Origin of the sequence: Janthinobacterium sp. Ant5-2-1, from assembly GCF_001445815.1 — a bacterium.
In the GTDB taxonomy this organism is placed as follows: Bacteria; Pseudomonadota; Gammaproteobacteria; order Burkholderiales; family Burkholderiaceae_D; genus Janthinobacterium; species Janthinobacterium lividum_E.
Window position 1 is genome coordinate 57055 of the sequence record NZ_LNCE01000008.1, and the last position, 56086, is coordinate 113140.

Consider the following 56086-nt stretch of genomic DNA (forward strand, 5'->3'; position numbering starts at 1 on the left):
GCGTCCAGCATCGCCTGCACGCCCTTGTTTTTAAAGGCGCTGCCGCACAGCATGGGCACGATTTCATTGCGGATGGTGCGCGCGCGCAAGGCCTGTTTCAGCTCCGATTCCGTAAACGTGTCGCCATTCAGGTAGCGCTCCGTCATGTCCAGCGTGGCTTCAGCTGCGTGTTCGACCATGTGATCGTGCCACTCATGCGCCTGTGCCTGTAGCTCGGCGGGAATCTCGCCATAGCTGAACTGCACGCCCTGGCTGGCGTCGTCCCAGGTGATGGCGCGCATTTTCAACAGGTCGATGACGCCCGTAAAATGCTCTTCGGCGCCGATGGGCAGCTGGATGGGCACGGCCACGCCCTTCAGGCGGTCGGCGATCTGCTGGCGCACACGCAGGAAGTCCGCGCCCACCCGGTCCATCTTGTTGATGAAGGCGATGCGCGGCACATGGTATTTGTTGGCCTGGCGCCAGACGGTTTCCGATTGCGGCTGCACGCCGCCGACGGCGTCATAGACCATGACGGCGCCGTCGAGCACGCGCATCGAGCGCTCGACCTCGATCGTGAAATCCACGTGGCCGGGCGTGTCGATGATGTTGATGCGGTGTTCCGGGAAGTTGCCGGCCATGCCTTTCCAGAAGGCCGTGGTGGCGGCCGAGGTGATGGTGATGCCCCGCTCCTGCTCCTGCTCCATCCAGTCCATCGTGGCGGCGCCATTGTGCACTTCGCCGATCTTGTGATTCACCCCCGTATAAAACAGGATGCGCTCGGTGGTGGTGGTCTTGCCGGCGTCGATATGGGCGCTGATGCCGATGTTGCGGTAGCGCTCGATAGGTGTTTTGCGGGTCATCACAATCTCCATGGCTAGCCCCGGTACCCGGTTTTTCAGTGTAGCAGACATCGATTTGGCCGGCACGGCAGCCGCCGTTTACCAAGCGCGCAACACTGTCCGCCTTGCGCACGTCAGGGACACGAAGGCTAATTGCGGTTTCGGCTATACTTCCCAGACGTTAATTTTTGAACTTTAATTCAACAAAGATTAATAAAAATCAATACGCATGGCATCCCGCCATGCAAGGCGACGCCGCCGGCATGCAGCCCAGGTGCGCACCGAACGACATGCCCTACTCAGCCTATGACTATCCAACTAAGAAAAATAATTCTCTCTTCCCTGCTGGCATCGCCGGCGCTGGCCATGGCCGGCGAACTGGAACAGCAAATGCAGCGTTGCGCCGTGCTTGGCGACGCCAGCGCCCGCCTGGGTTGCTTCGACACCCTGGCCAAGGCGGCGGAAAAGGCCACCATCGCCGCCGGCGGTGACTCCGCCACCGCTGCCGTCACCCTGGCGGCGGCAGCCGAGGTCGCCCCCATCACCCCCGTCAGTCCGCCTGGCGTGGCCACGCCGGATGCCGTCAACGCCGCCATTCCGGCCATCGCGCAGGCTGGCGCGGCGCCACCGGAAGCGCCGATTTCGCGCACACAGCAATCGTGGGAACTGAACGACGCCTCGAAACGCGGCCTGTTCAACTTCCGCCCGCACCGCGACACCTATCTGCTGCTGGCCAATTACAGCGACGCCTCGAACGACGAGCCGTTCCAGGATTTCACGCCGGGCGGCATCAAGAGCCAGCACGTGGAATTGACGTTCCAGCTGAGCTTCAAGATGAAGCTGCTGGAAGACATCGCCGGCACGCCGATCGACATGTGGTTCGGCTACACGCAGCAAAGTTTCTGGCAAGCGTATAACCGCAAGGCATCGAGCCCGTTCCGCGAGACAAATTACCAGCCGGAACTGATGCTGATCTTGCCGATCAACAAGAATTTCGCGGGCGTGGAATTCAATTACCTGAACTTGGGCCTCGTGCACCAGTCCAACGGCCAGACGTCGACCCTGTCGCGCAGCTGGAACCGCGTGTATGCCGAGCTGGGCATGGAAAAAGACAATCTGGCCGTCACGGCCCGTGTCTGGCACCGCCTCGACAATGGCAAGACCGACAATGACAATATCGACATCACCGATTACATGGGGCATGGCGACTTGCGCGTGAGCTACCGCAACAAGGGCCACGAGTATGCCGTGACGGCCCGCCGTAATTTCAGCAAGAAGCATGGCTCCATGCAGGCCAGCTGGGCTTTCCCGTTGAAGGCCAACCTGAAAGGCTATCTGCAACTGTTCTCCGGCTATGGTCAAAGCTTGATCGATTACAACTATTCGCAGAAATCGATCGGCGCCGGTTTCATGGTCGACCTGTAAGCAGCACAGTGACAGAAACGAAAATGGCGCCGACGGCGCCATTTTTTATGGGAAATATTATCGCTGGCCGCCGCCCAGCACGCGGGCCGGCAGCATGACGATGGCGCGCAGCAATTCGAACACGCCTTCCACGCCGATGCCGATCAAACGGAATGGCAGCAACAGCAGCCAGGCCAGCGGATACAGCACGAGGGCCAGCAAGGCCAGGGGCCAGCATACGAGCAAGAGCAGCAGCCACAGCACAAATCCCAGCATCGCGTCCCCCTAGAATGAAATGTGCGGAGCAAGCCGTGCTTGCCCCGCTACCGTGACAGCACTATATAAAAGCGCCGCCATGGCGGCAACGGCCATGCGATGAACTGCGTGCTGGGGGGATGAACGGCGCAAAAACGGGAATGAGCGGCGCTTGTGGAAACCTTTATTGACCGACGCAAATCACTTTCGTGATGTACTCATGCGCGTTCGGCTTCTTGCTGGTGGCCCATTTGATGGCCTGGTTGGCATCTTCGATGGTCAGGATCGAGGCCTTGTCCTTCGACTTGATGAAGGACACGCCTTCAAACACGCCTTCCTTGCTGCGCATTACCTTGGCAAACACGGGCGGCTTGGTCTCGCCATCGCTGATTTTGTTCTGTTGCACGAGGTAACGCTGATCGATCTGTTCCATGATAGTAAAGCTGTCCTGTGGGTAAAAGACGAAATATACCCTGAATGGACAAACGCCGCAGGACGAAATCGCTGCGGCGTTGCCTTTGGATCAACGATGCTTATGCGTAGACGGCGTTCTGCGTGACTGGCTGCAGATTCACGTCATAGATCACCTGCGCGCGGATCGACGTTTCCAGCGAAGGAATCGAGCCTCCGGCGCGGTACTGGAAGCTCACCTGCAGCACGTCGCCCGCCTTCACGGCGATGGGCGTGGCCAGCGGCAGGCACATGTAATGGTTCAGCCAGTCGATGGTGGTCGAGCGCTCGGGCACGACGGCCAGGATGTTCTTGGTGACGAAACGCAAGGCGTTCAGGGTGCCGCTGCGCTCGACAACGAACTTGCCGTCGAAGCCAAACACGCTGTCCGTCGGCTGGCTGAAGTCGATGATGCTGTAGACGGACGGCGGCGCCAGTTCCTGCACGCCAGGATGGATGGCCGTGGTTTCCTGGAATTGCACGATGGGCGCATAAAAACCTTCGAAATCGTATTCCTGCTGCATCGGCTGCACGGCCATGATGACGGCTTCGGGCAGGAAGATCGGCAGCGGGCCACCAAAGCGGGCCAGGTAGCGGCGCTTGAACGATTCGATCACTTCCACCTGTTTTTCGCGCAGCATGCCAACATGGATCATTTCGCAAATGACCACATCGACGGGCTCTGGCGGCAGGTATTCAAACGCGTCCGCATGGACGACCTCGACTTTTTCACCGTTAGGATTGAGCGCCAGCATCTTGCGCGCTTCCTTGACCATATCCGGATTGAACTCCACGCACCACACCTTGTCGGCGCGCGCGGCCGCAAACCACGACAGCACGCCCGTGCCGCCGCCCAGCTCCAGCACTTTCATGCCAGGTTTTACCGCGTAATCGATCGCCGACTTGAACCCGTGCATGCGGTTCTGGTCCATCAACATATTGTGGTGGTAATGGACGGGGATAAATTGCCCCAGGTAACAACTCTCGATTTCTCGTTCATTCAGCATGTCTGTCCTCTTGGAGTCTGGCTCCGATGGCCGATCGGTTTTGTCATTCCAGAAAGCAGTGATATCGCACGGGCTGCGCGAGGGGCGGCGACAGTACAGCCGGCGCCTGACGTTGATGTGATTGCCCATGCGACGTATCTCCTGATTAATGCGACACGATCATTATCGTTAATCGGCAGGGAGAACAAAGGGCTGAGCTGAGAGGCAATTCCATGCCAGTTTCAGCGCTGGCATGGAAAATATTGCTAGAAGATTACTTTCGTGATGCGCGCGCCTTCTGCGCCGCTTCGATGATGGCGACCACGCCCGGCTTGTCGCCGGCCTGGGCGAACTGCGCGGCCGTCCAGCCGTGGTCGCTTTTCAGGCTGGCGTCCGCGCCCCACGACAGCAGCAGCTTGACGGCGCCCTCCTGACCTTCGCGGGCGGAAAACATCAGCGGCGTGACGTTGGCGGGCGCGCGCGCATCGACCACGGCATCGCGGTCCAATAAAATCTTCATGATGGGCAAGTCGCCCGCCGAGGCCGCATAGTGCAGCGCCGTCCAGCCGCTCTGGTTGACCTTCGCACCTTTGGCCAGCAAGGCTTCCACGGCATCCTGCTTGTGTTTATAGGCGGCCATCATCAGCGCCGTGTTGCCGTTCGCCGAACGGGCTTCGATGTCGATGCCGGGTGCCTCGAGCAGCAGCTTGAAAACCCGGTCCGCATCGTCGCGCAAGGCCAGCACGAGGGGGATGTCGCCCCGCTGCGCGTCCGGCTGGTTCGGGTTCATGCCTTCGGCCAGCATGTCGCGCACGCCGCTGGCGTTGTTGACGGACACGGCGCGGAAGAAGGCATCCGGTTCCGGCGCCGCCTGGCTGGCGGCAGCGCAGCACAGCAGCATCGCGAAGGCGAGTTTTTTCATCATGTCTGACCTTAAGAAGTTATGGCAACTGATTGAATAATTTGAAGAAATTGTCCGTCGTCTGCTGCGCCACCTGGGCCAGCGGGATACCTTTCAGGGTCGACAGGTATTCCGCCACGTGGGCCACGTAGCCCGGCTCGTTCATGCGGCCGCGGAACGGCACGGGCGCCAGGTACGGCGAATCCGTCTCGATAAGGATGCGCTCGAGCGGCACTTCCAGGGCCACGGCTTGCAAATCCTTGGCGCTCTTGAAGGTGACGATGCCGGAAAATGAAATATAGAAACCCATGTCGATGGCGGCGCGCGCCACTTCCAATGATTCCGTAAAGCAGTGCATGACGCCGGCCACGCCGCCGTCAGCCACGCCAGCGCCCTCTTCGCGCATGATGCGTATGGTGTCTTCACTGGCCGCTCTTGTGTGAATAATCAAGGGCTTGCGCGTGATTCTTGAAGCTTTGATGTGAGTTCTGAAACGCTCGCGCTGCCACTCGAGGTCGCCCGTCAGGCGGAAATAATCGAGGCCCGTCTCGCCGATGGCGATGATCTTCGGGTGGTCGGCCAGACGCACCAGGTCTTCCACGGACGGTTCAGGCGTGTCTTCGTAGTCGGGATGCACGCCGACGGACGCAAAGATATGCGGATACTGCTCGGCCAGGGCCAGCACCTGTGGAAAGTCCGGCAAGTCGACGGACACGCACAGCGCGTGCGTCACCTTGTTCTCGGCCATCTTGGCGAGGATCTCGGGCATGCGAGCAGCCAGCTCGGGGAAATTGATATGGCAATGGGAATCGATATACATAAGGCGGGATTGTACCGGAGCACAGGAAAACTGGCAGGGGAAAGGGCGCCGAAGCGCCCTGTTGTTCACAGCTGCGATGCAGGATGTTCCGCGAGCGGCACGAAGTTGCCGCTCGACTCGTCGAGCGCATCGAGCGAACCGTTCTCGATGTCGTACACCCAGCCGTGCAGGGTCAGCCGGTGTTGCGCCATGGCCAGGGCCACCGAAGGATGGGTGCGCAGGTTATTGAGTTGCGCCACCACGTTGGCGCGCACCATGCCGTCGATGCGCGACTGCTCCGTCGGATGCTCGACCGATTCGTTGATCATGCGCGCCGCGTCCGCATGGTGCAGCCAGCTGCGCACGGCCGGCATGTGGTCGAGGCAGGCGCAGGTGGCGATCGCCTTCATCGCGCCGCAATCGGAATGGCCGCAAATGACGATGTCGGTCACGTTCAAGGCGGACACGGCAAACTCGACCGTGGCGCTGACGCCGCCCGGTTCGGGGCCGTACGACGGTACGATGTTGCCCGCGTTGCGGATCACGAAGAGTTCGCCTGGCTCGCGCTGCGTCACCAGTTCCGGCACCATGCGGCTGTCCGAGCAGGAAATGAACAGGGCCTTCGGGGTTTGCCCCGTGGCCAGGGTCTTGAACAACTCGCGGCGCTCAGGAAAAACCTCTTTTTGGAAGCGTAGGAATCCAGCAATAATGTCGCGCATAATAAATAGGGATCGTTATCTGAGCCGGTATTATCGCTGAATGGCGTCTGGCTTGCCTACTGCCCCCGCTTACTGCCCCTGTGGCGGTTGCCACAGCTCCACCTTGTTGCCCTCGGGATCGATGACCCAGCCGAACTGGCCGTATTCCGAATCGGGCGCCTTGTCCAGCACCTCACAGCCTTCCTCGCGCAAGGCTTGCAACAGCGCATCGAGGTCGTCGACCCGGTAATTGATTATGAAGGCAGCCTTGCCAGGCGCGAATTGCTCGCTGTCCCTGGCCGCCACGGACCAGATGGTGGTGCCGGCCGCGGGCTGGCCGTCAGCATCCGTCCAGCTAAAGGCGGCGCCGCCCCAGGGCTGCACGTCCAGCCCCAGGTGGCGCTGGTACCAGGCGCGCAGCGCGGCCGGGTCTTGCGCCTGGAAAAAGATGCCGCCGATGCCAGTAACTCGTTTCATGCCCGCCTCCGTTGCTGTCCAGTGCGTTGACTGTAACACCGGCTTGCGGGCATGGCAAACGAGCATGGCCGGTAGGCAAAAACGTTATCAAGATGTATAGTGGATTGCGGGTACGTAACCATGGGGTTGCGCGCGGATACGTGGAGAGCGTTCATGCTGAAAGTTGTTGGCCCTTTGATACTGCTGGCCTGCCTGGCCCTGACAGCCCCTGCGCATGCACAGGATAAACGCGACGCACCAAAATCCAACTCCGAGGCGGGCTTGTGCGCGCCCGTGTGTGCGTCGGCACGCCAGGAATGCCGCGCGCAAGTGCAGCAAGCAACGGAAGACGATACCAGCCCCATGCTGTCGATGAAGCCAAGCAGCAATCCCTACGCTGCCGCGAGCAGGGAAACGGGAGCCCAGTCGCAGCAGTTGCAACCGACGCAAGCCCAGGCCTTTCGTGCCCGGCGCGCCGAACGTCAGCAAGCCTGTGACGTGCAATATCGCAGTTGCACGCGCGCCTGCGGTTAAGTCATTCCAATCGGCTCAAGAATCGCATAATTCACATTAACTTGATACCGCAAGCGCTTGATTTTATTGACAACTTGAAGCGTAATCGAGCAGCATGTCTTCCAGGAACAGCTTGGGCGACAAGGGGTGCTCGGCAATTGCCCGGCGCTCGTTCGCCGCCTTGATGGCGACCATCAAACGGCTCACGTTGATGCGTCCTGCCAGCGCTTCCAGTTCGCGCCGGTGGCGCGGGTAGTAACGGATGGTGCCCGACAGCTTGACGGAAAACACATCGTACAGCCAGCGCTGCAGCGATGCCACCAGCGGCGCCAGCGGCGCCTTCTGCAATTTATCGGCCGCCTTCAGGGCCGCTTCCACGCCGGGATTGGCCAGCACTTGCAACAATTGTTCCGTCTCTTCGCGGCCGCCCGATTCGGACTGGGCCAGCGCGGCCAGCGGTGCGCCGCCCTGCTCGCGCAGCCAGCTGTCCGCATCGTTCAAGCCTTGGGCCTTGAGCCACGTCAAGGCCTGCTCGTGGCTGGGCATGGGCAAGGCGAATTTCCGGCAGCGCGACAGAATCGTCGGCAGCAAGCGGTCCAGGCTGTTCGAGGCCAGCAGGAACAAGGTGCCCGGCGGCGGTTCTTCCAGGGTTTTCAGCAAGGCGTTCGAGGCGGGCGTGTTCAACGCTTCGGCCGGGTACAGCACCACCACGCGCAAGCCCTGGCGGTGCGTGGAAATGTTCATGAAGTCGGCCAGGTTGCGGATCTGCTCGATCTTGATGTCTTTCGACGGCGTCTTGGTCTTGGTGCTTTTCTTCGCGCCTTCGCCCTCTTCGCCGTCGTCGGCCACCTCGTCCTCCAGCGCTTCCGGACGGACCCGGCGGTAATCGGGATGGTTGCCCTGGCTAAACCAGCCGCACGAGGCGCAGGCGCCGCAGGCATGGCCGTCGGCGCGCACGTCTTCGCACAGCAGCGCTTGCGCGAAATGCTCGATGAAGTCGGCCTTGCCGATGCCTTGCGCGCCATGGAACAAAATGGCGTGCGGCATGCGCGGGCGCAAGGCTTGCAATTGCTGCCAGGCGTCCTGTTGCCACGGATAGAGAAAACTGGTCATTTTATTCTTTGTAAATCAGCGTGTTGCGACGCTTTGTTCGAGCAAAATATCAAGTAATTGCGCGAGTTGCACCTGGATGTCGGCAATGCTTTGCGTGGAGTCGATGATGCGGAAGCGTTCCGGGAACTGGGCCGCGCGGCGCAGATATTCGTTGCGCGTGGCGGCAAAGAAATCGGCCTGCTCCTGCTCGAACTTGTCGAGCGCGCGCGTGGCGTCCAGGCGGGCGCGGGCGACAGCCAGCGGCACGTTGAACAAAAACGTCAAGTCCGGCTGCAAGTGCGGGTGAACCCACGCTTCCAGCGCTTCCATCTTGCCCAGATCCATGCCGCGGCCGCCGCCCTGGTAGGCGAAGCTGGCATCGGTGAAACGGTCGGAAATGACCCACTCGCCCCGTTCCAGGGCGGGCGCGATGACTTGCGCGATGTGTTCGCGGCGGCTGGCGAACATCAGCAAGGCTTCCGTTTCCAGATGCATCTTTTCATGCAGCAGCAGTTCGCGCAGCTTTTCGCCCAGGCTGGTGCCGCCCGGTTCGCGCGACGAGACGAGGCTCACCCCCCTTTGCTGCAGGTAGTCGGTGACAAAGCCGATATGCGTCGACTTGCCCGCGCCATCGATGCCTTCGAAGGTGATGAAACGGGGTTGATATTGTTGTGTCATGAAACTCTTAATCTTGTGATGATATTAACGCTGATACTGGTTCACGGCGCGGTTATGGTCGGGCAAGTTGGCCGAGAACTGGCTGGTGCCGTCGCCGCGCGCCACGAAATACAGCGCTTGCGTGCGGGCCGGCGCCAGCGCCGCCGTCAGCGATTGCGCGCCAGCCAGGGCGATCGGCGTGGGCGGCAAGCCGCCGCGCGTGTAGGTATTGTACGGGGTGTCCGCTTCCAGGTCGCGTTTGCGGATCTTGCCCTGGTAATTGTCGCCCATGCCGTAGATCACGGTCGGGTCCGTCTGCAGCAGCATGCCCGTCTTCAGGCGGTTGACGAACACGCCGGCGATCATCGCGCGCTCGGACTTTTGCCCCGTTTCCTTTTCCACGATGGAAGCCATGATCAGCGCCTCGTACGGGTTTTTATATGGCAAGGCCGGATCGCGCTTGTCCCACGCTTCGGACAGGCGGCCGATCATGGCCGTGTGCGCCTGCTTGAAAATCTGCATTTCGCTGGCGCCCTTGGCGAACAGATACGTGTCCGGGAAGAACAGGCCTTCCGGCAGCACATATTCGGGGCTGATCTTCGCCATCAGTTCCTTGTCGGACAGACCCACGGTATCGTGCTTGAGTCCCGGGTGGTTGGCCATGGCCAGGCGCATCTGCTTGAACGTCCAGCCTTCGATGATGGTCAGCGACTCTTGCGCGAACTCGCCGCGTGCCAGCTGCGTGATCAAACGCTGCGGCGTGGTGCCCGGTTTCAGCTCGTAGGAACCGGCCTTGATCTTCGAAGTCTTGCCTTCGATACGCGCCAGCATGTTGAACAGGATGGGCACGATGGGCACGCCCGCGTCCGCGATCTGCTGGCCTGCCGCATGCGCGCCGCTGCCCGGGCTGATCGTAAACGGGATCGCTTCGCCGTCCGTGGTGATGGGCTGCTGCGCCCAGTACACAAAAGTACCGCCCACGCCGATGGCGGCGATGACTGAACTGACTACAAGTTTTTTAAAGAAAGCCATTGTTCCGATTCTTGTGATGCGCTCGCTGGCAGGCAGCGCGCGCTTGTTATGATCGTTCATTTGTGAAGCAAGTGCGCGCAAAGCGGCGCCAACACTGGCAATCTTGCCGCTGCCGACGCAATTTGCGCGACATCACTATAATGAACCCGTAATGATAATGCTTAATCGCTGATCTAATGGAAATTATGAATAACTGGAATCAATTTTTAACCGCTCAAGGCGCCCGCCCCGTTGCCGCCGATGGCACGCCTGACGGCACCGCAAACTCCCCTGTCGCCGATTTCGGCCAGTCCCTGACAGTGGCCCAGCTGCAAGAAGGTTTTGTCGCGGCCATCACGGACCAGGGCTTGATCGGCTTGAACGGCGACGATGCAGCCAGTTTCCTGCACGGCCAGCTGACCAACGACGTGGAACACCTGAACCAGGAGCAAGTGCGCCTGGCCGGCTACTGCACGCCGAAAGGCCGCTTGCTGGCCAGTTTCCTGATGTGGCGCAACGCCACCACCATTTATCTGCAATTGCCGCGCGCCATACAGCCGGCCATCCAGAAGCGGCTGCAGATGTTCGTGCTGCGCGCCAAGGCCAAGCTGCACGATGCGTCCTTTGATGAAACGAGCCAGGTCGTCCTGGGCCTCGGCGGCAAGCAAGCCAGCGCGGCCCTGTCCGCCTGGTTCCCCAAGCTGCCCGTCACGCCGTTCAGCAAGGTCGAGCACGCGCTGGGCACCCTGCTGCGCGTGGCCGATGCGTTCGGCAGCGCCCGTTATCAATGGCTGACGTCCGCCGCCACGGCGCAGGACGTGTGGCAGCAGCTGGCCGAAACTCTCGCCAAGGGCGGCAATGACGCCTGGCAATTGTCCGAGATCCATGCGGGCATCCCGCAGATCACGGCCGCCACGCAAGAGCAGTTCGTGCCGCAGATGGTCAACTTCGAGCTGCTGGGCGGCGTCAATTTCAAGAAAGGCTGCTATCCGGGCCAGGAAATCGTCGCGCGCAGCCAGTATCTGGGCAAGCTCAAACGCCGCACCACCCTCGTCAGCATCGCTGATGCAACCGTCGTCGCCGGCGGCGAACTGTTCGCCGTCAGCGACCCCGAGCAACCGTGCGGCATGGTCGTCAACGCGGCGCCAAATGGCGTGGGCGGCATCGACGCTCTCGTTGAAATGAAGCTGGGGGCAATCGAAGAAGGTTCAAGCGCCGCCGGCGCCGTGCGCTACGGCTCGGCCCAGGGCGCTGCCGTGCAGTTCCTGCCCATGCCTTACGTGCTCGACGCACTCGACTTGTGAGAATGCCATGAAAGATTTGTACATTTATTACCAAGTCAAGGAAGAGCACGCCCAGGCGCTGGAAGCCCGGGTCCGCGCCTTGCAAGCGAAACTGGCGGCCGCGTCCGGCGTGGCGCCGCAATTGAAGCGCCGTCCTGACGCCAAGGATGGCTTGCAGACGTGGATGGAAATTTATCCTGTCGTCGGCGAAGGTTTTGCCGAGCTGCTGGTCAGCGCATCCGACGAAGCGGGCTTGCTGTCCTTGACGGCCGGCGCGCGCCATACGGAAGTGTTCATGGATTTGCCTCCATGTGCCTGATCGTTTTTGCCTGGAAAGTCAATCCGCACATCCCGCTGATTGCCGCCGCCAACCGCGACGAATTCTATGAACGTGCCAGCGCCCCCGCCGGCGCCTGGCCCGAACACCCGCAAGTGTATGCAGGCCGCGACCTGCAGGCGGGCGGCAGCTGGATGGGCATCACTCAGGCCGGCGGCGGCAGCTCGCGCTTTGCCGCCATCACGAATATCCGCAGCCCGCAAGACCGCAACCCCGACGCTCCCTCGCGCGGCGCCCTCGTGGCCGACTATTTGGCCGGCAACATGTCGCCGCAAGACTATATCGCGCAAATCCGCCCCGGCTGCAAAGCCTACAACGGTTTCAATCTGGTGCTCGGAGACGCCGATACCCTGATCTGGTTTTCCAACCGGGGTGATGGCGATGTGCGCAATGGCCAGCCTTTGGAGCCTGGCATCTACGGCTTGTCGAACGCCCTACTCGACGCGCCGTGGCCGAAGGTCCTGAAGACCAAGGCCCAGTTCGCCAGCTTGCTGTGCCAGGGCGCGCCGGACGAAGCGTATTTCGACATGCTGGCCGACACCACGCGCGCGCCCGACTTCCGCTTGCCGGACACGGGCGTGCCGCTCGACCTCGAGCGCGTGCTGTCCGCCGTCTGCATCGAAACGCCGGGCTACGGCACGCGCACGTCCACCGTCGTCAAATTGTTCCCGGACTCTCCCGGCGAACTGCATGAGCTGGTGATACAGTAGGTCGGGTAGGTCGGGTTAGCGCGCGAGCGCGTAACCCGACAACACCACCACACGCAACCGGCATCACCGCCGTCCCCGATGTCGGATTACGCGCGCCTCTGGCGCGCTAATCCGACCTACGCAAGCCTCCCCTCTCTTCATCGAAAACCCACTCAACATCAGCACGCACAAAAAAAGAAAGCGCTTGCGCAAGCGCTTTCTTTTGTTTACGATAGATTCAAACGCGGCGACACAGCCGTACTTAATCGCAGCACACAATAATAATAAAACCATCAGGAGACACCATGGCCACCATGGAAGATGTAGCGCGGGCGGCGGACGTATCGTTGTCGACCGTCTCTCACGTACTGAACGGGACCCGCAAGGTCAGCCCGAAAACCGTCGCCGCCGTCAATGCGGCCATGCAGCAGATCGGCTATGTGCCCAACATGCTGGCGCGCGCGCTGGCCGGTTCCTCGTCGGGCACCATCGGCGTGGCCATTTCCGCCTTCACCAATCATTACTTCAGCGAAACCGTGCGCGCCATCGAGGCCGCCTGCACGCGCCATGGCTTGATGATGCTGTTTTCCGATACGCATGACGATCCCGAGCAGGAATTGAAAGTGGTGCAGAACTTGCACCAGCGCCGGGTCGACGGCATCGTGCTGGCGCCGTCGGGCGACACGCATCACCGCACGCTCGACTATTTGAGCAGCAATAAGATCGCTTCCGTGCTGGTGGACCGCATGTCGGCGCAGCCGTTCGACCAGGTGGGCGTGGAAAATATCGAGGCGACGGCCGAACTGGTCGGTCACCTGATCACCGTCCACGGCCACCGCCGCATCGGCTTCATCGCGGGCGCGCCCGGCCTGTCCACGACGGACGAGCGTATCGACGGCTATCGCCTGGCCTTGCAGCGCGCCAATATCGTCTTCGACCCCGCACTGCTGCGCTCAGGCGACTCCAATCTGGAGCGCAGCGGCGCGGCCACGCGCGAATTGCTGGCCCTGCCCGCCGGACAGCGTCCCACGGCCATCGTTGCCGGCAATAACCTGATGACCATCGGCACCATGCACGCCTTGCGCGACGCGCACATTGCGGTACCGCAAGACGTGTCCCTGGCAGGCTTCGATGATTTCGACTGGGCCGATTATTTCAGCCCCCGCTTGACCGTGATGGCGCAGCCGCTCGAAGAGCTGGGCGCCATGGCCGTCGACCTGCTGATCGACCGTATCGCCAACCCGGGCCGCGCCCGGCACGTGCAGCGCTTGTCGCCGACCCTGCGCGTACGCAATTCCTGCGGCTGCCCCTGACCTTTTACAGCAAACCATAATGCATCCAGCGATTTCCCTCGGTATCGATCTTGGTACCTCCGAACTGAAAACCGTGCTGATGGACAGCACTGGCACCGTGCGCGGCCAGGCTTCCGTGCGTATCGACACCAGCCACCCACAGCCGGGCTGGTCCGAACAAGCGCCGCAGGACTGGTGGGCCGCCTGCGTCAACGCGCTGGGCCAGCTGCGCGCCGGCTGGCCGCAGGAATATGCGCAGATCGCCTGCATCGGCCTGTCGGGCCAGATGCATGGCGCCGTGCTGCTCGACAGCAACGACAATGTAATTCGTCCCGCCATCCTGTGGAACGATGCGCGTTCCGAAGCCGAAGCGGCTGCCCTGGCGCGCGACTATCCCGCCTATGCGGACGTGACGGGCAGCCTGCCCATGGCGGGACTGACGGCGCCGAAACTGCTGTGGCTGCAAACGCACGAGCCTGACGCTTTCAATGCCATCGCCTGCCTGCTGTCGCCCAAGGATTACCTGCGCCTGCAATTGACTGGCAACAAGGTCACCGACATGTCCGACGCGGCCGGCACCCTGTGGCTGGACGAGGCCAAGCGTGCCTGGTTCGCCCCCATGCTGGCCGCCTGCGGCCTGGCGCCGGAACAGATGCCGGCCTTGGCCGAAGGCGATGCCGCCACGGGCACGGTGCTGGCCGCCGTGGCAGACAAGCTGGGCTTGCCATCGGACGTGGTGGTGGCGGCCGGCGGCGGCGACAACCCCGTCTCGGCCGTGGGCATCGGCGCCGTCAACGGCGGCGACAGTTTCATTTCACTGGGCACCAGCGCCGCCATCGTTTCCGTCACCGAAGCGCCTTTGGGCAACCCGGCCGGCGGCGTGCACAGCTTTTGCCACGCCCTGCCCGGCCGCTGGTATGCGATGGGCGCGATCCTGTCCGGCGCCAGCTGCCTGCGCTGGGCCACGGGCGTACTGGGCCAGCCCGACGAGGCAGCCCTGCTGGCGCTGGTGGAAAGCGCTCTGCCGCTCGACAGCGCCATCGCGCCCTCCGCGCCCCTGTTCCTGCCCTACCTGTCGGGCGAGCGCACGCCGCATAACGACCCGCAAGTGCGCGGCGCCTTCCTGCAACTGGGCCACGACAGCACACCGGCGCAGCTCGGCTACGCCGTGCTCGAAGGCGTGGCCTTCGCCTTGCGCGACGCCATGGCGGCCGTCACGTCGACGGGCGCCGTCGTTCCCCACTGCATGCTGGTGGGCGGCGGCGCGCGCAGCCAGTATTGGGCGCAGTTGCTGGCCAATGTGCTGGGCCGCGAGATGCGCACCTTGCACAACAGCGAACTGTCGGCCAGCCTGGGCGCGGCCAAGCTGGGCTTTGCTGCCATCGGCCAGCGCCAGTTGCTGGCCACCAGCTTGCCCATCAAAAACACTTTCCTGCCCGATGCCGCGCACAGCGCAGCCTTGAGCATCCGTTACGGCCGCTACCGTAGCCTGTTTCCCGCCGTGCAAGCCTTGCACCAACTCAGTGATAAGGAATAGTAATGAATCAGCTGCAACAACTAAAACAGTACAGCACCGTCGTCGCCGACACGGGCGACTTCCTGCAACTGGCGCGCTTCGCGCCGCAGGACGCCACCACCAATCCGTCGCTGATTTTAAAAGCCGTGCTGCAGCCCGATTACGCGCCATTGCTGGAAAGCACGGTCGCCGCGCACAAGCATGCATCGCTGGACGATATTGTCGACCAGGTGCTGGTGCGCTTCGGCCTGGAAATTTTGAAGGTCGTGCCGGGCCGCGTATCGACGGAAGTCGATGCCCGTTTGAGCTTTGACCGCGACGCCACCATCGCCCGCGGGCGCCGCCTGATCGCCCTGTACGAGCAAGCCGGCATTCGTCGCGAGCGCGTGCTGATCAAGGTCGCCGCCACCTGGGAAGGCATCCAGGCGGCGCGCGAGCTGGAAAAAGACGGCATCTTTTGCAACCTGACCCTGCTGTTCGCGTTTTGCCAGGCCGTTGCCTGCGCCGACGCGAAAGTGCGCCTGATTTCGCCATTTGTGGGCCGCATCTACGACTGGCACAAGAAGTCGATGGGTGCGGCATGGGACGAAGCGGCGCGCAGCCTGTCCAACGATCCAGGTGTACAGTCGGTGACGCGCATCTTCAATTACTACAAACAACATGGCATCGCCACGCAAGTGATGGGCGCCAGCTTCCGCAACGTGGGGCAGATCACGGCCCTGTCCGGCTGCGACTTGCTGACCATCAGCCCCGACCTGCTGGTCAAGCTGGAAGCGCTTGACGCTCCGTTCGAGCGCGCCCTGGGCGGCGACCTGGGCGCGGCGCAGCCGGCCGTCACGTATGACGAAGCCACTTTCCGCTACGCCTTGAATGACGACGCGATGGCCACCGAAAAGCTGGCCGAAGGCATCCGCGGCTTTGCCGTCGATGCGGGCAAGCTGGACGCCATGATCGAGAAATTACGTAATCAATAAGTTTTTCACCCGTAGCACCGTTTGTTTTTCACAATAAAAACCCTTGGAGATCCACATGAAAAAAGTCATTACCGCCTCCCTGCTGTTGTCCGCCGCCTGCGGCGCTTTCGCCGCTGACAAACCGCTGAAATCGATCGGCGTGAGCGTGGGCGACCTGGCCAACCCGTTTTTTGTCGCCATTGGTCGCGGCGCGGAAGAAAGCGCGAAAAAGCTGGGCGGCCCTGGCGTGAAAGTCACCACTGTTTCCAGCAAGTATGACCTGAACACCCAGGTGGACCAGATTGAAAACTTTATTGCCAACAAGACCGACATCATCATCCTGAACGCCGTTGATTCCAAGGGCATCGCCCCTGCCATCAAGAAAGCGCGCAATGCGGGCGTGGTCGTGATCGCCGTCGACGTGGGCGCCGTAGGCGCTTCGGCCACCGTGATGTCCGACAACACCATGGCTGGCGACGTGTCGTGCGCCTACCTGGCCAAGCAGATCGGCGGCAAGGGCAATGTCGTGATCCTCAACGGCCCGCCGGTCACCTCCGTGATCGACCGCGTCAACGGCTGCAAGAAAACCCTGGCCGCGTTCAAGGACATCAAGATCCTGTCCGACAACCAGAACGCCGGCGGCAGCCGCGACGGCGGCATGACCGTGATGTCGAACCTGCTGACGGCCTATCCGAAGATCGACGGCGTGTTCGCCATCAACGATCCTACCGGTATCGGCGCCGAACTGGCGATCAAGCAATCGAAGCGCACGGACGTCAAACTGATCACGGCCGTCGATGGCGCGCCCGATGGCCAGAACGCCCTGAAAAACAAGGCTGGCCTGTTTGCCGCCACCTCGGCGCAAAACCCGTACCGCATGGCGACCGACGCCGTGCAGATGGGCTACGACATCATGAACGGCCGCACGCCGAAACAGACGATGGTGCTGTTGCCGACCCCGGCCATCACCAAGGAAAACGTCGCCACCTATACGGGCTGGGTAAAGAACTGATCTGCCTGACCTGAACCACGTGTTGCCCGCCCCGGCCCCGGCCCAAGGGCGGGCAACAGTTTCAAAAGCAAGGAAGGACAGTCATGAGCGACAATATTATTTTTGAAATGCGCGGCATCGAGAAGCGCTTTGGCGCCACGCGCGCGCTGCGCGGCGTGCACCTGACAGTGCGCAGCGGCGAAATCCATGCCGTGATGGGCGAAAATGGCGCCGGCAAGAGCACCCTGATGAAGATTTTATCCGGCGTCTACACGCCGGACGCGGGCGAGATCATTCTCGACGGCAAGCCGATCCGCATCCGCAACCCGGGCGAGGCACGCGCGCTGGGCATCAACCTGATCTACCAGGAATTGAGCGTGGCCAAGAACATGACGGTGGCGCAGAACGTCTTCATGGGCAGCGAGCCGAAAGGACCGTTCTGGACCGTCAAGGGCGGCGAAATGCGTGCGCGCACGAACGCCATCCTGGCCGACCTCGGTTCCCGTTTCGACGCCGACACCATGGTCTCGACCCTGTCGATCGCCGAGCAGCAGCAGGTGGAAATCGCCCGCGCCCTCGTGCACGAAAGCCGCATCCTGATCATGGACGAGCCCACTGCCGCCCTGTCCGACCGGGAAACAGAACAATTATTCCGCATCATCGAAGAACAGCGCGACAAGGGCCTGGCCGTACTGTACATCAGCCACCGCATGGCCGAAGTGGAACGCCTGGCGCGCCGCATCACGGTGCTGCGCGACGGCGCCTATGTGGGCGAGCTGGGCAAGGATGAACTGGATCAAAAGAAAGTCGTGCAAATGATGGTGGGCCGCCCCGCCGACGACTTTTATTCGCACCAGCGGCGCACCACGCGGGGCGCCGAGCGCTTGCGCGTGGAAGACGTCGGCGGCGGCAAGGTCAAGCCGGCCTCGTTCACCCTGCATGCGGGCGAAGTGACGGGTCTTGCCGGCCTCGTCGGTGCGGGCCGCACGGAACTGGCGCGCCTGATCTTTGGCGCCGACAAGAAACAAACGGGGCAAGTGTGGCTCGATGGCCAGGAAGTGCACATCCACCGGCCGCTGGCAGCCATCCGCCACGGCATCGGCTACCTGCCGGAAGACCGCAAGAGCCTGGGCCTGTTCATGCAATTGTCGGCCATGGAAAACATGTCGATGAATATCCTGTCCAAGCATGCGACGGCGGGCGTGGTCAACCGTGGCGCCCTGACCCAGCTGACGCGCGAGGCGATAGCCAACCTCAACGTGAAAGTGTCGGGACCGGACGGCATCGTGGGCGGCCTGTCCGGCGGTAACCAGCAGAAAGTCTTGCTGGCGCGCTGGCTGGCCATCGCCCCGAAAGTGCTCATCCTCGACGAACCGACGCGCGGCGTGGACGTGGGCGCGAAGAGCGAAATCTACAAGATCATCCACCAGCTGGCGGACGCAGGCACGGCCGTGCTGTGCATTTCCAGCGAACTGGCCGAGCTGGTCGGCATTTGCGACCGCGTGATGGTGATGTGCGAAGGACGCCTGACAGGCGAAGTGACGGGCGACGATATCACGCAGGAGAACATCCTTGCTTATGCCACCCATCTGGAAGCGGCATAAAAATACGCATTAGCATAATTATTCAGGAGAATTAACATGACAACGAGTACCACCAGCGGCGCCGCACGCGCCGGCGAACCCTTCAATGCCTCGAACCTGATGCGCCGCCTGGGCATGCTGCCCGTGCTGGTGGTGCTGTACCTGGCCATGTATGGCCTGACCGTGTACTTCTCGGCCGACGGCACGTCGACGTTCATGACCAGCAATAACACCATGAACATCTTCCGCCAGGTATCGATCAACATCGTGCTGGCATCCGGCATGACCTTCGTCATTCTGACCAGCGGCATCGACCTGTCCGTCGGTTCCGTCTTGGCCGTCTCGGCCGTGGCAGGCATGCTGATGTCGCTGTCGGCCCAGTTCGCCGGCTTTTCGATCCCCACTTTCATCATCGTTGGCCTGCTGCTGGGCGCGCTCAATGGCGTGCTGGTCGCCCTCGTCGGCCTGAACCCCTTCGTGGTGACCTTGGGCACCATGACGGCCCTGCGCGGCGCGGCCTACCTGCTGGCCGACGGCACCAGCGTGCTGAACACGGAAATCCCAAGCTTCGAATGGATGGGTAACGGCAGCTTCCTGGCCGTGCCCTGGCTGATCTGGCTGGCGGCCGCCGTCGTCGTGCTGACCTGGTTCATCCTGCGCAAGACCACCCTGGGCCTGCATATCTACGCGGTCGGCGGCAATATCCAGGCGGCCCGTTTGACCGGCATCAAAGTCGGCCTCGTGCTGATGTTTGTCTACACGATCAGCGGCCTGTTCGCCGGCCTGGGCGGCGCCATGTCGGCCAGCCGTCTGTATGCGGCCAACGGCAACTGGGGCACGGGCTATGAGCTGGACGCCATCGCGGCCGTCGTGCTGGGCGGCACGAGCCTGATGGGCGGCGTGGGTTCCGTCTGGGGCACCGTCATCGGCGCCCTGATCATCGGCGTGATGAACAATGGTTTGACGATTTTGGGCCTGTCGTCGTTCTGGCAGTATGTGGCGAAAGGCGTCGTGATCGTGCTGGCCGTGATCCTCGACAAATGGCGCCAGTCGCACGCGCAGAACTGATTGTGACGTGGTGCGTCGGGTTACGCGCTTTGCGCTAACCCGACCTACCATTGACGTAACAGGTCGGTGTAGGTCGGATTAGGCCGCAGGCCGTAATCCGACAACACCCTAGAACACCAGCCGCATCTCCACATGCGCAATCCCCGCCTCTTCAAATTGTTCCCCCTGCTGCACGAAACCGTGGCGCGCATAGAATGGCGCGGCCACGGTTTGTGCGTTCAGCACCACCGCTGCATCGCCCCGCTCCCGGGCTTTCTCCATCAGCAAGGTCAAAATGGCGCCACCCACGCCCGTGCCGCGGCCCGGCTGGTGCACGGCCATGCGGCCGATGTGGCCGTCTGGCAATAACCGGCCCGTGCCGATGGCGTTGCCGACGGCGTCATAGGCAACGGCGTGCAGGCAGACGGCATCCATGTCGTCGAGTTCGATCTCGGCCGGCACTTTCTGTTCATCGACGAAAACTTCAAAACGGATGGCGGTGGCGTCAGGGCCCAGTGTGGCCCAGTCGCCGAGGCGGATGGTGTGCTTGGTCATGGCATGCGGTAATAAGGGAGGGGCCGCCATTGTCGCACGGCCCGCCACGCCTTGGCAGGTGGTGCGGCTCAAGCGTTCGATTTCAAGTAACGTCCAGGTGTTTCACCGAGTATTTTGCGAAACATGACGACAAAATTGCTCGCGTTCTCGTAGCCCAGGCCCTCTGCGACATGCTGGACCGTGGCGCCCCTGGCCATCCATTGCAAGGCGAGCAGTATATGCAGTTGCCTGCGCCAGCGTCCGAAACTCATGCCGGTTTCCCGGGACACCAGGCGTGACAGCGTGCGCGCACTGATGCCCATCCGCTGCGCCCACGATTCGATGTTGCCTGGATCGGATGGACGCGCCATGATCCACTCGACCAGTTTGCGTAGCCGCTTGTCTGGCGTCAGGGGAAGATGAACCTGACCGGGCTGCGCCAACGCCATTTCGTCGAGAAGCAGTGTCATCACCCGTGACGCCATGCCGCCCTCTTCGTAGCGCATCGGCAATGCCGCTGAACGGATCACCAATTCACGCAGCAGCGGCGTGGTCGACAAGGTGCAGCACTCCCGCGGCAACGCGTCGCCCACCGCAGGATCGACATACACCACGTAACAATCGACCGTGCCGGCCCCATCCATTCGATGTTGTGTGCCGCCTGGTACCCAAATGGCGCTCCCCGGCGGCACCAGCCAGAAGCCGCCGTCGACCTCGCAGGTGAGCACGCCCCGCATCCAGAGCAGGAACTGGCCTTTTCGATGCTGATGAAAATCCTTCTCCTGGCGGCTATCCATCTCGCGGCCCACGGCGCCAAGCGTAACCACCGGCCTTGGCACGCAGTCGGGATCTTCCCAGTCGCTGGACGAGTCGTCGCTGAAAACAGGCATCGGGCACCTTTCAAGGAGCAGAATCAGTGGCAAGAATTCAATATAACATGGCCTGTTGGCTCATTGTGACCAACACGTGGCGCGCCTAACATGGACGCTGACATCACAACCACGAAAGCTGTCACATGGAACAAACGAAGAAAATCCTGATCTGCGGCGGCGGCATCGCCGGCCCTGCGTGTGCCTGGTGGCTGACCAGGTACGGCTACTCCGTGGTGCTCGTCGAAAAGGCCGACGCGCTCAGGGTCGGCGGGCAGAACGTCGATGTGAAGGATGCCGCGCAGCAGGTCATCAAGCGCATGGGTTTGACGGAACAGGTCGAGGCGCGCGACACGCTGGAATGCGGACAGAAGTGGCTCGACGCGGCCGGCAAGGTGGTGGCTGTTTTCCCCAAAGGTAGTATCGGCGGACTGACCTGCGATTTTGAAATCCTGCGCGGCGATTTCGCCCGTATTTTGTTCGATGCGACCCACGGCACTTGCGAATACCGTTTTGGCACGTCCGTCAGTGGCGTTGAAGAGATTGAAAATGGCGTGCGGGCAACCTTTGCCGATGGCACGGCAGAGGACTTCGAACTGGTGATCTGCGCCGACGGCGTGAGCTCGCCGACCAGAGACCTGGCGCTGGCCGCTGAAACGCGCATGCGTTACCTCGGCGCCTACATGGCGTTTTTCAACATTCCCCGGCGGCCGGAAGACGACTTCTGGGCCTGCTCCGTCAACGGCATAGGCGGGACGATGATCAACCTCAGGCCAGGTGGCTTGACTGAAACTACCGTGCTGATGACCTTTCCAGCCGCTGAGCCTGGCCTGCGGAGTCCGACGACGCCGTCGCCGCGCGAGACGCTGCGGGCGGCACTGGTGGGCCGGGGCAAGGTGGCCGATCGTATCATCGCCGAGCTTGATAACGTCCAGGACTTCTATTTCGGGCCGATGAGCCAGGTACAAGCTTCCACCTGGTCAAAAGGCCGACTGGTCTTGCTGGGCGATGCGGCGCACTGCCCCACGCCATTCACGGGCAAGGGCACGGCTCTGGCGCTGGTGGGAGCCTACGTGCTGGCGGGGGAAATCAAGAGGCGCGCGAGCCACACCCAGGCTTTCGAGGCATACGAACGCATCCTGCGCCCGTATGCCGAGCGTACACAGCGGGAGCTGAGCCCTCGCCTCATTCGGCTCATGCACGTGCGGACGCGGTTCGGCATAGCCATCGCGCATGTACTGCAAAGGTGCGTCGGCAGCGCCCTGATCCAGTCGCTGTTGCGACCCAACGCCAAGACCAAGGCGCGCAGGATCGACGAGGATTTCACGCTCCCGATCTATTGAAAGCATCGCTGTGCTACCGGGCGCAGCCGGGCAAGGAACTGGCGGCGCGCCCGGTCACTTCAAAACAGCCCGCTTACAACTTCACCAGTTGCTTGCCGAAGTTGCGCCCTTTTAAGAGGCCGATGAAGGCGTCCGGCGCGCTGGCCAGGCCATCGGCCACGGATTCGCGGAATTTCAGCTTGCCCGTCGCCACCAGGCTGCCCAGTTCCGCCAGTCCCTGCGGCCAGAATTCCGGCTGCTCGGAAACGATGAAGCCGCGCACGGTCAGGCGGTTGGTGAGGATCAGGCGCGCATTGTCGAGCGGCGTCGGCTCGCCGTTGTAGCCGGCGATCCAGCCGCACACGGCCACGCGGCCAAACGCATTGGTGCGCGCCAGCGCCGCATCGAAGATGGCGCCGCCCACGTTTTCAAAGATGGCGTCGATGCCGTCGGGCGTGGCCGCCGCCAGATCGGCCTCAAGATTGCCCGCCTTGTAGTCGACGCAGGCGTCAAAACCCAGTTCCTCGACAACATAGCGGCATTTTTCCGCACCGCCCGCGATGCCGACGACACGGCAGCCTTTCAATTTCGCCAGCTGGCCCACGACACTGCCCACGGCGCCGCTGGCGGCCGACACGACCACGGTTTCGCCCGACTTCGGCGCCATGATCTGGTTCAAGCCATACCAGGCCGTCATGCCCGGCATGCCGACGGAACCCAGGTAAGCCGAAGCAGGAATGTGCGTCGTGTCGACCTTGCGCAGCATCGTGCCATCCGATACGGCCACTTCCGTCCAGCCCAACGTCCCCACGACGGTGTCGCCCACGGCAAACTTCGGATGCTTTGATTCCAGCACCACGCCCACCGTGCCGCCTATCATGGTTTCATCAATCGCTTGCGGCGCCGCGTAGCTTTTATTGGCACTCATGCGCCCGCGCATGTAAGGATCGAGCGACAGGTACTGGTTACGCACCAGCAACTGCCCATCCGTGATGGCGGGAATCTCTTGAGTTTCCAAACGAAAATGTGCCGGCTGCACTTCCTCATTGGAAGCGGGGCGCGAGGCGAGGACGATGCATTGGTAGGTGGTCATGAATGCTCCTTGTCGATAGATAAAATCAGCGGAAAACTGGAGTCAGACCCGGAGGGGGAATGCGTCCCAATGGGACGTATTCCGATCGCGAAGCGACTGACCCCGGATTTACGCTGTCATTACACTTCATAGTCCATACACTGCCGTGCTTCCCGTACCGCCCCAAAAAACGGCTTGATTTTCACGTGCTCGGGATGGTTCTGGTAAGCATCGAGCGCTTCGCGGCTGGCGAACTCGCTGTACAGGACGATGTCGTAGGTCGCTTCCAGGCCCGGCTGGGCCACGGCTGCTTCGAATTTCAATATGCCGGGCACCAGGTCGGAACAGGAGTCGAGCAGGGCTTTCAATTTCAATGCGTTCGTGGCGCGGTCGGCGCCCTCGGCGTGGTCTAACAGTTTCCAGAAAACGATGTGCTTGATCATGGCGGCAGGCTGCTTGTTTATTAATGAAGCATTACTGTAACCGCTATCGGCGCGCCTTGCAGGAAGCAGGCGCGCAATGCAAACGGGCGGCCCTGCAAGCCGCCCGCAGACTGGGTTCAATCTACATCACAGCACTTCGAACAACCCTGCCGCGCCCTGCCCGCCGCCGATGCACATGGTCACGACCACGTATTTGACGCCACGGCGCTTGCCTTCAATCAAGGCGTGGCCCGTCAGGCGGGCGCCCGACACGCCGTACGGGTGGCCGACGGCAATCGCGCCGCCGTTGACGTTCAGACGGTCCATGGGGATGCCCAGGGTGTCGGCGCAGTACAGCACTTGCACGGCGAACGCTTCGTTGAGTTCCCACAGGCCGATGTCGGCGACAGTCAAGCCCGCCTTTTTCAGCAGTTTCGGAATCGCGTAGACGGGGCCGATGCCCATTTCATCAGGTTCGCAGCCGGCCACGGCAAAGCCGCGGAAGATGCCCAACGGCTGCAAGCCTTTCGCTTCGGCCACTTTCGCATTCATGACGATGGCCATGGACGCGCCATCGGAAAACTGGCTGGCATTGCCTGCGCTGATGACGCCGCCAGGAATGGCCGGGCGGATCTTCGCCACGCCGTCATACGTCGTGTCGGCACGGATGCCTTCATCGGCGGCAATCGTCACTTCGCGCGAGACCAGCATGCCGCTGGCCTTGTCGGCCACGCCCATGATGGTGGTCATCGGCACGATTTCCGCGTCGAACAGGCCGGCCGCCTGGGCCGCGGCGGCACGCTGCTGGCTTTGCGCGCCGTAGGCATCCTGGCGCTCGCGCGAAATCTGGTAGCGCTTGGCGACGGTTTCAGCCGTCTGCAGCATGGGCCAGTACACTTCCGGCTTGTGCTGCTGCAGCCAGACCTCGCGGTACATATGCGTATTCATTTCATTTTGTACGCAGGAAATCGATTCCACGCCACCGGCCGCATAGATATCGCCTTCGCCGGCGATGATGCGCTGCGCCGCCAGGGCGATGGCCTGCAAGCCCGACGAGCAGAAACGGTTGACGGTCATGCCGGCCGTCGTGACGGGGCAACCGCCGCGCAGGGCCACCTGGCGCGCGATATTGCCGCCCGTGGCGCCTTCGGGAAAGGCGCAGCCGACCAGCACGTCTTCCACTTCCTCCGCCTCGATACGCGCGCGCTCGACGGCGGCGGCCAGCACGTGGCCGCCCAGGGTGGCGCCATGCGTCATGTTGAACGCGCCCTTCCAGGACTTGGCCAGGCCCGTGCGGGCGGTCGATACGATGACGGCTTCATTCATGCTGTGTCTCCTTGTGGGAAATATTATGGGGTGAGATATCTGTGGAATGAGAATAGCACATTTAAGTACGGTCGTTCGCAAAGTTCTGCCGAACAGCAATTTGTAAGCTTGGTGTAAGTTTCAAGCAAGCATGACGTAAGGTTCGGAGAACACACTCGCCTCCAGCTGTTGCAAGAATGGTCAAAAAGACCGCGGCACCAGTTCACTATAAAACATAGGGAGACAAACCATGGCATCACCATCCGGCTCGGCCGACGTACGGAAAACTTCTACCAAGGGAACGCCGATTACGCCCGAGGAACGCAAGGTCATCTTTGCGTCCTCGCTCGGCACCGTTTTTGAATGGTACGATTTTTATCTGTACGGTTCGCTCGCTTCCATCATCGCCAAGCAATTCTTCATCGGCGACCCTACCACCACCTTCATCTTCGCGCTGCTGGCCTTTGCCGCCGGCTTCATCGTGCGTCCATTCGGCGCGCTGGTCTTCGGCCGCCTGGGCGACATGATCGGCCGCAAGTACACCTTCCTGATCACCATTTTGATCATGGGCGGCTCCACCTTCATCGTCGGCTTGCTGCCGGGCCATGCGTCCATCGGCATCGCCGCACCGATCATCCTCGTCATCCTGCGCATCCTGCAAGGCCTGGCGCTGGGCGGTGAATATGGCGGCGCAGCCACCTATGTGGCCGAGCACGCGCCTGAAGGCAAGCGCGGCGCGTTCACGGCGTGGATACAAACGACGGCAACCCTGGGCTTCTTCCTGTCGCTGATGGTCATCCTGGGCACCCGCTTGGCGACCGGCGAGAAGGATTTCGAAGCATGGGGCTGGCGCATTCCCTTCCTCGTCTCCGTCATCCTGCTGGGTATTTCCGTGTGGATCCGCCTGGCCATGAATGAATCGCCGGCGTTTTCCAAGATGAAAGCCGAGGGCAAGACCTCGAAAGCCCCGCTGACGGAAGCGTTCGGCCAGTGGAAAAACCTGAAGATCGTCATCCTGGCCCTGATCGGCCTGACCGCCGGCCAGGCTGTCGTGTGGTACACGGGCCAGTTCTACGCCCTGTTCTTCATGATCCAGACCCTGAAAGTGGACCTGGCAACGGCCAACGTGCTCGTCGCCATCGCCCTGCTGCTGGCCACGCCGTTCTTCCTGTTCTTCGGCAGCCTGTCCGACCGCATCGGCCGCAAGTACATCATCCTCGGCGGCTGCCTGATCGCCGCGGCGACCTACTTCCCGATCTTCAACGGCCTGACCCACTTCGCCAACCCGCAGCTGGAAGCGGCTCTGAAGAACTCGCCAGTGGTGGTGGTGGCCGATCCCGCTTCCTGCCACTTCCAGTTCAACATGACGGGCACGAAGAAATTCCCATCGTCGTGCGACATCGCCACCGGCTTCCTGTCGAACAGCTCGGTGAACTACACGAAGGAAGACGCACCGGCCGGCAGCATCGCCAAGGTGCGCATCGGTACAAAGGAATTTACGTCGTTTAACGCCGTCATGACAGCCGATGGCTTGAACTTCGATGCGGAAAGCAAGGCCCACGAAGCGGCGCTGAAGAAAGAACTGGGCGCCGGCATCAAGGAAGCGGGCTACCCTGCAAAAGCCGATCCGGACCAGATCAACAAGCCGATGGTCGTGTTGCTGCTGTTCATCCTGGTGCTGTACGTGACCATGGTGTATGGCCCGATCGCCGCCATGCTGGTGGAAATGTTCCCGACGCGTATCCGTTACACTTCGATGTCCCTGCCTTACCATATCGGTAACGGCTGGTTCGGCGGCTTGCTGCCGACCACGGCCTTCGCGCTGGTGGCCTTCAAGGGCGATATCTATTACGGCCTGTGGTATCCGATCGTCGTCGCCCTGGCGACTGTCGTGATCGGCACCCTGTTCGTCAAGGAAACGAAGGACAACAACATCTACGCCGACGATTAATCTGAGGCAAACCCCGGTCGCAAGGCCGGGGCCGCAAAGCAAAACGCCGCTGACTGGTCAGCGGCGTTTTTTTATGTGGTTGCAAGCTTACTTGTCGTTCTTGCTCTTTTTCAGCTGGTCGCGCTGCTGCACGTATTCCTGGTAACTGGTCTGGTTGCGCTTGCGGCAAGCGTTGCGGTCGTCGAAATTATTGAGGCTGTTGCAATACTCGCCGATCTTGTCCCGGTTCGCGTCATACAGTACTTCGCAGCCGGTCATGGCCAGCAAGAAGGGAACGATCAGATATTTCATTGCTACTCTCATGGATAGGAACGGATTGCGCGAAAAAACACCAGATTGCCCTCTGGATAAGCGGGCAGCTTTATCTTAACGCGATCCCGGCGAAAAGTACAAGCGCTCGGTATTACTAAATGGAAAGGAATCCCCTGCGTGCGCGCCCTACTGCATGCTATGGTGGAAGTTTCTATCACCGGACTCGTGCCAGGCATGCCGACCATCGCCCCCGCCCCCTGCGGCCCGCTGCAGCCCCATTTCGACGCCTTGCTGCAAGACGTCTGCGCCAGCCTGGATGCGCAAGCCGGTCACTGGCTCGACGGCATCTACCTGTATGGCAGCATCGCCCGTGGCGACGCCACACCCGGCGTGTCCGACCTCGACCTGACCCTGGTGCTGCGCCAGCCGCCCACGCAGCAGCAGGCTGACACGCTGGAAGCGCTGCGCCTGGCCTTGCAGGCGCGCCACCCGGAAGTACTGAAAATCGATTTCGATATCGGCCACCGGGCCCAGGCGATGGCGCCCGAGCACCTGTACAGCTGGGGCTACTGGATCAAGCACCAGTGCCGCTGCCTGTGGGGCGACGACCTGGCGCCGCACTTTGCGCCGTTCGCGCCCTCGCGCGCCGTTGCCCAGGCCGTAAATGGCGACTTTGCCCGCGTGCTGGAAAATTATGCACAACGCCTCGACGACGAGCGCGACCCTGCCGCCATCGTCCGCCTGCAGCGCGAAGCGTCGCGCAAGCTGATCCGCTCATGCAATATCCTGCGCCACGATGACGATCCCTGCTGGCCCGCCAGCCTGGACGAGCATGCTGCACTGTTGCTGCGCCACTATCCCGCCATGCAGGCGCAGATAGCGTATTTCCTTGCCCAGGCCCGGTCCGGCGCCGCGCCAGCCAGCGGTTTTACGCCAGCGCTGCGCCAATTCACGCAGTGGCTGGCACAGCAACAAGCGGGCTAAACGCCCGGCTCTTCGCTCAACAGCGGATTGTCCGCCGCGAACGCCGCCAGGTGCTCGAGCAGCACGCGCACGCGGGCCGGCAGGTAGCGCCGCTGCGTCCACACGGCATATACGTGGCGCGGCTGCGGCATCCAGTCGGGCAAAACGCGCACGAGGCTGCCACTGGCCACTTCGTCGCGGCATTGCAGCAGTGGACACAGCAGGATGCCGATGCCCGCGTCGGCCATTTCCACGGCCAGGCGCATCTCGTTGACGCGCAGGCGCGCCTGCGGTTCGATCACCATTTCGGCGCCATCGCCAGGGCGCCGCAAGCGCCAGGTGCGCAATGGCTCGGCCACGATCAGCTCGTGCTTTTCCAATTCCTGCAAGTCGCGCGGCACGCCGGCGCGCGCCAGGTAGCCGGGCGCGGCCACCATCACCAGCGAAGCGCTGCCCAGCCGGCGCTGCATCAGCGAGGAATCGTCGAGCGCGCCGACGCGGATGGCCAGGTCGGCGCCGCTGCTCACCAGGTCTTGCAGCAGGTTCGACAGCTCCAGTTCCAGGCGGATGTCCGGGTACTTCTGCATGAAGCTGACCCAGGCCGGCGTCAGCAAGCCGCTGGCGAAGTTGACGGGCGCCAGCACGCGGATGCTGCCCGAGACGGCTGACAGGCTGGCGTCGAGCTGCTGCGTCGCCTGCCGCAAGGCGTGGACCAAAGGGCGGCACTGCTCGTAGTATTGCCAGCCTTCCGCCGTCGGCTGCAGGCGGCGCGCGCTGCGGTTGAGCAAGCGGTAGCCGAGCTGGCTTTCCAGCTTTTGCAGCCGGCGCGTGACGGTCGCGGCGGGCAAGGCTTCCTTGACGGCTGCCGCATGCAGGCTGCCAGCCTCGACAATGGCGACAAACAGGGCTAAATCATCTAGCATGATTGCATTTTCGGAATTTGAAATTAAAAATATGGCTCTAGTATAGATTGCTGCAAGTCGTTACGCTGCCATATCTTGATACTTTGAAAGTGCCCCATGTCCGAAGCCCTGCGTTTGCGCTGCGTATTTGCCTTCCTGATGTCGCTGCTCATGACCTTGCTGATGAGCGCCTGGGTCACCTGGCTCAATATCGGCCTGCAGGCGGACTTCCTGCCCCGCTGGCGCCATGCCTTCTTTGCCGCCTGGCCCGTGGCCTTCTGCGCCGTGATGCTGTTCGCGCCCCGCGTGCAGCTGATGAGCCGCAGCATCGTGGCCAGGCTCGCGCGTCCGGCGCCAGCCTGCCCCGCCTGCCCGGCAGATGCGCCATGCGCATGCGCCAGCCGCCCTTAACCGGCAGTCGGCCAGCAACAGTATCACTCGGTCACTCCCGCCCACGGCCGCCCTGATCCGGGCTATGCTATGGCCGTCCTTGTCTTTACAGCGGAGTGTCCATGCTCGATCACGTTTCCCTCACCGTCAGCGATCTGGAACGCGCCGAGCGCTTCTATGACGCCATCTTTGCCGCCCTCGCCGTGCCCAAGGTGGGCAGCGACCATGCCCATGCGTGGATAGGTTACGGCGAACGCAGCGATGCGGAGCATCCTGAACGCAGCTATTTTTCCGTGCGCCTGGGCCCGCAGCCAGACGACGCGCCGCGCCGCCATTGCTGCTTCAAGGCCTCCTCGCGCGCAGCCGTGGAAGCGTTCTGGCAGGCGGGACTGGCGCACGGCGGCATCGACCTGGGCGCGCCGGGCCTGCGCCACTATCACGCCAGCTATTACGCGGCCTTTTTGTTCGATCCGGACGGCAACCGCATCGAAGCCGTCTGCCATCGCGCCGACGCCGGCTGACAGGACGAGAAACCCGGCTCTGTTCGGCATTTCCACTTCGATACGTTTTGCCTATAATGGCTGTCAAGCCATACCGTCCCCGGTCCGTGCACCAAGAAGGAGATTCATGCATCATCTATTCGTCGGCCGCCCCGCGCGCACCATGCTCCTCTCCAGCGCCGGCCTGCTGCTGGCAGGCTGTTTTTCCGGCTGCTCCCTGTTGCCATCCACGCCGGTCACGCCGGGCGTGCCGGCCACCGCCGCCCTGCCCGACGCCAGCATCGCCTATACCCTGAGCGGCCAGAGCGGCTTGCCCGTGGTCTTCCAGTCGGCCATGGGCGACGGCAAGGATGTGTGGGCCAAGGTTGCGCCCGAAGTAGCCCGGCAGCACCGCGTGCTCGTGTACGACCGCCCCGGTTACGGCGACAGCCAGAAAACCACCACGCCGCGCGACCCCTGCACCATCGCCGCCCAGCAGCGCGCCCTGCTGGCGCAAGCGGGCCTGAAGCCGCCGTATGTGCTGGTCGGCCATGGCTTGGGCGGGCTGTACCAGTATGTGTATGCGAGGCTGTACCCGCAGGACGTGGCCGGCCTGGTGCTGCTCGATCCCACGCACCCGCAGCAGTGGAACCGCCTGCAACAGGACGCGTCCACCTACGCCATGCTCGTGAAAACGCGGCGTAAACTCATGTTCAACAGTACGGAATCGGCCGAATTCGATGCCCAGACGCAGTGCTTGCAACACGTCGACATGAGCAGTCCGCTGCGCGTGCCCGCCATGCTGCTGGTGCGCGACAAGTTCGGCATCGAAGAAATGGGCTCGTTCGAGAACGTGGTACGGGCCCAGGAAAAGGATTGGCAGCGCCTGTCCGGCGCGCCGGCCATCGAGCGCATCACGGGCGCCGGCTACTACATCCAGAAAGACAACCCCGTCATCGTCAACGAGGCGATCAAGATGGTGGCGAAGAAGAAGTAGTGGCGTCGGATTACGCGGCGATTGAACCCCTTGTCGACGCGTACGTCGGATTAGCGTGGCGAAGCCGCGCGTAATCCGACAATATCGGGCGTCAACGGCAGCGCCGGATCAGCTATTGAACCCCTTGCCCTCGCCCGCCAGTTTCACCAGCAGCGGCGCCGGCGTCCACGCCTCGCCGTGGCGGCCTTTCGCGTAGCCGGCAATCGTGTCAAGCACGTTCGGCAAGCCGACCGTGTCCGCGTAGAACATGGGGCCGCCGCGGAACAGCGGGAAGCCGTAGCCCGTCAAATACACCATGTCGATGTCCGAGGCGCGCAGGGCGATGCCCTCTTCCAGGATGCGCGCGCCCTCGTTGACGAGCGCATACACGAGGCGTTCGACGATTTCCTGGTCGCTGATCTTGCGCCGCGCCACGCCGATGTCGGCGGAGTGCTGGATAATCATGGCGTTGACCTGCTCCGACGGATAGGCCTTGCGGTCGCCCGGCTTGTAGTCGTACCAGCCGGCGCCCGTCTTCTGGCCAAACCGCCCCAGTTCGCACAGCAAATCGGCCGTCTTCGAATACGTGACGTCCGGCTTTTCCACGTAGCGGCGCTTGCGGATGGCCCAGCCGATATCGTTGCCGGCCAGGTCGCCCATGCGGAACGGGCCCATGGCGAAGCCGAATTTCTCGACCGCCTTGTCGACCTGTTCCGGCAGACAGCCTTCTTCCAGCAGGAAACCGGCTTGGCGGCTGTATTGCTCGATCATGCGGTTGCCGATGAAACCGTCGCACACGCCCGAGACGACGCCCGTCTTCTTCAGCTTTTTCGACAGGGCCAGCGCCGTGGCCAGCACCTCCTTGCCCGTTTCCTTGCCCCGCACGATTTCCAGCAGCTTCATGACGTTCGCCGGGCTGAAAAAATGCGTGCCGACCACGTCCTGCGGCCGCTGGGTGAATGCGGCGATCTTGTCCAGGTCCAAAGTGGACGTGTTCGAGGCTAGGATGGCGCCCGGCTTCATGACGGCGTCGAGCTGCTTGAAGACGGCTTCCTTGACGCCCAGCTCTTCGAAGACGGCTTCGATGACGATGTCGGCCTGCGCAATGTCGGCATACGCCAACGTGCCGCTGACCAGCGCGATGCGCTGCTCGGCCTTCTCTTGCGTCAGCTTGCCCTTCTTCACCGTGTTTTCATAATTCTTGCGGATCGTGGCCAGGCCCTTGTCCAGCGCTTCCTGCTTCGTTTCCAGCAGCATCACGGGAATGCCCGCGTTGGCAAAGTTCATGGCGATACCGCCGCCCATGGTGCCGGCGCCGACAATGGCCGCGCTGGCGATCGTGCGCACGGGCGTATCGGCCGGCACGTCGGGCACCTTGCTGGCGACGCGTTCGGCAAAGAAGGCGTGGCGCAGGGCTTTCGATTCCGGCGACTGCACCAGCTGCATGAACAGTTCGCGCTCGTACTTCAAGCCGTCGTCGAATTTCATCGTCACGGCGGCGGCCACGGCATCGACGCATTTGAGCGGTGCGGGGAACGGGCCGGACATGGCTTTGACGGTGTTGCGCGAAAACTGCAGGAAAGCTTCGTGGTTCGGGTAGTCGACCTTGCGCTCGCGCACTTTCGGCAGCGGACGCACATCGGCCACTTTCGTGGCGAAGGCCACGGCGGCGGCCAGCAAGTCGGCGCCGGGCGCGATGACTTCGTCGAACAGGGCCGTGCCGGCCAGTTTTTCGGATGCGACGGGCGTGCCCGTAACGATCATGTTCAGGGCCATTTCCAGGCCCAGCACGCGTGGCAGGCGCTGCGTGCCGCCAGCGCCCGGCAAGATGCCGAGTTTGACTTCCGGCAAGGCCATCTGCGCGCCCGGTGCGGCCACGCGGTAGTTGCAACCGAGCGCCAGCTCCAGGCCGCCACCCATGCAGACGCTGTGGATGGCCGCCACGACCGGCTTGGTCGACTGTTCGACGACGTTGATCAGGGTGTGCAGGGTCGGTTCCGTGAGCGCCTTGGGCGAATTGAATTCCTTGATGTCGGCGCCGCCCGAAAAGGCCTTGCCGGCGCCCGTGATGACGATGGCTTTGACGGCCTCGTCCGCCAGCGCCTGGCGGATGCCAGCCACGGCGGCCGTACGCGTCGCCAGGCCCAGGCCATTGACGGGCGGGTTGGCCAGGGTAATGACGGCAACGGCGCCGTTCACTTGATATTCAGCACTCATGTCTCTTCCTTATTGATTTTTACTCAGCGATGAGGTGGTTGCAAGGGATGAAGCTTCACTATACCGCATAAAAGAACGCTCGTATTATTTTTGTCGTGACGCGCCCGGCGCCAGCATGCTACGCCATGGTACAACATCGTTTGCGGAAAGATTCTGCTGCAAGTAGCAAGCTCTTGTAGAAGCTATCACTTGGATATTCATTTAAATAATAAAACAGCAATAATAATAACGATGTTTTATTATGTAAAAGAATGCGTTTGTTATATGCCGGCATGGGGCAATTGCGACAGTTTTTACATTATTTATTCCCGCCCCTTGTTTTTCGCCAGACGCTGGGGAATAATAAAATTATTGATTCAAATCAATACTCTACAATTTATCCACGATAAGGCAAACTGCAGGGCAAACACTGGCGGCCGTTGATTGCGCACATTCTCACCGATTATCACCAGATGCCGGCCCATGCAATAACATTCCCGCCTTATAGGGATAGCAGAAAAAATAATAAAAGCAGCCTTATCGCTCCCATTCCTCTTCTCACCCCCGAAGGAAATACTATGGACGCAGCCAGCCATGTCAGCCACTCCCAGGATCTGGACTTACAAGCGATAAACACTGCATTGAACCGTGTCCAGGCCGTCATCGAATTCGAACTCGACGGCACTATCCTGCATGCGAATGACAATTTCCTGCGTGTCGTCGGCTATAGCCTGGCCGAGGTGCAAGGCAAGCACCATGCCATCTTTTGCGATCCCGAGTACGTCAAAACAGCCGAATACGCCAACTTCTGGGCCAAGCTGGGACGCGGTGAATTCGACCAGGGCGAATACAAGCGCCGCGCCAGGGATGGCCGCGAAGTGTGGATCAACGCTTCCTACAACCCCATCCTCGACGCGGACGGCAAACCGTATAAAGTCATCAAGTTCGCCACCGACATTACGGCAAGCAAGCGCCGCAATGCCGATTACGAAGGCAAGATCGACGCCATCAGCAAGGCGCAGGCCGTGATCGAGTTCCAGCTTGACGGCACCGTCATCCGCGCGAACGACAACTTCCTCAAGTCCGTCGGCTACACCCTGGACGAGATCGCAGGCAAGCACCACCGCATGTTTTGCGAACCCGAGTACGCCAAGAGCGAGGAATACGCGCAATTCTGGCACAAGCTGGGACAAGGCCAGTTCGATGCGGGCGAATACAAGCGCGTCACCAAGGACGGCCGCGAAATCTGGCTCAACGCGTCGTACAACCCCATCTTTGACGCGGAAGGCCGGCCCTTCAAGGTGGTCAAGTTCGCCAGCGACGTGACGGCCCTGAAAAAGCGCAACGCCGAATACGAAGGCAAGGTCAGCGCCATCGGCAAGGCGCAAGCCGTGATCGAATTCGACATGCAGGGCAAGGTGCTGGACGCGAACGACAATTTCCTCGCCGTCATGGACTACGACTTGAGCGATATCCAGGGCGAGCACCACCGCATGTTCTGCGAGCCCGAGTATGCCGGCAGCGCCGAGTACAAGAAATTCTGGCAAAAGCTCAACCGGGGCGAATTCGACGCGGGCCGCTACAAGCGCCTGGGCAACCATGGCAAGGTGGTGTGGATACAGGCCACCTACAACCCCATCCTGGACCTGAACGGCAAGCCGTATAAAGTGGTCAAGTTCGCCATCGACATCACGGACCAGGTGAACCTGGAAAACAGCATCCAGGCCAAGGCCGCCAACGACAGCCGCAAGGTCAATGCCCTGCTCGACTCGGTGGCACGCGCGGCGCAAGGCGACCTGACCTGCAATATCGTGCCCGAAGGCGGCGAGCCGATCGATTTGCTGGCCGGCGGCATCAGCAAGATGATCGTCGATTTGCGCGGCGTGATCGGCAACGTGGTGTCGGCGGCCAACGGCTTTGCCGACGCCTCGAACGCCATCGCCGAACGGGCCACGGGCGTGGCCGTGGGCACGCAGGCACTGGGCGCCACGGTGGAAGAAATGAACGCGTCCATCGACGGCCTGACGTTTTCCATCAATTCCATCGCGGAAAACACCTCGAATGCCGATTCCCTGGCGAAAGCCACGCATCAGGAGGCGGAAGCGGGTGCGCGCGCCGTCGCCAAGTCGATCGAAGCGATGGACTTGATCAACCGTTCGTCAGAAGACATCGGCGAGATCGTCAAGGTCATCAGCGAGATCGCCAACCAGACGAACATGCTGGCCTTCAATGCGGCCATCGAGGCGGCGCGCGCGGGCGAGCACGGCCTGGGCTTTTCCGTCGTTGCCGACGAAGTACGCAAGCTGGCCGAGCGCTCGTCGCAGGCGACCAAGGAAATTTCCAAGCTGATCAACGAATCCGTCAAGCGCGTTTCCACCGGCAGCGAGATTTCGCGCCAGGCCAGCGACGCCTTCGACAAAATCGTCTCGGGCGTGGCGAAGACCACCCTGGCCATTTCCGATATCTCGAAGGCGGCCAACGAACAGCTGCTGACGGCGCGCGAAGTGTCGACGGCCATCCAGTACATTGCCGAGGAAACGGAAAAGTCGGCCGCCAACTGCGACAGCATCGCCCGCTCGACGGATGGGCTGAACGAGCGCGCGGGCAGCCTGAACCAGACTGTCTCCGGCTTCGTGGTGTAAGCCATGAGCCACGCGGCCACCTTGACGCCCGAGGTGCTGACGACCCTGATCGCGCTGGTGCGCCAGCATACGGGCATCGCCATGACGGCGCGCAAGAGCGTCTTGCTGGAACGGCGCTTGCAGCCACGGCTGCAGGCGCTGTCCCTGCACAGCTACCAGGCTTACCTGGAGCGCGTGGCCAGCGACCGCGACGAGGTGGCCCACTTCATCGACCTGGTGACCACCAACGACACCCTGTTCTTCCGCACGCCGCAAATCTGGGATTACTTCCGCGACCGCTACCTGCCCGCCTGGGCCCGCGCCCATCCGGGCGATTGCCTGGCAATCTGGTCGGCGGCGGCCGCCAGCGGCGAGGAACTGTATTCGATCGCCATGCTGTGCGAGCAATTCAAGCTGCAAGTGCCGTCTTTCCGCTACCAGATCCTGGCCAGCGACATTTCGCAGCAGATCCTGGGCGCGGCGCGGGCCGGCCAGTACAGCGGCCGCTCCGTCGAGCGCATCCGTTTGTCGCACCCGGACTTGCTGCACAAATATTTCACGCCAGCACCGTATGGCGTCAAGGTCAACGAGGAATTGCGCCAACACGTCAGCTTTGCGCAGCATAACCTGCTCGAAGCGCTGCGCCCGGCGCGGCAGTTCGACCTGGTATTCCTGCGCAATGTGCTCATCTATTTCGATGCCGAGCACCAGGAAACCGTGCTGCGCCAGGCAAGGCTCAGCCTCAAGGACGAAGGCCGGCTGATCCTGGGCGAATCGGAAACCATCGCCCGGCTCGGCACCGGCTATCAATTCGAGTTTCCCATGATTTACAAGGCGGGTACCGCATGAGCATCATCATCGACCATGGCCTGCCGCTGCACCATGTCGGCATGGGTCAACTGAGCGTGGGCACGCATGGCGAGCAGCTGCAAGCGCTCCTCGGCTCCTGCATCGGCATCGGCTTCATCTGGAAGAACGGCCCATGCTGCGGCCTGGCCCATTGTTTGCTGCCGGAAGCGCCGGGCGCCGACAGCGCCATTGGCGCTCGCTATGTAAGCCAGGCCGTGCCCTCGTTGCTGCGCCTGATGGGGGTGCGGCAAGCCGACTACGCCGACATCGAAGTGGTGCTGGCGGGCGGCGCCAGCATGTTTGGCCCGCGCAACGGACGCCTGCAAGTGGGCCGGCAAAACGCGGAAGCGGCGCAAAAGTACCTGGACCAGTGCGGCTTGCACGTCAGCTTTTGCGCGCTGGGCGGCCGCCACGGACGCCAGTTGCTGATCGATTGCGCCAATCACAGCTACGCCGTCACCGATGTCGTGGCGCCACCCGAATTGATTCCACGCAAGGAAGGCGTATATGGATATGCATGAAGCGACGGGCTTGCAAGCGCAGGCCAGCGGAGAAACGGCCACCGAGCTGTTCGGTTCCTTCCACCTGGGCGACGATGAATTCGCCCTGCCCGCCAGTTGCATCCGCGAAGTGGTGAACTATCCCGCGAAAGTCACCGCCCTGCCCCTGTCGCCCGCTTATCTGGAAGGCATGTTTACCTTGCGCGGCAGCGTCATTCCGGTGGTCAACCTGGGCCGCTTGTTCCGCGCCGATGCGCCGCGCGCCGTGGCCACGGACAAGATCGCCATTCTCGACTTCCAGCAAGTGCTGATCGGCATCGTCTTCCAGGATACGGGCGAAATCCTGCGCGTGCCCGCCAGCGCCCGCAGCGCCCTGCAATATGCGGCCGGCGACAACCACGCCGTCATCGCCGGCACGATCCTGCTCGATGGCGGCGCGCGCCTGCTGCAAGTGCTCGACCCGCACGCCCTGCTGCGCATTGAAAACGTGCCCCATGTGCTGGCCCTGCAGGCGACGGGCGCCAAGCTGAGCACTGCCCGCTACCATGCGCAAAGCGAACGCCGGCAATGCGTCAGCTTCCATGCGGCCGGCGCCACGTTTGCCTTTGAAATGCTGGCCATCCAGGAAATCATCCGGGTGCCGGAACTGCACAGTTCCCTGCTGAACAGCGAACTGTGCCTGGGCCGCATGCATTTTCGCGGCAGCCAGGTGGCCGTCGTCGACTTCGGCGCCCTGCTGCAGGCGCCCGGCTCCGGCAAGGCATCAACAGGCGACCAGCGCATCATCGTCGTGCGCCTCGATGACACGACCGTGGGCTTCCTCGTCGACTCCGTCGACAGCATCGTGCATTTCTTTGGCGACGAGGTGTTGCCGATTCCCCTGCTGAGCAAGGCGCGCGCCGCCATGTTTGCCGGCTGCATCACGAAAGAAGGCTTGGGCGACATCATTTTCCTCGACCACAAGGGCATCCTGTCACAGGCCGAGATCATCGAGATGCGCGACGGCCACGCGCGCCTGTATCCGGCCGACACGGACGCGAACACGGCCGCCACGCGCAAGGCGCAGCGCCGCGTCTACATCACGTTTACCGTGGAAACCCGCTTCGCCGTGGAAATCGGGCAAGTGCGTGAAATCATCGATTTCAGCGGCGCCATCACGACGCCGCCGGGCATGCCGGCCTGCATGCGCGGCATGCTCAACTTGCGCCAGCAAATGATCAGCATCATCGATTTGCGCCAGCTGTACGCCATGCCCGCCTTGCCGGACGCCAGCGCCGGCAAGATTCTGATCGTGGAACGGGGCGCAGAGCGCTACGGCTTTCTCGTCGACCACGTCGACAACATCATGACCATTTCCGACAGCCAGCGCTTCGCGGCGCCGCAAATCATCCGCACGGGAGAACATGAGGACCTGCGCAGCGAAATGGATGAAATGATCGATATCGGCACGGATGCGCAGCGCCAGACCCTGTCCGTCTTCCAGTGCGACCATCTGCTGGAAAAACTGGGGGCGGCGCTGCCGCAGGCTGCCTAGGCTGCTTTACATCCCCGGCAGCTGGTGCCCCTTGAACTGCTCGCGCAGCTTGTTCTTCTGGATCTTGCCCGTGGCGCCCATGGGCAAGGCGTCGATAAACAGCACGTCGTCCGGCGTCCACCACTTGGCGATCTTGCCCTCAAAAAATTGCAACAGCGCGTCGCGCGTGACGGTCATGCCGGGACGCAGCACGACGACGAGCACGGGGCGCTCGTCCCATTTCGGGTGGAACACGCCGATGCAGGCCGCCTGCAGCACGGCCGGATGCGCCATGGCCAGGTTTTCCAGGTCGATGGTGCCGATCCACTCGCCGCCCGACTTGATCACATCCTTGCTGCGGTCCGTGATCTGCATGTAGCCGTCCGTGTCGATGGTGGCCACGTCGCCTGTGGGGAACCAGCCATCCTGCAGCACGTCGCCACCCTCGTTCTTGTAATACGACGAAATGATCCACGGCCCCTTCACCAGCAGATGGCCATACGCCACGCCGTCCCACGGCAATTCCTTGCCATCGTCGTCGACGATCTTCATGTCCACGCCGTAAATCGCATGGCCCTGCTTTTGCAGTATCTTGCGCTGCTCGTCCTTCGGCAAGTCCAGGTGCTTGGTCTGCAAGCCGCCCGCCGTGCCCAACGGCGACATTTCCGTCATGCCCCAGGCGTGGATGACTTCCACGTCGAACTTGTCGATCAGGGTATCCATCATGGCCGGCGGACACGCCGCGCCGCCGATCACGGTGCGGCGGAAAGTGGAAAATTGCAGATTATTCTGCAAGGCATGATTGAGCAAACCCAGCCAGACGGTGGGCACGCCGGCCGAGAACGTCACTTTTTCCGCCTCGAACAATTCGTACAGCGACTTGCCGTCCAGCGCCGCGCCGGGAAACACCATGCGCGCGCCGGACAGGGGCACGGAATACGGCAAGCCCCAGGCATTCACGTGGAACATGGGCACGACGGGCAAGACCGTGTCCGAGGCGCGCACGTTCAGGGCGCTGGGCATGGCCGACGCGTACGCGTGCAGCACGGTCGAACGGTGCGAATACAGGGCGCCCTTGGGATTGCCCGTCGTGCCCGAGGTGTAGCACAGGGTGGCGGCCGAATTCTCGTCGAACAAGGGCCACGTGTAATCGTCGGAATGCGTGGCGATCAAGTCTTCATAGCACAGCAGGTCGGGAATCGTGCTGCTGGCGGGCATGCGCTCGCGGTCGCACATCAGCACGAAGTGACGCACGAAGTGACGCACGAAGGTGCAATCGGCGGCGATCTTTTCCACCACGGGCAGGAAAGTCAAATCAAACAGCAAGACTTGGTCTTCAGCGTGATTCGAGATGTAAGCGATCTGGTCGGGAAACAGGCGCGGATTAATGGTGTGCAGCACGGCGCCCGAGCCGGACACGGCATAGTATGCTTCCAGGTGGCGGTAGCCATTCCAGGCCAGGGTGGCGACCCGGTCGCCCATGCCGACGCCGAGGCCATGCAAGGCGTTCGCCAGCCGGCGCGCGCGCTGGTGGCAATCGCGGTAGGTGTAGCGGTGCATATCGCCTTCCACCCGCCGCGAAATGATTTCGCTGCCCCCATAATGACGCGCTGCAAACTCGATAATGCTGGAAATCAGCAGGGGCTGATTCATCATCTGGCCCATCACTGGACTCAAGGGGAATGCCGACATCGTCTCTCCTGGGGTGGATACTCGGTTATTGTTGGAAATTAAAGACTTTCCCTAGTTTCGTACGGTCGTGCGGAAATCGTCAACGCATTTCGATATTGCGACGCAGCATGGAATTTTCGATTCCGTTTTTTGCCGTGCGGATACCTACTACAGCGCCCGGCGCACGCCTTGGCGCTGTGCGGTAAAATCGCATTCCAGGCTGGCGCACCTTGCCGGTCCATCTTACTGACTGGAATTGCCATCACCGCTCATACCTTACCACTGGATAATGCCTTTGCGGCCTTGCCGCCCGCGTTCTATACGCGCTTGATGCCCACGCCCCTGCCCGCCCCGTATTTCGTGGCCGCCAGCGCGCCAGCCGCAGCCCTGATCGGCCTCGATGCGGCGCGCCTGGCCGAGCCCGATTATGTAGCGCTGCTGAGCGGCAATGCCGTGGCCGAGCGTTCGCAACCGCTGTCGGCTGTGTATTCGGGCCACCAGTTCGGCGTCTGGGCCGGCCAACTGGGCGATGGCCGCGCCATCCTGCTGGGCGATATCGCCACCGAAAACGGCCCCATGGAACTGCAGCTGAAAGGTGCCGGCGCCACGCCGTATTCGCGCATGGGCGACGGCCGCGCCGTGCTGCGCTCGTCCATCCGCGAATTCCTGTGCTCGGAAGCCATGGCGGCGCTGGGCATACCCACGTCGCGCGCGTTGTCCATCATGGGTTCACAGCAAGGCATCATGCGTGAAACCGTCGAGACGGCCGCCGTCGTGACGCGCATGGCGCCCACTTTCGTGCGCTTCGGCTCGTTTGAACACTGGTTTTACCGCAAGCAGCCGGACGAGCTGAAAATCCTCGCCGACTATGTCATCGACGGCTTCTACCCCCACTTGCGCGCTGCATCAAATCCATATCAAGCCTTGCTGGCCGAAGTATGCGTGCGCACGGCGCACATGATCGCGCAGTGGCAAGCCGTGGGCTTCATGCATGGCGTCATGAATACGGACAATATGTCGATCCTGGGCCTGACGCTCGATTACGGCCCCTTCGGCTTCATGGAAGCGTTTGACGCCGAGCACATCTGCAACCATACGGACCAGCAGGGACGCTATTCCTACGCCAACCAGCCGCAAGTGGGCCACTGGAACTGCTACGCGCTGGGCCAGGCGCTGTTGCCGTTGATCGGCGAAGTGGCATTGGCGCAGGCGGCGCTGGACAGCTACCAGAGCGCCTTTGCGGAGAAGATGAATACCTTGCTGCGCGCCAAGCTCGGCTTGCGCGAAGTGCAAGACGACGACACGGCGCTGTTCGACAGCATGTTTGCGCTGATGCAAGCCAATCACGTGGATTTCACCAACTTCTTCCGCGCCCTGGCGACACTGCAAGTAGACGCCCCCGAGCACGACACGGTGCTGCGCGACATGTTCATCGACCGCCCCGCGTTCGATACGTGGGCGGCACAATACCGCGCGCGCCTGCGGCAGGAGCAAAGCGTCGATGCCGAGCGGCAAGCAGCGATGAACCTGGTCAACCCGAAATACGTGCTGCGCAACTACCTGGCGCAAGTGGCCATCGAAAAAGCCCAGCAGCAAGACTACACGGAAGTGGCGAGATTGCTGGAAGTTTTGCAAAAGCCATTTGACGAACAGCCCGAACACCAGCACTATGCGGCCCTGCCGCCCGACTGGGCCAGCCACCTTGAAGTCAGTTGCTCATCCTGAGGAGTCATTATGACCACGAATAAAGTCAAGAAAACCGACGCCGAATGGCGCGCCATGCTCGATTCGATGCAATACGAAGTCACGCGCCACGCGGCCACGGAACGGGCCTTCACGGGCAAGTTCTGGGACCACCATGAACATGGCGTCTACACCTGCGTATGCTGCAATACGCCATTATTTGCCTCGGACACCAAGTTCGATTCCGGCTGCGGCTGGCCCAGCTATTTCCAGGCCCTCGATCCGGCCAACGTGACGGAAATCGTCGACCGCAGCCACGGCATGGTGCGCACGGAAATCGTTTGCGCCGTCTGCGACGCCCACCTGGGCCACGTCTTCCCGGACGGCCCGCCGCCGACCGGCTTGCGCTATTGCATCAATTCGGCATCGCTGCGCTTCGATCCGCAACCGTGAGACACTGGAATGGCGGGCGGGCATCTTGCTCCTAAGCCATTCCTAAGATGAATGTAACAAGACCCGTGTAAAGTCTCGCCATGAAATTTCTATTCGACCTATTCCCCCTGATCGCCTTCTTCGCCGCCTTCAAACTGGGCGGCATGTATGAAGCGGCCACGCACGATTTCGTGCAGCAATATCTGTCCGGCTTCGTGTCAGGCGGCCTGATCAAGGCCGACCAGGCGCCGTGGATACTTGCCACCCTCGTCGGCATCGTCGCCACCGCCTGCCAGGTCAGCTATCTGCTGCTGCGCGGACGCAAGGTGGACGGCATGCTGTGGTTGTCGCTGTTCATCTTTGTCGTATTCGGCGGCGCCAGCATTTACCTGCATGACGATTTCTTCCTGAAATGGAAGCCGACCCTGATCTACTGGCTGTCCGGCCTGGCCCTGTTGATCGCCCATGTTGGCTTCAAAAAAAACCTGATCCGCAAGACCATGGAAGCGCAAGTGCAATTGCCCGATGCTGTGTGGAACCAGTTGCTGGCCGCATGGATCATCTTCTTTGGCGCCATCGGCGCGCTGAACCTGTTCGTGGCCTTCGTACTGTACAAGGGCGACATGGCCGCCTGGGTCAGCTTCAAGGCGTTTGGCGCGACGGGCATCTTCTTTGCCTTTATCGTGGCGCAAACCCTGTTCCTGGCCAAACATATCAAGGAAGACGCATGATGACGAACGACACGGCAACGCGCATGGAGCGCATTCGTACCCGCCTGGAAACGGCACTTTCCCCTCTGGAATGCGTGCTGGAAGATGACTCGGCGCGCCACCGGGGCCATGCGGGCGCCGCCTCGGGCGGAGGCCATTACAATCTACGCATAATTTCTAGTCAATTTGAGGGGCTCAGGCTCGTCATGCGCCATCGACTGGTGTATGATTCCGTGCACGATATGATGCATAATGAGATACATGCATTGGCGATTGTGGCTCTGGCGCCATCCGAAGTAGTGTAAGGATGGCGTTTTGGCGTACCCGAGCCATGTTATCAATTTCTTTCCATGCGTTTTTTACGAAACTTTCCCTAACAGGATTTAATAATGACTTTTAAGCCAGCCCGCTTGCTGATCGCACTACTCGCCGTTGTCGCGGTACCTGTTTTTGCGCAAAATGTTGCCGTTGTTAATGGCAAGCCTATCCCATCGTCGCGCGTTGATGCAGTCGTCAAGCAAGTCGTCGCCCAAGGCCAGCAACCGGATTCGCCGCAACTGCGCGAAATGATCAAGAAAGACTTGATCGGCCGTGAAGTGCTGATGCAAGAAGCGGAAAACAAAGGTTTCGGTAAAGATGCAGCAGTCAAGCAGCAAATCGAGAACGCACGCCAGGCCATCGTCATCAACGCCCTGGTCGGCGACTACCTGAAAAAGAACCCCGTCAACGACGCTGAAATCAAGGCCGAATACGACAAGTTCGTGGCCCAGACCGGCGACAAGGAATACCACGTTCGCCACATCCTGGTCGGCACCGAAGCGGAAGCGAAAGATATCATCGCCAAGCTGAAAGGCGGCGCCAAGTTCGAAGATCTGGCCAAACAATCGAAAGATACCGGCTCAGCCGACAATGGCGGCGACCTGGACTGGGCAGCCCCATCGTCGTTCCCGAAAGTGTTCTCGGACGCTTTCGTGAAACTGCAAAAAGGCCAGGTCACCGACACCCCAGTGCAAACGCCTAATGGTTTCCACGTGATCAAGCTGGACGACACCCGCGCGGCAAAACTGCCGACCCTGGAAGAAGTCAAGCCACAGATCGCCGAAGCGCTGCAGCAAAAGAAACTGCAAGCGTATCAGGAAGAAATGATCAAAAAAGCGAAAGTTCAGTAAGAACTGACCTCCCCGGCGCCCTTTTCGGCGCCGGTCGTGTATTCTGCGCCTGAATGCGCACTGCGCGACAGTCGCGTATATCGATTTTTAGTATATTTATTAGGAATGAACATGATTTTGAAGCCAGCCCGCCTGATCTTAGCCCTGGTCGCCGTCGTAGCGATCCCTGCGTTCGCGCAAAACGTCGCCACCGTGAATGGCAAGGCCATTCCATCGTCGCGCGTCGACCAGGTCGTCAAGCAAGTCGTCGCCCAAGGCAAGCAAGCTGATTCGCCGCAATTGCGCGAAGCCATCAAGAAAGACCTGATCGGCCGCGAAGTGCTGATCCAGGAAGCCGACAAGCAAGGCTACGGCACGCGTCCGGAAGTCAAGTCGCAGATCGACAATGCCCGTCAAAGCATCATCATCAACGCCCTGCTGGCCGACTACGTCAAGAAGAACCCCGTCAAGGACGCTGAAATCAAGGCCGAGTACGACAAGTTCAAGGCGCAAGCGGGCGACAAGGAATACCATGCACGCCACATCCTGGTCGCCACCGAAGCGGAAGCGAAAGACATCATCGCCAAGCTGAAAGGCGGCGCCAAGTTCGAAGAACTGGCAAAAGTATCGAAAGACGGTTCCGCAGCCAATGGCGGCGACCTGGACTGGGCTAGCCCAGCTTCGTACGTGAAGCCATTCTCCGACGCCATGGTTGCTTTGAAACCAGGCCAGGTCACGCAAACGCCGGTGCAGTCGCAATTCGGTTTCCACGTGATCAAGCTGGAAGAAACCCGCCCGACGAAGCTGCCGGCACTGGAAGAAGTCAAGGGTCAAGTGGCCGAGTCGCTGCAACAGAAGAAACTCGCCGCCTACCGCGATGAGTTGATGAAGAAAGCAAAAATCCAGTAATATCGGATGAAGATGAAAAGGCGCTCCACGGAGCGCTTTTTTTACGCCTGGAGATGACATGAATCTACATGCAGAACTGAAAGCCGCGCTGGAAGCGGCCGCCGACCCGGGCCGTGCGGCGCCCATGCAGGCCTATATGCGAGACCAGTTCGTTTTCCTGGGCGTGGCAGCGCCGCAGCGGCGGCTGGCCGCCAGGGGCTTGCTGGCGGGCCTGAAGGGCATCGATGCCGCGACCTTGCTGGAACACGCGCAGCTGCTGTGGCAGCAGCCGGAGCGTGAATACCAGCACGTGGCGCTCGACATGCTGGCCCTGCACCGGTGCCAGTTGAACATCGGGCACATCCCCGCCCTGCTCGGCCTGGCGCGCCAGCGGGCATGGTGGGACAGCGTCGACGGCATGACGGACATCGTCGGCGACGTGCTGCAGGCGGAGCGCCAGCGCGGCGGCGACGGCCATGCGCACATGGATGACGCGCTGCGCCACCCAGACTTCTGGCTGCGCCGCATCGCCATGCTGCACCAGTTGGGCTGGCGCGCCGACACGGATGCCGGCTGGCTATTTGATGCGGCGCTGATGCTGGCCCACGAAGACGAGTTTTTCATCCGCAAGGCCATCGGCTGGGCCTTGCGCGATTACGCGCGCCACGCACCGGCAGCCGTGCTGGCTTTTGCCACGGAGCACCGCCAGCGGCTCTCTCCCCTCAGCTACCGCGAAGCACTGAAACACCAGCCACGCTGAACGACTGGCCACCCAGCAATCGCAGCGCCGCATCGATGCGGGGCGCGGCATCCCAGGCCGGCACGGGTGCCAGCAAGCCCAGCGCCATCTGCCGCAGCGGCTCGGCGATCACCATGGCCAGCAGCAAGCCGGCCAGTTCGTGCCCATCCTGCCCATCCTGCAAGGCCAGATGGCCGCGCGCGGCCTGGCGTCCCAACCAGTCGGCCAGCAGAGCCGTGCCCCGCTCGATGCCGTTGCGCTGATACACGGCCAGCAAATCCGCGCGCGCGGGAAACTCCGTGCACAGCAGGCGGAACAACCCCACGGCGTCGGCAGTCAGCACGCGCGCCGTCATCGCCTGCAAGATCTCTTTTAATAGCGGCAAGACCTCGCCTGGCCCGGCCGCATCGTACGCCATGGCCGGTAAAAATGCGTCCGTCCAGCCGCGCACCACCAGTGCGACCAGCTCTTCGCGGTTGGCCGCGTACTGATACAGCGACTTCTTGGCCATGCCCGCGTGGCGCGCCACCGCTTCCATGGTCGTGGCCGCATAGCCTTCGTGCAACAGCAGCCAGGTGGCCGCCTGCACTGCCGCCTCGCGCGCTTCCTCGGGCGGGCGTGCCGGGCGGCCCCGTCCACGCACAGCCTTGCTGTCTTCTTCCTGCATGCCGACTCCAAGCTTGATCGATGGGCAATTTTACACTGAAACATATTTAGGAAACGCAATTCGTTTCTTTAATATATAATCAGCTCACCCCAACAAAGGAGAACGACATGACGCAGCATATTCAATTCCCATGGAGCATCACCAGCACTGGCGACTTGCTCGACCCGTTCCCGCTGCGCCTGGAAACGGGCATCACGCGCCTGGAAGACGGTTGCCTGCTGGTGGCGGCGCGCACGGAACTGCACGGCTGCAGCGGGCGCATGCTGGACTGGTGGTTTACGTTTTTCGAAACGACGCAGCACATCAAGTGGTGGCATCCGCACGATCACGTGGCCCATCACGGCTGGAACAGTGCGTGGAAAAAGGGAGAGAGTTACTATGGCGCCTCGATTGAGGCCGTGGAGTCCCTGGGCGACATTCCGCCCGTGAAAGCCAAGCTGAAGTTCCATAATCCGAAGGAAGTATTTGATCCGGCGCAACTGCGGCAGGCCAAGGAAAGCGGCGCCCTCTCGGCCGCCATCTGCGCGCGCATCGGCTTTGGCGAGCACGTGCAACTGGACCCACTGGGCGATCCGCTCGATGGCGAAATGCTGCATTTGACGCGCGACACGCCTACGGGCTGCGTGCTGCGCAGTCGCTTCTTGCTGGGCCGCAATAGCCTGAATCCCGTGCGCGACGTGCCCGATGTGCTGGGCCTGAATTTGCTGCGCCATTGCTACAGCGAATTTACCTATCTGTCGCGCTTCCTGCCGTCGCTGTATTACGGCGAGCATGCCAACGGGGAAAAGGCGCCGCTGCCCTGGTGAAACATGGTTTTACAACTGCTTGTGCATGCGCGCCAGCGGCAGCTTGATGTCATCGGGCAAGTCGAGGTGAAACTCTTCCGTCACGGCAAAGCCGCTGGCCAAATACAGCGGCACCCCGGGCAAAGTGGCGGCCAGTTCCAGGGCGGTAAAACCGGCGGCCAGCGCCTGGCGTTCGCAATGGCGCATCAGCATGCTGCCCAGGCCCTGGCGGGCGGCGCCTGGTTCGACAAAGAAGGCGCGGATGCGGCCCGGCTGGCTGGCCGGATCGAGCAGCGGATCCGGCCAGCTCTTGGCGCGGTCGGCGCCATACAGGGTGGCGCGCTGGCTCCAGCCGCCGCAAGCGAGCATGGCGCCGTCGCGTTCGATCACGAAATACGTCCGGTCGGCAACGAGCTGCGTATCGACGCCGAACACGTGGCGCGTCACGGCTTCGGCCTGTTCCCGCGTATAAAACCCCGCACTCAGCGCCACGCCGGAACGGGCGATCAGCGCATTCATGGCCGGCACGTCGGCCGGCAGCGCCACGCGCAAGCGCGTCAACGCGCCAAAGCTGAACCAGGCACGGCTGATGCGTCCCTGCTCCACCTCGTACGTCGCCACCAGTTCCTGGGCCGACACGCCATCGTCCGTATCGCCATGGACGATTTCATGGTCGATCACCAGCTTGCCGCAGGCTATGCGATTGAGCAACTGCGCCCGCGGCCGGCTTGCCGCAAAACGGGCCGTGAAACGGGGACCGATCTGCGCGCTGCCCTGGGCCAGCAAGGTATCGGGGTGCTGGAATTGCTGCGCATCATCTGCGTAGATGGCCAGCAAGGCCGGCACGTCGTGCGCGTTGTAGGCGTCCAGTTGCGCCTGGACCACCGCCGTTGGCGAAATGAGTGTATCGTTGGCAAGCGCCATGCGTGTACCTGTTGTGGAGTGGGTGGAAAGTTGCAAAGGGTAACATTGTCACCTCTTTCGCGACGCAGTTTACTGCGATAATAACAAGATTCGTCGCAAGAAACATATTCAGGCGTCACCAATCAATCGCAAATCGCAGCAGGAGTAAATATCATGAAATGGGAAGGCAATCGCGAAAGCGACAATGTGGAAGATCGCCGTGGCGAAGACGGTGGTGGTGGAGGCGGCGGTGGAGGCTTTGGTTTTGGCGGGCGCTCGATCGGCATCGGCACCATCGTCATCGCCCTCGTCGGCTCGTATGTGCTGGGCGTCAATCCCCTGACCCTGCTGAACCTGCTCAGCGGCGGTGGCGGCCAGGTCAGCACCCAGCAAAGTCAGGCGCCGGCGCGCCAACCACCCGAATCGGACGAGATGGCCCGCTTCGTGAAAACCGTGCTGGCCGATACGGAAGACACGTGGAGCGCCCTGTTCAAGGCCGAAGGCGGCAGCTATGTGAAACCCAAGCTGGTCCTGTTCTCGGGCAGCACGCCGACCGCGTGCGGCACGGGCCAGAGCGCCAGCGGGCCCTTCTACTGCCCCGGCGACCAGAAAGTCTATCTGGACCTCGATTTCTTCAACCTGATGCAGCAACGCTTCAAGGTCTCGGGCGAGTTTGCCGAAGCCTACGTGATTGCGCATGAAGTGGGCCACCACGTGCAGAACCTGATGGGCTTGTCCGAGAAGGTCGACAATGCACGCCGCACGGCCTCGGAGCGCCAGGCCAACGCCATGTCCGTGCGCCTGGAATTGCAGGCCGACTGCTTTGCCGGCGTATGGGCGTATCACGCGAACCAGGACCGCAAGATCCTCGAACAGGGCGACGTGGAAGCGGCCTTGAAAGCGGCCACGGCCATTGGCGACGATGCGCTGCAGCGCCAGTCGCAAGGCCATGTCGTGCCGGACTCGTTTACGCATGGCACCTCGGATCAGCGCGTACGCTGGTTTACCAAGGGCATCGAGAGCGGCCAGATTGCCCAGTGCAACACGTTCGAGGCACGCCAGTTGTAGTAGCACCTACGAACACCCGCGCATGCCGCGCTGCGGGGCGGCATGCGTAGCGGTTACGGCACGCTGACGTCGTAGCGCTTGCCCAGTCTTTTCAGCTCACCCGTCTCGATCAGATTATTCAGTTCCTGGTCGAACTGCAGGCGCAGCTTGTCGAAAGTGGGCGAGCGGGGGAAGGCGAAATAGCCGTTTTGCAGTTCGATGATTCTGGACAGGGGTTTTACCTGACGGCCATAGCCCAGGCGGGCGATGACGGGGTCGGTATTGCGGCGGTTGCTGACAAACACGTCGACGTGATTGTGCACCAGCATCTTCAAGCCATTTTCCACATTGTTGGCCACGCTGACCTGCAAATCGGGCCGCACTCTTTCCCAGTCCGCGCCATAGGCCCAGCCATTGAGCATTACCACCCTGCGGTTCTTCAGCACCGCGTAGTCACCATCCCAGCCGAAGCTGGCGTCCTGGCGCGTATAAAACACCATCTGATCCTGGTAAAACGGCTTGTCGGAAAACGCCATGCTGGCGATACGCTCGGGCGTCTTGTAGGGACCGATCAGGATATCGGCCTGGCCCTGCACCAGCATGGCTTGCGCGCGCGCCCACGGCACCATGCGAAAACGCACGGTGTTACCCGTGCGCGCCGCCATCAGGCGCAGCAGTTCCGCGCCCAGGCCGCCATATTCACCACTGTCCTGGTATTCGAACACGCGCTCGAACTGCGCGCCGACGGCCAGCAGCTCGCGTGCCTGCAGGGGCGCGGCAAATGCCGGCCACAGCAACGCCAAGGCCAGCAGGCGCCGCCCTGCTTTTTCCATCAGCCGACGATGCGCAAGGAGTAATCGGTGGCCCGCACATCCTTGGTCAGGCTGCCGATCGAAATGCGGTCCACGCCCGTTTCCGCAATGGCGCGCACGGTATCGAAATTGATGCCACCGGACGCTTCGAGCAAGGCACGGCCGTTCGTCACTGCCACAGCTTCGCGCATCATGTCGTTGCTGAAGTTGTCGAGCAGGACGGAGACGGCGCCCGCATCCAGCGCTTCGCGCAATTGCGCCAGGGTTTCCACTTCGATTTGCACGGGCACGCCCGCATCGAGGTTGCGCGCGTTTTCCAGGGCCTGGCTGACGCCGCCCGCCGCCGCGATATGGTTTTCCTTGATCAGGATACCGTCGTACAGGGCCAGGCGCTGGTTCTTGCCGCCACCGACGCGCACCGCATACTTTTGCGCCAGGCGCAGACCCGGCAAGGTCTTGCGCGTATCTAAAATGGACGCTTTGGTGCCAGCGATCACGTCAACATACTGGCGCGTGGCCGTGGCGACCGCCGACAGCAACTGCAGGAAATTGAGGGCGCTGCGCTCGGCCGTGAGCAAGGCGCGCGCCGGCGCTTGAATCGTGCAGACGACGCTGTCGGCCGTCATCATGTCGCCTTCAGCGTAATGCCAGGCAATATCGATGCTGCGGTCCAGGCTTTTCATGATGCCTTCGAACCATGGCGCGCCGCACAGCACGGCCGCTTCGCGCACGATCACACGGGCCGTGACTATATGGTCGGGCGGCACCAGCTCGCCCGTCAGGTCGCACTGACCCACGTCTTCCAGCAAGGCGGCCAGCAAATTGCCTTCGAACGCGCGCGCCAGGGCCGGATCGAAAGGAGCGAAAGAATTGACGAGGGTACTCATGCTGGACCGATTCCTTGGAACAATGTGGTTTCTTTTGCCAGGTCAGCACCCGGCTTGAGGCCCGCCTTCTTGGCGGCGGCGAAGTCGAGCATGCGGTTGATCGAACGCACGGCCAGCTGGCCGACGGCGGGATCGACGTGGATTTCGTTGTGCATGTTTTCCAGCGTCTGCGCCAGATTCAGCAAGCCATTCATGGCCATCCACGGGCAGTGCGCGCAGCTTTTGCACGTGGCGCTGTTGCCGGCCGTGGGCGCTTCGATGAAGCGTTTTCCTGGCGCGGCGGCGCGCATCTTGTGCAGGATGCCGTTGTCGGTGGCGACAATAAAGGTATCCGTATCCATGGTTTGCGCTGCCGCAATCATTTGCGACGTGGAACCCACCATGTCGGCCAGCGCCACCACGTTCGCGGGCGACTCCGGGTGCACGAGTACCTTGGCTTGCGGATACTCTTCCTTGAGCAGATCGAGTTCGATGCCCTTGAATTCGTCATGCACGAGGCAGCTACCCTGCCACAGCAGCATGTCGGCGCCCGTCTGCTTCTGGATGTACGAACCCAGGTGCTTGTCTGGCGCCCACAGGATTTTCTTGCCCTGCGCATGCAGGTGAGCAACGATGTCGAGTCCGATGGACGAGGTCACCATCCAGTCCGCACGCGCCTTGACGGCCGCGCTGGTGTTGGCGTACACCACCACCGTGCGGTCCGGATGGGCGTCGCAGAAGGCCGTGAATTCATCGACCGGGCAGCCGAGGTCGAGCGAACAGGTCGCGTCGAGGTCGGGCATCAAGACGGTTTTCTCAGGACTGAGGATCTTTGCCGTTTCGCCCATGAAACGCACGCCAGCCACGACGAGGGTCTTGGCCGGATGGTCGCGCCCGAAGCGGGCCATTTCCAGGGAATCGGAGACGCAGCCGCCCGTGGCTTCGGCCAGGTCTTGCAGGTCGGCATCAACGTAGTAGTGGGCAACGAGCACGGCTTCGCGCTCGATCAGCAGGCGCTTGATGCGCGTGATCAGTTCGGCTTTTTCAGCCGGGGACGGCGTCGCTGGCGTGCGTGCCCAGGCGTGGGCAGTGCAGCTGGCTCCGTCTTGTGGATGTTCGTACTCGACGGATTTGATGGCTAAAGTTTGCATGGCTGTGTCAAACAAAAACGGGATAGACCGGCACGATTGCAATGAAGCAGGTGCGCCGGAACGAATGGACCGCGGCGCGTCGGTGTGGTGCTGGGTGGCATTGTCGGATTACGCTACGCTAATCCGACCTACATGGCCTGCCTACTAGCGTAGGTCGGATTAGCGCACAGCGCGTAATCCGACGCAACGTTACCCTACATAATTAATCAATACCTTGGCTCTTGAGGTAATCCTCATAGTTGCCACGGTAGTCGACCACTTCATCTTCCTTGATCTCGATGATGCGGTTCGCCAGCGAGGAGACGAATTCGCGGTCATGCGACACGAAGATCAGGGTGCCCGCGTATTTTTCCAGCGCGATGTTCAGGGATTCGATCGATTCCATGTCCATGTGGTTGGTCGGCTCATCGAGCATCAGCACGTTGTGGCGGCCCAGCATCAGCTTGCCGTACATCATGCGGCCTTTTTCACCACCGGACAGCACCTTGACAGCCTTCTTGACATCGTCGCCGCCAAACAGCAGGCGGCCCAGGATGGAGCGCACGGCCTGGTCGTCGTCGCCCTCTTTCGTCCACTGGCCGATCCAGTCGGTCAGGTTCGTGTCCTTGGCGAAATCTTCCGTCGGATCTTGCGGCATGTAGCCGACGTTGGCGTTTTCCGCCCACTTCACGCGGCCTTGATCAGGCTGCAAGCCGGCGATGTCGCCCGCGATGCAGCGCAGCATGGTGGTCTTGCCGGCGCCGTTGGCGCCGATGATGGCGATGCGTTCGCCTGCTTCCACCATAATGCTGAAGTTCTTGAACAGCTGGCGGTCGAAACCTTTCGAGATATTCTCGACTTCCACGGCCAGGCGGTGCAATTTCTTTTCGCCGTCGAAACGCACGAACGGATAGGCGCGCGACGATGGCTTGATGTCGTCGACCTTGATCTTTTCGATCTGCTTGGCGCGCGACGTCGCCTGGCGGGCCTTCGACTTGTTCGCGGCGAAGCGGCGCACGAATTCCTGCAGCTCGGCAACCTTGTCTTTCGCTTTCGCATTGTTGGCCAGCTGCTGGTTGCGCGCCTGGGTCGAGGCGAACATGTATTCGTCGTAGTTGCCTGGATAAATCTTCAGGGTGCCGTAGTCCATGTCGGCCACGTGGGTGCACACCTGGTTCAGGAAGTGGCGATCATGAGAAATGATGATCATGGTGGAGTTGCGCTCGTTGAGCACATCTTCCAGCCAGCGAATCGTGTTGATGTCCAGGTTATTCGTCGGTTCGTCGAGCAGCAGGATGTCCGGGTTCGAGAACAGCGCCTGCGCCAGCAGCACGCGCAGCTTCCAGCCTGGCGACACATTGCTCATCGGACCTTGATGCAGGTCGATGGCGACACCAGCGCCCAGCAGCAGTTCGCCGGCGCGCGATTCGGCCGTGTAGCCGTCGTATTCGGACACTTTGCCTTCCAGCTCGGCCGCCTGCATGTAGTCGTCGTCCGTCGCTTCCGGGTTCGCGTAGATCGCGTCGCGCTGCTGGATGGCGGCCCACATTTCCGTGTGGCCCATCATGACGACGTCGAGGACGCGCATGTCTTCAAAGGCGAACTGGTCCTGGCGCAGCTTGCCCAGGCGTTCGTTGGTATCGAGCATGACGTTGCCGCCCGACGGGTCCAGGTCGCCGCCCAGGATCTTCATGAACGTCGACTTGCCGCAGCCATTGGCGCCGATCAAGCCATAGCGGTTGCCGTCGCCGAACTTGACGGAGATATTCTCAAACAATGGCTTGGCGCCAAACTGCATCGTAATATTTGCTGTAGATAGCATGTGATATTGGGTCTTTATTCAGTTAAAACAGCTAGTTAAGTACTTTCCCTCCATTATACAGCAACCCCCATGAACCACTGTATAACACCTCCTAAAACAATGACTTACAACTGTATATTCAACAATTTTCGGTGAACAATCGATAGCACCAACACACCAAAAATAGGAAATTGATTTCAAGGCAAGATTTAACGTTGACCTGTCGATTTACCCACCTTTAGCTGCGGTACCCGACATTCGCACGACATTTGCAATATTCGCAAAATGACGGCGGATAGCGGCGGCTGATTTCGTGGCGGAGTCGATGGCCGTCAAAATGTCGAGCAATTCCCTGGCCTTGGCGACGCTGGAGCCGATGTCGAGCACATCGGGCGTGACAGCCGTGGCCGCCTTTTCCTTTTACAGACCGCTCATCCGCATCAAGTGATTGACCTCAGCCTCGTCCAAGTCCTGAGCGCCGCGCTGCGCAAGACGGGTCCGCCATGCTCCGCACCACCTAAAATCTGGTGCGCTTGCCTGCTATACGCGGCAGCGATCTAGCAGTGTGGAAAAATTGATCGCCACCAGAGTGCCGGCGGTAATCCGGTCGGCAATTTCCTGGCACAATGCGATGTGGTCCGAATAATTCCAGTACAGCGTTCCCGGTGGCACGCCGCCGGCCGCAGGATAGTCAGGTGAGAATGACCACATGCCATTGGCAGTCGTCGCGGTACCCGCCGTAACGCCCGTGGCCCTGAACGTATAGCTATTCGCTGCGGCGTTCTCAACGATGCCAGGTACGTTCAATTCCATCTGATTTGCCCCGCGATGATGTACGAGGCTGCCGTTCGGGTAGCCATGCCCCGCAGACGTTACCGTGACCACGCCACCAGCGTGCGTCATCGCCGTGACAGATTTGGAGGTGATTCGATGGCCATAGAGTATCTGGATGCACTTGTACAGCTCTGCCGAGTCGAGGCATTTTTTAACCTGTGCCAACGTTTTTCCGCCCAGGTCACGACTGCCGACGGCCGACGGGTTATCGATGCCCTGCGCGGTAGGTAGCCAGCCGGGCCGGCTCCAGCGAGAAACGTGATAGCCAACTGCTTTTGCTGCAGCCAGCAGTCGGTCGTTTCCTACGTTCTGTGGAAATGCAAAAACATCCGCGGTACGCGAAAAACCCTTGGCGAGGAGCCAGCTTCGCGAATCCGCCATTTCGGTAATAGCAGCACTCAATGGAATGGTGTCGAGTACGACGTGGTCCGTCGTGTGCGCAAACAAATCCGTCCCGGCATCGTACACGGTACGCAACTGCGATTCCGACATTTGACTACCCAAGCCAATGGTACCTGTCACCACGCCCAGCGAAACTGGGATTTCGTAGGAGCGGTACAAATTGCACAGGTCCACGCTATCTTGGTGGCAATCGTCAAAATTCACCAGCACGGCCGCTTGGCCCTCCCCGCCCTGAAAAACGCCGCCCAAGTACAGTACCGGTGTCGTCGTGGCCATTGGCTGCATGCCACTGACGACTAGGCGCATGTATGGGTAGCTCGTATCTGCGCCGCCAGGCGTCGTGCCCCCATACGTCCATGCCGGCACGCCCGTAGTATTCAGACTTCCATCATCTGCACTATTCATTTGTAGCGCATTCCAGCCACTGCGCAAAAACTGCGCGCTGGTCATCGTGAACGATGCGGCCGTAGTGTGGGAAAATCCGCTGTCGGCGCTCAGAACCACCTGAACGCCACACCCACGGTATGTGGGAGGCGTAGGTGGGGTATTTGAATAGTCAGTGGGCATCTCGGTAATGTAGAGGTGAACCGTGACCGTGCCGGCACTGGGAACAATCGGTTTTTGCAACGGCCCTTGCAGTCGCTCGAAACTGGACAGCCCAGAAATTTTCATCGCGCTGAAGCATCCCAGAGAGTCCTTGACGAATTCTTGAGAATTA

General features: G+C 61.5%; 57 protein-coding genes (2 of these 57 running past the window's edge). 30 read left to right on the top strand and 27 right to left on the bottom strand.

What is annotated here, in order from left to right:
- Nucleotides 1–842 carry the beginning of an elongation factor G gene (gene fusA / locus ASN89_RS02190; protein WP_046683072.1) on the bottom strand. Its footprint begins 1267 nt before the window's first position, so 842 of the gene's 2109 nt are visible here — the first part of the coding sequence; the start codon lies at nucleotides 840–842; its stop codon lies off the left edge, out of view.
- Between the two features lie 285 nt (nucleotides 843–1127).
- Between fusA and ASN89_RS02195 the strand changes: the two genes are divergently transcribed.
- The gene (locus ASN89_RS02195) at nucleotides 1128–2246 is read left to right on the top strand and encodes a phospholipase A (RefSeq protein ID WP_046682739.1); all 1119 of its coding nucleotides are present in this window, start codon (nucleotides 1128–1130) and stop codon (nucleotides 2244–2246) included.
- 57 nt (nucleotides 2247–2303) lie between these two features.
- Here ASN89_RS02195 and ASN89_RS02200 read toward each other — a convergent pair whose 3' ends face one another.
- The 7 genes from ASN89_RS02200 to ASN89_RS02230 all read right to left on the bottom strand — a co-directional run bounded on the left by ASN89_RS02200 (nucleotide 2304) and on the right by ASN89_RS02230 (nucleotide 6791).
- On the bottom strand, nucleotides 2304–2501 hold the full coding sequence (locus ASN89_RS02200; RefSeq protein WP_046682740.1) for a hypothetical protein: 198 nt from the start codon (nucleotides 2499–2501) through the stop codon (nucleotides 2304–2306).
- A 163-nt stretch (nucleotides 2502–2664) separates the two neighbouring features.
- Complete coding sequence (locus ASN89_RS02205) at nucleotides 2665–2913, bottom strand: hypothetical protein (protein WP_034756165.1); 249 nt, start codon at nucleotides 2911–2913, stop codon at nucleotides 2665–2667.
- Between the two features lie 100 nt (nucleotides 2914–3013).
- On the bottom strand, nucleotides 3014–3937 hold the full coding sequence (locus tag ASN89_RS02210) for a methyltransferase domain-containing protein (RefSeq protein WP_046682741.1): 924 nt from the start codon (nucleotides 3935–3937) through the stop codon (nucleotides 3014–3016).
- Nucleotides 3938–4190: 253 nt separating this feature from the next.
- Nucleotides 4191–4841: an ankyrin repeat domain-containing protein gene (locus ASN89_RS02215; RefSeq protein WP_058048119.1), complete on the bottom strand. Its 651-nt coding sequence runs from the start codon at nucleotides 4839–4841 to the stop codon at nucleotides 4191–4193.
- Between the two features lie 16 nt (nucleotides 4842–4857).
- A complete protein-coding gene (locus tag ASN89_RS02220; protein ID WP_046682742.1) occupies nucleotides 4858–5637 on the bottom strand; it encodes a TatD family hydrolase in 780 nt (259 codons plus the stop codon).
- Nucleotides 5638–5702: 65 nt separating this feature from the next.
- Nucleotides 5703–6335, bottom strand: a complete 633-nt coding sequence (locus tag ASN89_RS02225) for a carbonic anhydrase (RefSeq protein ID WP_046682743.1) — start codon at nucleotides 6333–6335, stop codon at nucleotides 5703–5705.
- 69 nt (nucleotides 6336–6404) lie between these two features.
- On the bottom strand, nucleotides 6405–6791 hold the full coding sequence (locus tag ASN89_RS02230; protein ID WP_058048120.1) for a VOC family protein: 387 nt from the start codon (nucleotides 6789–6791) through the stop codon (nucleotides 6405–6407).
- Between the two features lie 153 nt (nucleotides 6792–6944).
- Between ASN89_RS02230 and ASN89_RS02235 the strand changes: the two genes are divergently transcribed.
- Nucleotides 6945–7304: a hypothetical protein gene (locus ASN89_RS02235; RefSeq protein WP_058048121.1), complete on the top strand. Its 360-nt coding sequence runs from the start codon at nucleotides 6945–6947 to the stop codon at nucleotides 7302–7304.
- 63 nt (nucleotides 7305–7367) lie between these two features.
- Here the strand turns inward: ASN89_RS02235 and ASN89_RS02240 are convergent, their stop codons facing one another.
- From ASN89_RS02240 to mltG, 3 genes are read right to left on the bottom strand one after another with little or no spacing between them, the layout of a single operon-like run.
- Nucleotides 7368–8396, bottom strand: a complete 1029-nt coding sequence (locus ASN89_RS02240; protein WP_058048122.1) for a DNA polymerase III subunit delta' — start codon at nucleotides 8394–8396, stop codon at nucleotides 7368–7370.
- Between the two features lie 15 nt (nucleotides 8397–8411).
- Entirely contained in the window at nucleotides 8412–9053 is a 642-nt protein-coding gene (tmk, locus tag ASN89_RS02245) for a dTMP kinase (RefSeq protein ID WP_058048123.1), read from the bottom strand.
- Between the two features lie 24 nt (nucleotides 9054–9077).
- Complete coding sequence (gene mltG / locus ASN89_RS02250; protein ID WP_058048124.1) at nucleotides 9078–10064, bottom strand: endolytic transglycosylase MltG; 987 nt, start codon at nucleotides 10062–10064, stop codon at nucleotides 9078–9080.
- Nucleotides 10065–10240: 176 nt separating this feature from the next.
- On the opposite strand from mltG, the gene ASN89_RS02255 reads away from it, so the two are divergent.
- The 9 genes from ASN89_RS02255 (at nucleotide 10241) to ASN89_RS02295 (ending at nucleotide 19755) form a co-directional block, all read left to right on the top strand.
- The gene (locus tag ASN89_RS02255; RefSeq protein WP_082654358.1) at nucleotides 10241–11347 is read left to right on the top strand and encodes a YgfZ/GcvT domain-containing protein; all 1107 of its coding nucleotides are present in this window, start codon (nucleotides 10241–10243) and stop codon (nucleotides 11345–11347) included.
- Nucleotides 11348–11354: 7 nt separating this feature from the next.
- Complete coding sequence (locus ASN89_RS02260) at nucleotides 11355–11645, top strand: DUF4936 family protein (protein ID WP_046682750.1); 291 nt, start codon at nucleotides 11355–11357, stop codon at nucleotides 11643–11645.
- Entirely contained in the window at nucleotides 11636–12373 is a 738-nt protein-coding gene (locus ASN89_RS02265) for an NRDE family protein (RefSeq protein ID WP_058048125.1), read from the top strand. Before ASN89_RS02260 ends, ASN89_RS02265 begins: the two co-directional genes overlap by 10 nt.
- Before the next feature lie 284 nt (nucleotides 12374–12657).
- Complete coding sequence (locus tag ASN89_RS02270) at nucleotides 12658–13665, top strand: LacI family DNA-binding transcriptional regulator (protein WP_058048126.1); 1008 nt, start codon at nucleotides 12658–12660, stop codon at nucleotides 13663–13665.
- A gap of 31 nt (nucleotides 13666–13696) precedes the next feature.
- Nucleotides 13697–15181, top strand: a complete 1485-nt coding sequence (gene xylB, locus ASN89_RS02275; protein ID WP_200968953.1) for a xylulokinase — start codon at nucleotides 13697–13699, stop codon at nucleotides 15179–15181.
- 2 nt (nucleotides 15182–15183) lie between these two features.
- Entirely contained in the window at nucleotides 15184–16134 is a 951-nt protein-coding gene (gene tal, locus ASN89_RS02280) for a transaldolase (RefSeq protein WP_058048128.1), read from the top strand.
- 55 nt (nucleotides 16135–16189) lie between these two features.
- A complete protein-coding gene (locus tag ASN89_RS02285) occupies nucleotides 16190–17125 on the top strand; it encodes an ABC transporter substrate-binding protein (RefSeq protein WP_138829099.1) in 936 nt (311 codons plus the stop codon).
- Between the two features lie 83 nt (nucleotides 17126–17208).
- Entirely contained in the window at nucleotides 17209–18708 is a 1500-nt protein-coding gene (locus ASN89_RS02290) for a sugar ABC transporter ATP-binding protein (RefSeq protein ID WP_046682755.1), read from the top strand.
- A gap of 36 nt (nucleotides 18709–18744) precedes the next feature.
- Nucleotides 18745–19755: an ABC transporter permease subunit gene (locus ASN89_RS02295; protein ID WP_046682756.1), complete on the top strand. Its 1011-nt coding sequence runs from the start codon at nucleotides 18745–18747 to the stop codon at nucleotides 19753–19755.
- Nucleotides 19756–19863: 108 nt separating this feature from the next.
- On the opposite strand, the gene ASN89_RS02300 is transcribed toward ASN89_RS02295, so the two are convergent.
- Together ASN89_RS02300 and ASN89_RS02305 are read right to left on the bottom strand one after the other, a co-directional pair.
- Nucleotides 19864–20289 (bottom strand): GNAT family N-acetyltransferase, encoded by a 426-nt coding sequence (locus tag ASN89_RS02300; RefSeq protein WP_046682757.1) that lies wholly within the window; start codon nucleotides 20287–20289, stop codon nucleotides 19864–19866.
- Nucleotides 20290–20357: 68 nt separating this feature from the next.
- On the bottom strand, nucleotides 20358–21158 hold the full coding sequence (locus tag ASN89_RS02305; RefSeq protein ID WP_058048129.1) for an AraC family transcriptional regulator: 801 nt from the start codon (nucleotides 21156–21158) through the stop codon (nucleotides 20358–20360).
- A gap of 125 nt (nucleotides 21159–21283) precedes the next feature.
- Between ASN89_RS02305 and ASN89_RS02310 the strand changes: the two genes are divergently transcribed.
- Nucleotides 21284–22480, top strand: coding sequence for an FAD-dependent oxidoreductase (locus ASN89_RS02310; protein WP_058048130.1), 1197 nt, complete (start codon nucleotides 21284–21286; stop codon nucleotides 22478–22480).
- Nucleotides 22481–22553: 73 nt separating this feature from the next.
- Here the strand turns inward: ASN89_RS02310 and ASN89_RS02315 are convergent, their stop codons facing one another.
- The 3 genes from ASN89_RS02315 to ASN89_RS02325 all read right to left on the bottom strand — a co-directional run bounded on the left by ASN89_RS02315 (nucleotide 22554) and on the right by ASN89_RS02325 (nucleotide 25279).
- A complete protein-coding gene (locus ASN89_RS02315) occupies nucleotides 22554–23552 on the bottom strand; it encodes an NADP-dependent oxidoreductase (RefSeq protein WP_058048131.1) in 999 nt (332 codons plus the stop codon).
- A gap of 119 nt (nucleotides 23553–23671) precedes the next feature.
- Nucleotides 23672–23974, bottom strand: coding sequence for a Dabb family protein (locus ASN89_RS02320; protein ID WP_058048132.1), 303 nt, complete (start codon nucleotides 23972–23974; stop codon nucleotides 23672–23674).
- Between the two features lie 126 nt (nucleotides 23975–24100).
- Nucleotides 24101–25279, bottom strand: a complete 1179-nt coding sequence (locus tag ASN89_RS02325) for an acetyl-CoA C-acyltransferase (RefSeq protein ID WP_058048133.1) — start codon at nucleotides 25277–25279, stop codon at nucleotides 24101–24103.
- Between the two features lie 229 nt (nucleotides 25280–25508).
- On the opposite strand from ASN89_RS02325, the gene ASN89_RS02330 reads away from it, so the two are divergent.
- On the top strand, nucleotides 25509–27209 hold the full coding sequence (locus ASN89_RS02330) for an MFS transporter (RefSeq protein WP_046682763.1): 1701 nt from the start codon (nucleotides 25509–25511) through the stop codon (nucleotides 27207–27209).
- 87 nt (nucleotides 27210–27296) lie between these two features.
- On the opposite strand, the gene ASN89_RS02335 is transcribed toward ASN89_RS02330, so the two are convergent.
- Nucleotides 27297–27500 carry a hypothetical protein gene (locus tag ASN89_RS02335; protein WP_058048134.1) on the bottom strand — a complete coding sequence of 68 codons (204 nt, stop codon included), beginning with the start codon at nucleotides 27498–27500 and terminating at the stop codon, nucleotides 27297–27299.
- A gap of 195 nt (nucleotides 27501–27695) precedes the next feature.
- Here ASN89_RS02335 and ASN89_RS02340 point away from each other — a divergent pair, with 195 nt between their 5' ends.
- Complete coding sequence (locus ASN89_RS02340) at nucleotides 27696–28445, top strand: nucleotidyltransferase domain-containing protein (protein ID WP_152988414.1); 750 nt, start codon at nucleotides 27696–27698, stop codon at nucleotides 28443–28445.
- Here the strand turns inward: ASN89_RS02340 and ASN89_RS02345 are convergent.
- The gene (locus ASN89_RS02345) at nucleotides 28442–29347 is read right to left on the bottom strand and encodes a LysR family transcriptional regulator (protein WP_058048136.1); all 906 of its coding nucleotides are present in this window, start codon (nucleotides 29345–29347) and stop codon (nucleotides 28442–28444) included. The genes ASN89_RS02340 and ASN89_RS02345 overlap by 4 nt on opposite strands.
- A 96-nt stretch (nucleotides 29348–29443) precedes the next feature.
- Between ASN89_RS02345 and ASN89_RS02350 the strand changes: the two genes are divergently transcribed.
- The 3 genes from ASN89_RS02350 to ASN89_RS02360 all read left to right on the top strand — a co-directional run bounded on the left by ASN89_RS02350 (nucleotide 29444) and on the right by ASN89_RS02360 (nucleotide 31192).
- On the top strand, nucleotides 29444–29737 hold the full coding sequence (locus tag ASN89_RS02350) for a DUF2798 domain-containing protein (RefSeq protein ID WP_046682767.1): 294 nt from the start codon (nucleotides 29444–29446) through the stop codon (nucleotides 29735–29737).
- A 101-nt stretch (nucleotides 29738–29838) separates the two neighbouring features.
- A complete protein-coding gene (locus tag ASN89_RS02355) occupies nucleotides 29839–30237 on the top strand; it encodes a VOC family protein (RefSeq protein ID WP_058048137.1) in 399 nt (132 codons plus the stop codon).
- 106 nt (nucleotides 30238–30343) lie between these two features.
- Nucleotides 30344–31192 carry an alpha/beta fold hydrolase gene (locus tag ASN89_RS02360; RefSeq protein WP_058048138.1) on the top strand — a complete coding sequence of 283 codons (849 nt, stop codon included), beginning with the start codon at nucleotides 30344–30346 and terminating at the stop codon, nucleotides 31190–31192.
- Between the two features lie 108 nt (nucleotides 31193–31300).
- On the opposite strand, the gene ASN89_RS02365 is transcribed toward ASN89_RS02360, so the two are convergent.
- Nucleotides 31301–33388: a 3-hydroxyacyl-CoA dehydrogenase NAD-binding domain-containing protein gene (locus ASN89_RS02365; protein ID WP_058048139.1), complete on the bottom strand. Its 2088-nt coding sequence runs from the start codon at nucleotides 33386–33388 to the stop codon at nucleotides 31301–31303.
- Nucleotides 33389–34008: 620 nt separating this feature from the next.
- On the opposite strand from ASN89_RS02365, the gene ASN89_RS02370 reads away from it, so the two are divergent.
- Genes ASN89_RS02370 through ASN89_RS02385 form a run of 4 tightly spaced genes read left to right on the top strand, consistent with a single transcriptional unit; the run spans nucleotide 34009 to nucleotide 38871 of the window.
- On the top strand, nucleotides 34009–36009 hold the full coding sequence (locus ASN89_RS02370) for a PAS domain-containing methyl-accepting chemotaxis protein (RefSeq protein WP_321166311.1): 2001 nt from the start codon (nucleotides 34009–34011) through the stop codon (nucleotides 36007–36009).
- 3 nt (nucleotides 36010–36012) lie between these two features.
- Nucleotides 36013–36837 (top strand): CheR family methyltransferase, encoded by an 825-nt coding sequence (locus ASN89_RS02375; protein ID WP_058048140.1) that lies wholly within the window; start codon nucleotides 36013–36015, stop codon nucleotides 36835–36837.
- A complete protein-coding gene (locus ASN89_RS02380; RefSeq protein ID WP_058048141.1) occupies nucleotides 36834–37358 on the top strand; it encodes a chemotaxis protein CheD in 525 nt (174 codons plus the stop codon). The genes ASN89_RS02375 and ASN89_RS02380 overlap by 4 nt, the downstream gene beginning before the upstream one ends.
- On the top strand, nucleotides 37345–38871 hold the full coding sequence (locus ASN89_RS02385) for a chemotaxis protein CheW (RefSeq protein WP_235501830.1): 1527 nt from the start codon (nucleotides 37345–37347) through the stop codon (nucleotides 38869–38871). The genes ASN89_RS02380 and ASN89_RS02385 overlap by 14 nt, the downstream gene beginning before the upstream one ends.
- 6 nt (nucleotides 38872–38877) lie before the next feature.
- Here ASN89_RS02385 and ASN89_RS02390 read toward each other — a convergent pair whose 3' ends face one another.
- Entirely contained in the window at nucleotides 38878–40542 is a 1665-nt protein-coding gene (locus ASN89_RS02390) for a 3-(methylthio)propionyl-CoA ligase (protein ID WP_058048142.1), read from the bottom strand.
- Between the two features lie 261 nt (nucleotides 40543–40803).
- On the opposite strand from ASN89_RS02390, the gene ASN89_RS02395 reads away from it, so the two are divergent.
- The 7 genes from ASN89_RS02395 (at nucleotide 40804) to ASN89_RS02425 (ending at nucleotide 46142) form a co-directional block, all read left to right on the top strand.
- A complete protein-coding gene (locus tag ASN89_RS02395) occupies nucleotides 40804–42246 on the top strand; it encodes a protein adenylyltransferase SelO (RefSeq protein ID WP_268766372.1) in 1443 nt (480 codons plus the stop codon).
- A 9-nt stretch (nucleotides 42247–42255) separates the two neighbouring features.
- Nucleotides 42256–42657: a peptide-methionine (R)-S-oxide reductase MsrB gene (gene msrB, locus ASN89_RS02400; protein WP_034756083.1), complete on the top strand. Its 402-nt coding sequence runs from the start codon at nucleotides 42256–42258 to the stop codon at nucleotides 42655–42657.
- Nucleotides 42658–42737: 80 nt separating this feature from the next.
- Nucleotides 42738–43367 carry a septation protein A gene (locus tag ASN89_RS02405; protein WP_046682773.1) on the top strand — a complete coding sequence of 210 codons (630 nt, stop codon included), beginning with the start codon at nucleotides 42738–42740 and terminating at the stop codon, nucleotides 43365–43367.
- A complete protein-coding gene (locus ASN89_RS02410) occupies nucleotides 43364–43651 on the top strand; it encodes a BolA family protein (RefSeq protein WP_058048143.1) in 288 nt (95 codons plus the stop codon). Before ASN89_RS02405 ends, ASN89_RS02410 begins: the two co-directional genes overlap by 4 nt.
- 84 nt (nucleotides 43652–43735) lie before the next feature.
- Entirely contained in the window at nucleotides 43736–44515 is a 780-nt protein-coding gene (locus tag ASN89_RS02415; protein ID WP_034756076.1) for a peptidyl-prolyl cis-trans isomerase, read from the top strand.
- A 111-nt stretch (nucleotides 44516–44626) separates the two neighbouring features.
- Nucleotides 44627–45403 (top strand): peptidylprolyl isomerase, encoded by a 777-nt coding sequence (locus ASN89_RS02420; protein WP_034756072.1) that lies wholly within the window; start codon nucleotides 44627–44629, stop codon nucleotides 45401–45403.
- 58 nt (nucleotides 45404–45461) lie between these two features.
- A complete protein-coding gene (locus ASN89_RS02425; RefSeq protein ID WP_058048144.1) occupies nucleotides 45462–46142 on the top strand; it encodes a DNA alkylation repair protein in 681 nt (226 codons plus the stop codon).
- On the opposite strand, the gene ASN89_RS02430 is transcribed toward ASN89_RS02425, so the two are convergent.
- A complete protein-coding gene (locus ASN89_RS02430) occupies nucleotides 46105–46788 on the bottom strand; it encodes a TetR/AcrR family transcriptional regulator (RefSeq protein ID WP_058048145.1) in 684 nt (227 codons plus the stop codon). The two genes, ASN89_RS02425 and ASN89_RS02430, sit on opposite strands and share 38 nt — an antisense overlap.
- Nucleotides 46789–46895: 107 nt before the next feature.
- Between ASN89_RS02430 and ASN89_RS02435 the strand changes: the two genes are divergently transcribed.
- Entirely contained in the window at nucleotides 46896–47594 is a 699-nt protein-coding gene (locus ASN89_RS02435; RefSeq protein WP_046682777.1) for a DAPG hydrolase family protein, read from the top strand.
- A gap of 9 nt (nucleotides 47595–47603) precedes the next feature.
- Here the strand turns inward: ASN89_RS02435 and ASN89_RS29370 are convergent, their stop codons facing one another.
- Entirely contained in the window at nucleotides 47604–48497 is an 894-nt protein-coding gene (locus ASN89_RS29370; RefSeq protein ID WP_082127598.1) for a GNAT family N-acetyltransferase, read from the bottom strand.
- 153 nt (nucleotides 48498–48650) lie between these two features.
- Here ASN89_RS29370 and ASN89_RS02445 point away from each other — a divergent pair, with 153 nt between their 5' ends.
- Nucleotides 48651–49544, top strand: coding sequence for a neutral zinc metallopeptidase (locus ASN89_RS02445; RefSeq protein ID WP_058048146.1), 894 nt, complete (start codon nucleotides 48651–48653; stop codon nucleotides 49542–49544).
- Between the two features lie 53 nt (nucleotides 49545–49597).
- Here the strand turns inward: ASN89_RS02445 and ASN89_RS02450 are convergent, their stop codons facing one another.
- The 5 genes from ASN89_RS02450 to ASN89_RS02470 all read right to left on the bottom strand — a co-directional run.
- On the bottom strand, nucleotides 49598–50356 hold the full coding sequence (locus tag ASN89_RS02450) for a substrate-binding periplasmic protein (RefSeq protein WP_046682779.1): 759 nt from the start codon (nucleotides 50354–50356) through the stop codon (nucleotides 49598–49600).
- A complete protein-coding gene (gene nadC / locus ASN89_RS02455) occupies nucleotides 50356–51222 on the bottom strand; it encodes a carboxylating nicotinate-nucleotide diphosphorylase (protein ID WP_058048147.1) in 867 nt (288 codons plus the stop codon). Before nadC ends, ASN89_RS02450 begins: the two co-directional genes overlap by 1 nt.
- Nucleotides 51219–52352, bottom strand: a complete 1134-nt coding sequence (gene nadA, locus ASN89_RS02460; RefSeq protein WP_034756048.1) for a quinolinate synthase NadA — start codon at nucleotides 52350–52352, stop codon at nucleotides 51219–51221. Before nadA ends, nadC begins: the two co-directional genes overlap by 4 nt.
- A gap of 202 nt (nucleotides 52353–52554) precedes the next feature.
- Nucleotides 52555–54153 carry an ABC-F family ATPase gene (locus tag ASN89_RS02465; RefSeq protein ID WP_034756044.1) on the bottom strand — a complete coding sequence of 533 codons (1599 nt, stop codon included), beginning with the start codon at nucleotides 54151–54153 and terminating at the stop codon, nucleotides 52555–52557.
- Nucleotides 54154–54672: 519 nt separating this feature from the next.
- Nucleotides 54673–56086, bottom strand: partial view of a polysaccharide deacetylase family protein gene (locus tag ASN89_RS02470; RefSeq protein WP_052755585.1) — the 3' portion only. 458 nt of this gene lie beyond the right edge of the window; 1414 of the gene's 1872 nt are visible here — the last part of the coding sequence; the start codon falls outside the window, past its right edge; the stop codon is at nucleotides 54673–54675.

Coding starts and splice junctions, on each gene's coding strand:
- ASN89_RS02195 (WP_046682739.1), top strand. CDS start 1,128: ATGACTATCCAACTAAGAAAAATAATTCTCTCTTCCCTGCTGGCATCG.
- ASN89_RS02200 (WP_046682740.1), bottom strand. CDS start 2,501: ATGCTGGGATTTGTGCTGTGGCTGCTGCTCTTGCTCGTATGCTGGCCC.
- ASN89_RS02205 (WP_034756165.1), bottom strand. CDS start 2,913: ATGGAACAGATCGATCAGCGTTACCTCGTGCAACAGAACAAAATCAGC.
- ASN89_RS02210 (WP_046682741.1), bottom strand. CDS start 3,937: ATGCTGAATGAACGAGAAATCGAGAGTTGTTACCTGGGGCAATTTATC.
- ASN89_RS02215 (WP_058048119.1), bottom strand. CDS start 4,841: ATGATGAAAAAACTCGCCTTCGCGATGCTGCTGTGCTGCGCTGCCGCC.
- ASN89_RS02220 (WP_046682742.1), bottom strand. CDS start 5,637: ATGTATATCGATTCCCATTGCCATATCAATTTCCCCGAGCTGGCTGCT.
- ASN89_RS02225 (WP_046682743.1), bottom strand. CDS start 6,335: ATGCGCGACATTATTGCTGGATTCCTACGCTTCCAAAAAGAGGTTTTT.
- ASN89_RS02230 (WP_058048120.1), bottom strand. CDS start 6,791: ATGAAACGAGTTACTGGCATCGGCGGCATCTTTTTCCAGGCGCAAGAC.
- ASN89_RS02235 (WP_058048121.1), top strand. CDS start 6,945: ATGCTGAAAGTTGTTGGCCCTTTGATACTGCTGGCCTGCCTGGCCCTG.
- ASN89_RS02240 (WP_058048122.1), bottom strand. CDS start 8,396: ATGACCAGTTTTCTCTATCCGTGGCAACAGGACGCCTGGCAGCAATTG.
- tmk (WP_058048123.1), bottom strand. CDS start 9,053: ATGACACAACAATATCAACCCCGTTTCATCACCTTCGAAGGCATCGAT.
- mltG (WP_058048124.1), bottom strand. CDS start 10,064: ATGGCTTTCTTTAAAAAACTTGTAGTCAGTTCAGTCATCGCCGCCATC.
- ASN89_RS02255 (WP_082654358.1), top strand. CDS start 10,241: ATGGAAATTATGAATAACTGGAATCAATTTTTAACCGCTCAAGGCGCC.
- ASN89_RS02260 (WP_046682750.1), top strand. CDS start 11,355: ATGAAAGATTTGTACATTTATTACCAAGTCAAGGAAGAGCACGCCCAG.
- ASN89_RS02265 (WP_058048125.1), top strand. CDS start 11,636: ATGTGCCTGATCGTTTTTGCCTGGAAAGTCAATCCGCACATCCCGCTG.
- ASN89_RS02270 (WP_058048126.1), top strand. CDS start 12,658: ATGGCCACCATGGAAGATGTAGCGCGGGCGGCGGACGTATCGTTGTCG.
- tal (WP_058048128.1), top strand. CDS start 15,184: ATGAATCAGCTGCAACAACTAAAACAGTACAGCACCGTCGTCGCCGAC.
- ASN89_RS02285 (WP_138829099.1), top strand. CDS start 16,190: ATGAAAAAAGTCATTACCGCCTCCCTGCTGTTGTCCGCCGCCTGCGGC.
- ASN89_RS02290 (WP_046682755.1), top strand. CDS start 17,209: ATGAGCGACAATATTATTTTTGAAATGCGCGGCATCGAGAAGCGCTTT.
- ASN89_RS02295 (WP_046682756.1), top strand. CDS start 18,745: ATGACAACGAGTACCACCAGCGGCGCCGCACGCGCCGGCGAACCCTTC.
- ASN89_RS02300 (WP_046682757.1), bottom strand. CDS start 20,289: ATGACCAAGCACACCATCCGCCTCGGCGACTGGGCCACACTGGGCCCT.
- ASN89_RS02305 (WP_058048129.1), bottom strand. CDS start 21,158: ATGCCTGTTTTCAGCGACGACTCGTCCAGCGACTGGGAAGATCCCGAC.
- ASN89_RS02310 (WP_058048130.1), top strand. CDS start 21,284: ATGGAACAAACGAAGAAAATCCTGATCTGCGGCGGCGGCATCGCCGGC.
- ASN89_RS02315 (WP_058048131.1), bottom strand. CDS start 23,552: ATGACCACCTACCAATGCATCGTCCTCGCCTCGCGCCCCGCTTCCAAT.
- ASN89_RS02320 (WP_058048132.1), bottom strand. CDS start 23,974: ATGATCAAGCACATCGTTTTCTGGAAACTGTTAGACCACGCCGAGGGC.
- ASN89_RS02325 (WP_058048133.1), bottom strand. CDS start 25,279: ATGAATGAAGCCGTCATCGTATCGACCGCCCGCACGGGCCTGGCCAAG.
- ASN89_RS02330 (WP_046682763.1), top strand. CDS start 25,509: ATGGCATCACCATCCGGCTCGGCCGACGTACGGAAAACTTCTACCAAG.
- ASN89_RS02335 (WP_058048134.1), bottom strand. CDS start 27,500: ATGAAATATCTGATCGTTCCCTTCTTGCTGGCCATGACCGGCTGCGAA.
- ASN89_RS02340 (WP_152988414.1), top strand. CDS start 27,696: ATGCCGACCATCGCCCCCGCCCCCTGCGGCCCGCTGCAGCCCCATTTC.
- ASN89_RS02345 (WP_058048136.1), bottom strand. CDS start 29,347: ATGCTAGATGATTTAGCCCTGTTTGTCGCCATTGTCGAGGCTGGCAGC.
- ASN89_RS02350 (WP_046682767.1), top strand. CDS start 29,444: ATGTCCGAAGCCCTGCGTTTGCGCTGCGTATTTGCCTTCCTGATGTCG.
- ASN89_RS02355 (WP_058048137.1), top strand. CDS start 29,839: ATGCTCGATCACGTTTCCCTCACCGTCAGCGATCTGGAACGCGCCGAG.
- ASN89_RS02360 (WP_058048138.1), top strand. CDS start 30,344: ATGCATCATCTATTCGTCGGCCGCCCCGCGCGCACCATGCTCCTCTCC.
- ASN89_RS02365 (WP_058048139.1), bottom strand. CDS start 33,388: ATGAGTGCTGAATATCAAGTGAACGGCGCCGTTGCCGTCATTACCCTG.
- ASN89_RS02375 (WP_058048140.1), top strand. CDS start 36,013: ATGAGCCACGCGGCCACCTTGACGCCCGAGGTGCTGACGACCCTGATC.
- ASN89_RS02380 (WP_058048141.1), top strand. CDS start 36,834: ATGAGCATCATCATCGACCATGGCCTGCCGCTGCACCATGTCGGCATG.
- ASN89_RS02385 (WP_235501830.1), top strand. CDS start 37,345: ATGGATATGCATGAAGCGACGGGCTTGCAAGCGCAGGCCAGCGGAGAA.
- ASN89_RS02390 (WP_058048142.1), bottom strand. CDS start 40,542: ATGTCGGCATTCCCCTTGAGTCCAGTGATGGGCCAGATGATGAATCAG.
- msrB (WP_034756083.1), top strand. CDS start 42,256: ATGACCACGAATAAAGTCAAGAAAACCGACGCCGAATGGCGCGCCATG.
- ASN89_RS02405 (WP_046682773.1), top strand. CDS start 42,738: ATGAAATTTCTATTCGACCTATTCCCCCTGATCGCCTTCTTCGCCGCC.
- ASN89_RS02410 (WP_058048143.1), top strand. CDS start 43,364: ATGATGACGAACGACACGGCAACGCGCATGGAGCGCATTCGTACCCGC.
- ASN89_RS02415 (WP_034756076.1), top strand. CDS start 43,736: ATGACTTTTAAGCCAGCCCGCTTGCTGATCGCACTACTCGCCGTTGTC.
- ASN89_RS02420 (WP_034756072.1), top strand. CDS start 44,627: ATGATTTTGAAGCCAGCCCGCCTGATCTTAGCCCTGGTCGCCGTCGTA.
- ASN89_RS02425 (WP_058048144.1), top strand. CDS start 45,462: ATGAATCTACATGCAGAACTGAAAGCCGCGCTGGAAGCGGCCGCCGAC.
- ASN89_RS02430 (WP_058048145.1), bottom strand. CDS start 46,788: ATGCAGGAAGAAGACAGCAAGGCTGTGCGTGGACGGGGCCGCCCGGCA.
- ASN89_RS02435 (WP_046682777.1), top strand. CDS start 46,896: ATGACGCAGCATATTCAATTCCCATGGAGCATCACCAGCACTGGCGAC.
- ASN89_RS29370 (WP_082127598.1), bottom strand. CDS start 48,497: ATGGCGCTTGCCAACGATACACTCATTTCGCCAACGGCGGTGGTCCAG.
- ASN89_RS02445 (WP_058048146.1), top strand. CDS start 48,651: ATGAAATGGGAAGGCAATCGCGAAAGCGACAATGTGGAAGATCGCCGT.
- ASN89_RS02450 (WP_046682779.1), bottom strand. CDS start 50,356: ATGGAAAAAGCAGGGCGGCGCCTGCTGGCCTTGGCGTTGCTGTGGCCG.
- nadC (WP_058048147.1), bottom strand. CDS start 51,222: ATGAGTACCCTCGTCAATTCTTTCGCTCCTTTCGATCCGGCCCTGGCG.
- nadA (WP_034756048.1), bottom strand. CDS start 52,352: ATGCAAACTTTAGCCATCAAATCCGTCGAGTACGAACATCCACAAGAC.
- ASN89_RS02465 (WP_034756044.1), bottom strand. CDS start 54,153: ATGCTATCTACAGCAAATATTACGATGCAGTTTGGCGCCAAGCCATTG.